Below are 57,671 nucleotides of genomic sequence, written 5' to 3' on the forward strand. Positions count from 1 at the left end.
GAGGTAGATAGGTTCGAGGTGGAAGTGTGGTGACACATGGAGCTGACGAATACTAATCGATCGAGGACTTAACCAATTTTAGCTTGAAGTTTGTATGTCAATGTCTTTATCCAGTTTTGAGAGAACAAGCATCTTTCAACTAAATATGTGGTCTAGTGATAATGGCAAAGAGGTCACACCCGTTCCCATACCGAACACGGAAGTTAAGCTCTTTAGCGCCGATGGTAGTTGGGGGCTTCCCCCTGTGAGAGTAGGACGTTGCTAGGCAAAAAAACACCACTAAAACTTAGTGGTGTTTTTTGATGCGAAAATGGCTCAATGCTTTTTTAAGTAAAATTTAGGAATAACTAAGAAGGACGAAGCGGTTTGTACTACAAAGCATTCGTCCTAATCCTCTAAAATTTCCGAATCCAAAAAATCAATTTGCTTTTATATTTTCACTTAATGTAAGTTAACCCTCCATTTAAACTAAAACTCCAATACTTTTCTTAAATCATTAATATATGATTGGCTTACTGGAAGCGCAGCTCCACTTTTTAATTCAACAATAAAATTTGAAGCTAAATCCCTAGAAATTCTTTTAATAAAGTAAATATTAAGAATATAAGATCGGTGTATTCTCACAAAAAAATCTGGCAACTTTGTCTGGAGTTCTTTTAAGGTAATATTCGTTTTGTATTGTTCATTATGCGCGTAGAACCATGTTCGTTTTTGTAAACTTTCAATATAAGAAATTTGCTCAATTGGTATCGGTGTCCAATCTTCATCTTGCTTTCCCGTTAAAAATTTGTAAGGCTTTCGTTTTTCCTCGGTATATGTGGAAGGGAGAATAACAATTAAAGCAGCATCTTGTTGTTTGAAATATATTGGATAACCTATTGCATAATATGGTTCCCCCAAAATTGAATTATCCATGAGTGCTTCTGTTTTTTTTCTTGTTTTAAGAACACGTGCAGCAATGCTTTCTGGATGGACAGACATTTCGAACTTTAGGTGATTATGATGTTCACTTTTCGAATGGTAAACATAAGAATCTCCAATTGCAATTGCAATCGAAGCATCTTTAGATATCCAATCTTCTAATATAATTTTGAATTGGTCAAACTCTTCTCTTGATATTTGAAAATTCTCATTCCCCATGTAGATATATTCCCCCTTGTATCTATCTTAATCGAATCTTTATCTTACTAAAATACCCTTTTATCCCAAAAAAACACTATTTCGTCAGAAAATAATGAAAATAATTAAATACTGTTATATATTAATTTACAACAAATACTTCTGTTATGGAACAGGGTAAAATGAATTATTTCACAAACAGAGTATTTAAACAAAGGGGAAGGTGTTTATATAATGGTAACAAGACAAGAAAGAATCGATGCAATTAAAAAAGATTGGGCAGAAAATCCACGTTGGAAAGGAATCGAACGCGGATATGACGCTGCAGAAGTAGTAAAATTACAAGGTTCATTCGTTCAAGAGCAAACATTAGCTAAACGTGGTGCTGCTCGCCTTTGGAAATCATTACACGAAGAGCCATTTATCAATGCATTAGGTGCACTAACTGGTAACCAAGCAGTACAACAAGTTAAAGCTGGTTTAAAAGCTATCTACCTATCTGGTTGGCAAGTAGCTGCAGATGCAAACGTTGCTGGTCAAATGTATCCTGACCAATCATTATACCCAGCAAACTCTGTACCACAAGTTGTTAAACGTATTAATCAAGCATTACAACGTGCAGACCAAATCGATCACGCAGAAGGTCGCGAAGATGGTTTTGATTGGTTTGCTCCAATCGTAGCTGATGCTGAAGCAGGCTTCGGTGGTCCATTAAACGTATTCGAACTTGTAAAAGGTATGATTGAAGCTGGAGCATCTGGTGTTCACTTAGAAGACCAATTAGCTTCTGAGAAAAAATGCGGACACTTAGGTGGTAAAGTATTACTTCCAACTCAAAACGCTATCCGTAACTTAATCGCCGCTCGTCTTGCTTGTGACGTTATGGGTGTAGATACAATCCTAATTGCTCGTACAGATGCTGATGCTGCTGACATGGTAACATCTGATATCGATCCACGTGATGCAGAATTCTTAACTGGTGAGCGTACTCCAGAAGGGTTCTACCGTACTAATGCAGGTATTAAACAAGCAATCGCACGTGGTTTAGCATATGCACCATACGCTGACTTAATCTGGTGCGAAACTTCTCACCCATCATTAGAAGAAGCTCGTGAATTCGCTACTGCAATCCATGCGAAATTCCCAGGCAAAATGTTAGCTTATAACTGCTCTCCATCATTCAACTGGAAAGCTAAATTATCTGATGAAGAGATCGCTGAATATCAACGTGAGTTAGGTAAACTTGGATACAAATTCCAATTCATTACTCTTGCTGGTTTCCACAGCTTAAACTACTCAATGTTCGAGCTTGCGCATGATTACAAAGATAACGGTATGGCTGCATACTCTAAATTACAACAAGCTGAGTTTGCTGCTGAGTCTAAAGGCTATACAGCAACTCGTCACCAACGTGAAGTAGGTACTGGTTACTTTGATGAAGTAGCACAAACTATTTCTGGTGGTCAATCTTCAACTACAGCGATGTCTGGATCAACTGAAACAGAACAATTCGTATAATATAACTGTGAGAGCCTCGGATGAAAGCTATTAATCTAACATATATTAATGTAAGAATTTAATCCGAGGCACTTTTTAAATAATGAACATAATATTGTAAATCCTCAATATCTAGTGTTCATTGTTCTGCTACATGAGAAATTTGATAATCAGTATTAAATAATGCTTGTAAAAATTAAAGTGGCTGTTGGGGAACAAGCCTATAACAGTGGTCGGTACGAGGAAGCGGCTTAACTGTTTAAGTCTTTAATTAGAGCAAGATTGAATAGTTGAATTCCTATCTTTTCTAATATAGAAAAAAGGTAATTTACTAGGGACAAAAAGTAGCGATTTAAACATGGGGGTCAGATTATCAAAAGGTTGCCTCCTAAATTGATAATCTGAATGATAATTCAATAGCAAATGGGGATGTATGCCTTACTAGTTATATTTCTAGTAAGGCTTTCTTTTATAACAAGAATAATAAAACTATCTGCTTCTATTAGGAAGTCTATGAAGTGAGCTTAAAAGGAATTTAAATGTATTTGTAGAATATAAAAAAACTAAGCTTGATACATAGTAAAGGGGGAGTGTTTGGATGAGAAATAAAGAATTACTTTTAGTACCGGGACCTACTCCAGTAGTAGATGAAATTTATGATGCGTTAGCAAGCGAAACAAGGGGGCATACGGATCCTCGTTTTGTGGCAATTTTTAAAAGTGCAATTGAGAGAACAAAGCAGTTATTACAAACAGACGGGGAAGTATTTGTAGTAGCAGGTTCTGGCACACTTGCAATGGAAATGGCAATTGTCAATACAGTTGGCAGAGGGGAAAAATTACTTGTGATAAGTCATGGGTATTTCGGTGATCGTTTTACACCGCTTGCTAAAAGTTTTGGAATTGAAGTTGATGTTCTACAATCTGAATGGGGCAAACAGGTTGATGCAGGATTAGTGGAAGCAAAATTAGCTGAAGGTAAATATAAAGCGGTAACGATTACTCATGCAGATACTTCAACAGGTGTTGTTTCAGATTTAGATGTACTTGTACCAATAATTAAAGCATCAGGGGCTTTAGTCATTCTTGATGGCGTTGTAGCTACTGCCGCCCTTGATGAAAATATGAGTAAGTCTTATGGTGAATCGGGATACAAAATTGACATAGTGTTAACAGGGTCTCAAAAAGCAATAGGCATTCCACCGGGTCTTGCTATCGTTGCATTTAATCAAACAGCTTTAAAGGCAAGGGAAGAATTGGGACAAGTACCTGCTTACTATAGCGATATTTATAACTGGTTACCGATTATGCAAGATCCTTCGAAATACTTTGCTACACCGCCTGTTAATTTAATTTATGCATTTGATACGGCATTAAAAATTGTTCTTGACGAAGGTATTCAACAACGTGAGAAACGTCATATTGCCTTTGGACGTGCAGTTCGTACAGCATTACGGACTTATGGAATGATTCCTCTTGCTTCTGAAGAGGTTGCTGCTCCAACGTTAAGCTGTATTTTATACCCAGATGGAGTGAATGATGCTGCCTTTCGTTCACAACTTGCAGAAAAAGGGGTTATTGTTGCTGGTGCTCTAGCGCATTTAGCTGGCAAGGCTTTCCGAATTGGACATATGGGAAATACAACAGCTGAAATGCTAGAACAAGCCATTCGAACAATTGGAGAAGTACTTCAAAATCAAGGGTTAGATGTTAATCCTGAAGCTGCTGTAAATGCTTTGAATGATGTAATTGGTGAAGTTGTGAATAATTAATAGAACCATAAAGACTCCTATAAACACGTTGTTTCTAGGAGTCTTTTTATAGTTATATTAAGCGGATTAAATAAATATATTATCAAAAATAGTAGTATTGATAGAGAAGGAGCTGTTTAAATGGATATGCAAACTATGAAAAGATTAATCGAAATTTCTCAAAAACGAGTTGAGGCAGATTTTATTTTAAAAAACGCTTATGTTGCGGATGTCTTTTCACTTTGCTGGAGAAAGGCAAATATTGTTGTGGCAGATGGCATGATTGTTGCACTAGATAATCAAGATGAATATAGTGCAAAGCGGACGGAAGATGCTAATGGAAAATATGTGATTCCGGGATTAATTGATGCACATATCCATATTGAGTCTTCAATGTTGCCTCCTTCTCAGTTTAGTCAAATATTATTGCCCCACGGAATTACTTCAGTTATTACAGACCCTCATGAAATCGTCAATGTATCAGGTGCAAAGGGTATGCAATTTATGTTGGACGATGCTAAAAATGCACTTATGGACATATACTTTATGTTGCCTTCAAGTGTTCCAAGTACCTCATTTGAACATGCTGGAGCCATAATGAAAGCAAAGGATTTAGCTCCATTTCTACAAAATGACCAAGTATTAGGCCTTGCAGAAGTTATGGATTTTCCCTCAGTATTAAACACAGATTGGGATATGTTAGAAAAACTTGTTCTTGCAAGTCATTCAAATAAAATGATTGATGGCCATGGAGCAGGTTTAACTGGTGAACAGTTAAGAGGCTATCGTGTAGCAGGAATTCGAACTGATCATGAATGTGTCACTGCAGAGGAAGCTAGAGAGAGAATTAAACAAGGAATGTATGTATTAATACGTGAAGGGTCTGCAGCTAAAAATTTACTTGATTTATTACCTGCTGTTACACCTGTAAATGCACGCCGTTTTGCTTTTTGTACAGATGATAAACATTTAGATGAGTTGATGGAAGAAGGAAGTATAAATCATGCAGTTAGGCTCGCAATTAAGCATGGTATGAATCCTCTTCAGGCCATTCAACTTGCTACTATCAATGCTGCAGAATGCTATCGTTTAGATGGAAAAGGTGCAATTGCTGAAGGATACATTGCTGATTTTATTATGCTAGAAGATTTGCATAGTATGGATATTGGGGCAGTTTGGAAAAATGGCGTCAAAGTTGCTGAAAATCAAAAAATGCTAAATAGTACTGGAAGACGAAAAGATATTGATCAAACTATTCTCCAATCTGTTAACATCCCGAATCTTACAAAAAATGATTTCGAAATTCATTTTAGTGAAGGGAATCGAGCAAATGTTATCGAAATAATACCAAATCAGATCATGACCAAACATATTGAAAAAGAGGTAGATGTCAAGGATGGTGTTTTTATACCTTCCATAGAACATGATTTACTTAAAATAGCAGTTATTGAGCGTCATCATTCTCTTGGTTTGAAAGGGCTTGGAATTGTGCATGGGTTAGGTTTGAAAAAGGGTGCAATCGCCACAACAATTGCTCATGATTCACATAATGCAATCGTCGTTGGGACAAACGATGAAGATATGTTAACAGCTCTCGAAGCATTACAATCTATGCAAGGTGGCTTAGTCGTTGTAAATGAAGGAAAAGTGATTGGTTCCCTAGCTTTGCCAATTGCTGGATTAATGACAACTTTATCGGCTGAAGAAGCTGCCGTGAAACTTAAAGAAGTTCATGGTGCGCTTCACAAAATACATTCAGATCTACATTTTCATTTATTTTTGACTTTATCATTTTTAAGTTTACCCGTAATTCCAGAGTTAAAATTAACTGCTACTGGTCTGTTTAATGTCAAAAGTTTTGAACATATACCAGTGGAAGTTGTTTCTGAGAATCCTGGTGTGTAGGGCAGGATTTCTTCCACTTATCCTTCCCATTGAATTCCTAAGTTGAGAGGGATAAAATTTAGTGTAGGTTAAAAACATTTATAGAGGGGATGCATGTGGTAAAAACTGTTGTAATAATACCTGCACTTAATCCATTAAACTCGATTATAGATTACGTGAATACATTGAAAGAGATAAATATTGATAAAATTATTATTATTAATGATGGCAGTGACGAAAAATATGAGCCAGTTTTTAAAGAATTACAGAATATAGAATGGTGCACTGTATTAAATCACGGAGAAAATTTAGGAAAAGGTAGAGCTTTAAAAACAGGTTTTTCATATGTTTTAAATCACCATAAAAATGTAGACTCAATTATTACTGCAGGAGCACATGGGCAACATCAAATAGAGGATGTAGCACAAATCATTCGTCATGCAGAGTTATTTTCGGATGGAATTATCCTTGGGGTAAGAAATTTTAATACAAAGGATATGCCGCTCATAAGTACAATTGGAAACAGAGCTGCTTCTGTCTTGTTTGAGTTGTTTTTCCACAGACGCTTGCTAGATACCCAAACAAGTTTACGTTGTATACCAAAGCAAGTACTTCCTTGGTTAATCAGAGTAAATGGGGAAGATTTTAGTTTTGATACGAATATGCTCGTGGAGGCAATAAAAAGGAAAATACCGATTTACGAAATTCCAATAGGGCAAGCGCGGATTAAGAAAAATTCGATTATGTTTTATGATGAAATTACAAATGCACATAAATTAATTCAACAAATGATTACTACATATACAAAAAGTAAAAAGCAACATGAGTAATGAAACCTTTATTCTTCCACCACGTAAACATACATGTACTGCAAAAAAAGGGCTGATTATATAAAGTATCTTTTATGTAGTACTTTTTTAATTAGTTGGTAATGCTAATAGAAACGCACTGTATGTTCTTAAGGAGGAAACAAAATGGATGAAAACTTAGAATTAGAAACCGTCGTAAAAGGAAAAGGAAAACACTATGCACCTAATAAATTTTTAAATAAAATGAAAACATATGGATTGAATTTAGGTTTTAGAGCTTTACACGGTGTAGCTACGTTATTTAGTGCATTGAAAAGCCCAGATTTGCCAAAGGAGCAAAAGCTTTTAATTATTGGTGTACTAGGCTATTTTATTCTGCCGATCGACCTTATTGCGGACTTCTTACCAACAGTTGGATTGGCCGACGATGCAGTTGTTATTTTTAAAGCATTATCTGTTATTTACTCTTCCATTACCGATGAAATGAAAGAAGAAGGACATGAATTATTAAAGAAAATGTTTGGTGATAAATATATGCCAAACATTGAATATGAAATATAAACTTATAATATTTAATGCCGAAATCTCTGAGGTGAAGTACTATGTTAAAACGAATAACATTTCTCGTCATTGTCATTGTACTAGCAAAGCCGACGTATGATTTCGGCTTAACTTTGTACGAGGATGCAAAGCAATATCTCAACGAAAATAATATTAATATAGAAGATGCAACGACAGAAGTTATTTCATCTGTATCTAATACAGCTAAGGATACGCTCATTTATACTGCTGCAACGGTTAAAAATGCTGAATTACCGAGCACAGTAAAAACAGTAGAAGAATTAGCCGATGCATTTTACTATTACTTTAGCAATTGGGAAACAGATTTTGAAATTACCTATGTTGGAAGTACAACGGATATTGAAAATTTAATTGAAAGTGCTGTAGATTTGGCTGCAGATCGAGATCATTATATTTTAGGTCATCTATCAAATAGAAAAATAGAATATGAATATGGTCGGTTTGATGCAAAAATTAAAGTCCACCAAACTTATTTAACAAATGCGGCTCAAGAACAAATTGTTGATGAGAAAGTCGCATCCATACTTGCAACAGCATCTCCAGAGTCAATGTCTGATTTTGAGAAGGTAAAGTTTGTGAATGATTACATTGTCAAAAATGCTGTATATAGCGAAGATTCTACGGCTAGTCCACATAGTGCCTGCGCAGTAGTGGCAGAAGGAAAAGGCGTGTGCCAAGGATATGCATTACTTGCTTTAAAAATGTTACAAGGCCTAGGAATTGAAACGAAATATGTAGTAGGAGAAGTTTATACAGGTGGACATGCTTGGAATCTAGTAAAGGTTGATGGAGAATGGTATCACCTTGATACAACATGGAATGACCCTACACCGGACCGCAAAAATGTTGTTCGTTATGAGTACTTCTTAATGAATGATACGAAGATGAAAAAGGACCATACCTGGATACAATCAGATTATCCTAGAGCAAACAGTAAAAAATACGCTTTTATGGCTCAAATTGATCACGCCTATGAAGAAGATGGGATGATTTACTATAGCAATGTAAATGATGACAATATCCTTTACCGAATGAATATAAAAACGGGGGAAAGTAGTCGTTTAACCGATAGTCGTGCTCAATTTATCGTTGGCTTTGGAGATTGGATTTACTTTAGCAATTACTCAAAAGGGGCATATTTATCAAAAATCCGAACAGATGGATCAGATGAAACGGTCCTATATAAAGAAAAAGTAGAAAATCTCTTTGTAGAAGATGGGTATTTATACTTCTCGACAGATGATGGATTAAAAAAATTAGAACTATAAAAATCGCGGCTTACAATGGTAGGCCGCGATTTTTGGCTCTTCGCACGATGTATTCAATGGGAGGTTCATCGCATAACTGAAAACAAATCGTTGGGAAGTGTTCCTTCGTCAATTTTTGAAATTGGCTTAAAATAAATGGATGGTATTTAAAGATACTTCCATTTAAAAATAATGTGAATGGCTCATCAATCGTTGGCAACTTTTTCAACGTCGTAACAGCTAAATCAGCTAGCTCTTGTGCTGCATGTTGGCTAATTGAAAGGGCCATTTCATCATTTAATTCAACTGCTCTAGGTAAAACGGAACTAATACTTGCCAGCATTGAATTCGTGTAGTGTGGAGCGTATAGCCATGTCATAAGTTGATCAGAATTTTCGATATTCAGTTGTTCAAAAACAAGTTCCTTTAAAATCGTTGGCGTTAGATTACGCCCATCTTCTAAGCGAAATAGTAGATTTACAATTTCTTTTCCAATCCAATAGCCGCTACCTTCATCACCTATACGATGACCCCAACCACCAGTGCGATATACGTTTCCATTGTAGTCTATTGCAAAGCCAATTGAACCAGTACCGGAAATGATGAGGGCTCCGGATTTGTTTTTGTCCAATAAACCAAGCAATGTCGCGTGAACATCATTTTCTACAATAATTGTATCAATGAACAAAGGGCTGTATTGCACAACTTTTGTAATCATCTCTTTGACAATGGTTAAATCTTGGTCCGTATCAATACCCGCCATTGCAAAAACAGCAACATTTATATTATTAAGTTTAGTAGAGTCATAAACATCTTTTAGTAATTGAGCAATTAATTTCTCCACTGGATCTATCCCAATTGCTTGATAGTTTGAGCCTGTTGCTGTTTTTTCAAAAATACATTTTCCGCTATTAGAACGAACGGAAATAGTCGTTTTCGTGGCACCACCATCAATGGCTAACAGTATTTGATTAGTCATGTTTATTCCAACCTTCAAGAAATTCGTAAAGTTGCTCTTCACATTTTTGAAGGTGTGTATTTTTTCCTGTTACCCAACTTTCTAATAAAGGGGAGACAGCTTGTGATTGAATTAGGGAATTACGCATCGTTTCTGGCGCAGGTCCCCCTGTTAATGACCGTACATGAACAAAAAATTCCGGTTTTAATACTTTATAAAATTCTTCTTTTGATATTTTCAAAGGTTTTCCCGTTACTTCCATTGACTTTTCATTCGCCAATTCCCAAGTTAATTGTTCTAATGTTTCTTCTTTAGCTTTTAATAGAGTTTTAACGCAACTACTTACAATGCGATGGGATTGACGGAATGAAATATTTTCTGAACGTACTAGTGAATCTGCAAGCTCTGTTACATTTGCAAAGCTATTTTCTGCACGTTTCAATAGTTTTTCTTTATTAACATCCATCGTTACAACTACACTGCCAAATAGTTTGTAAATGCCTCTAAGTTTTTCCATTGCACGCCATAAATAAGGCTGCATATCATCTTCCGTATCCACAATATCCCCAAACGGCGTGTTATGAATCATTTGTAGTACTGTTGAAGCATCACCATATACAGAAGATAGAAGGGATCTTGTATGCTCTATGGAAACAGGATTTCGTTTTTGAGGCATAATAGAGCTTACTTGCACGTATGGACTCGCAAGATTGATGGCATTAAACTCTTGGGTAGCCCAAAGTAGGAAATCTTGTGAAGTGCGACCAAGATTCAATGCAGCAAGTTGTACAACACCTGCTAATTCAGCAATATAGTCTGCACCAGCCACAGCATCCCAAGCATTTTCAATCACTCCATCAAACCCGAGTAGTTCTTTCATACGATCACGATTAATGTTAAAACCAGTAGTTGTTAATGCAGCTGCCCCCATACTACTTTGGTTGATCGTTTCAAAGGCTGCCTGCATCCGTTTAAAGTCACGAGTCAGTTGGTCTATTACGGCTTTTAAATAATGCGCAAATGTTGTAGGTTGTGCTTGTTGGGTGTGGGTATAGCCGATCATAATCGTATCTACATGCTCTTGGGCAAAAGCAATTAAGGATGACCTTAGAGCGAGTAATTCCGCCATTAAAGCAAGTAATTTCTTTCTTAACGTCATGCGGTAAATGGCAATCCCCATGTCGTTGCGAGAACGACCAATGTGTAAATTCCCCGCAACATCACCAGCTAATTCAATCAGTTTATTTTCAATGCGGAAAAACAAATCTTCAAACTGAGGGTTGTAGTCTCGTTGTTCATAATAATTCAAGTCAAGCTTAGCAATCGCCTGCCCGATTTGCTTAGCATCGCTTGGTGAGATAAGCTGCTGTTCCTCAAGCATTTTTAAATGGGCGATATGTATGTGCACCATTGATTTTAAAAAATGCTTTTTTGCTTCGTCATAGGCAGGTTGAAGCACCATTTGACGATAACTATTAGAAGGGAACTGGTCTCCTTCGATTTGATTTATTCTGCTCCTAAAATCTTGAAACACCATAGAATCGCCTCCGAAAATAATACATATCCATCCCCATTGTATCTTCTCTTGAAGCTTACTTGTACTATCTTTCAACGCTTTAATGCACAATGTTATGAACGAGATATTTATTACTATTAGATGTTAAATTAAATTTTTCCTTTGGGCTAGTACAGTTGGTAAAGTCATACCAATTAGTACTAATACAATTCCAAAGAACTGTAAAATCGTTAATGTTTCGTGTAATACAATACCTGCCGCAAGTATTGCAACAGGTAATTCCATCGCGCTTAAAATAGAAGATAGTCCTCCACCTACTTTAGGTCCTGCAATTGAGAATAGTAGAATTGGTAAGATAATGCCAAATACCCCTAGAGCTAGACCGAACATCCATAAATTCGTTTTAAATAACGTACCATTCCAAATAATTTCTGGTGCTAAAAAGATGCTAATCATAATGAGGGCAACAAATGACATGAAAAACGTTCGTGTAATTGTCGATATACCTTCCACTGGTCGGGAATTAATTTGTATAAAAATTGCAAAGCTTAATGCAGAAGTTAAACCGAATAACCATCCTTGCCAAGCAATATTGGAAAGATCCACATCGATAATGCCAGCAGACAGTATAGTTCCTGCAAATAAGAAAAGTAGGGAAAAAACTTCAGGGCGACTTGGCAATCTTTTTCTTCTTATACAATCAATCAGCATCCCCATCCATGTAAATTGAAATAACATGACTACTGCAAGGGAGGCAGGTAAGTAGTCTAATGATTTGCCATAAACAATGCCGGTTGTTGATGTAAAAATCCCTGCAAAAGTAATCGTTAAAACGCCAGCTTTCGTTAAGCGCGGCAATGTTCTTTGAGTAACGAGAAATAAAATAAACGCTAAAATGAAACCTACTATATATTGACTTGTTACAGCTTCTGCGGAAGTAAAACCGTGTCCCATCGCTACTTTAATAATAGTGGATAAGATCCCGTAGCTACTAGAGGCTATAACAATGAATAATGAGTAAATTAGTTGTGAATTCATGCTGTGACCTACCTATTGTTATTTAATTGTTTTAACCATGTGATAAAAAGGTTCACCAATAATTGTCCATGGTTCCGTAATTATATATCCATTCCGTTCGTATAAATTACGTGCTTGGTCTTTTCCAATTTCCACATTTAAAGATATTTTTGAAAAGTCTTTCTTCTGTGCTACCTGTTCTGCGAAGTTCAGTAATTTTGTCCCAACCCCTAGACCTCTAGAAGATTTAGTGCACACAAATGGTATCCACATAAAATTCATCAGGATGCGCTTCAGCCTCAATCGTTGTTACTGGAGCATGCTTCTCTTTAAGCCACTGCTGTAAAGAATTGTCTAATTTTCTGCCATCCTTACCACTATAAAGAACAAGTATACCTAAAATTGCCGTTTTCTCTATATTTTCCGCAACATACGTATTTATATAGGAATGGCGATTATCTGTACGAATAAATAAACCCTCTAGTTCAAAAATAATTTTATTGTAATCAGATTGCCCTGTTAAACGGTTTGCAATTTTCCCAATTGCTTCATAAATTAATGGTGCAACATATTTTGCATCTTCGGGTATTGCTTGTCTAATGCAAATAGTCATAGTGATCCTTCCTTTCATTAAAATTATAGCAAAATATTGAAGGAAATTATGACCTTTCCCCCTGTCTGAATAGTATAAAACTTTAAAGCTGTGTAAATTTTATGTTAATCTTATTTCAGCACATATTCGGAGGTCAGACAACTTATGAGTCACCCAAAAAAAGATTTTGTATTAGTATACGGAGACGCTTTTGTTGATTATATAGCGAATGATAAAACGAACACATCCTTTACAACATTTTTAGGCGGGGCAACAGTTAATGTTGCAGCAGGTATTAGCCGAATTGGTGCACCTTCAGCATTAATAACAATAACTGGTGAAGATGAAACATCAAAATTCGTCCGTGCTGAAATCAGCAATGAGGGCGTAAATATAGATTATTCAATTATCGTGCCGGAAAAACGTGTTAGTGGGGTATATGTACATCTAACAGAAGAGTGTGAACGAGTATTTAAAGATTATGTAGATGAAACTCCAGACCTACAAGTAGAGCCTCATCAGTTAGATGAAGAGGCCTTTAAAAGAGCTTCCATTTTTAATGTTTGTTCGGGTACTATGTTTCATCCAACGGCACTTGCTACTACTAGGAAAGGTGTAGATATGGCAAAGGAAAATGGTGCAATTATTGCCATTGACGCAAACATCCGACCGTTACGTTGGAGTAGTGCAGAAATTTGTAGAGAAACGATTATTTCCTTTTTTGAGGATGCTCACATTTTAAAACTAACAGATGAGGAACTGTTTTTCTTAACAAAAACAGAAAACCTTCAAGATGGTATAGAAGTAATTAATCAATATTTAGTGCCAATCGTTTTAATTACTGTTGGTGCTGATGGAGCTTATGCTGTATTAAATGGTGAAGTGATTCATGTACCAACCGAAAAAGTAGAAGCTGTTGATACAACTGGAGCTGGTGATGCATTTATGGCGGGAGTACTACGATTTGTTCATTATAATGGGTTACCAACTACTCATAACGAGTTGGTAAAGTGTGTAGGTTTTGGAAATATACTAGGAGCATTTGCTGCAACAAAGGCTGGTGCATTATCTGCACTGCCAAATCTAGAAGAAATCAACCACTGGTTATAAAAATCGACCACCGACAACAATCATTCTGTTGTCGGTTTTTTTATTCAACTTTATACTGAAGCTAACATAAGAAATTATAGGGGTGAAGAGAATGGGAGAGTTACAAGCAGTACCTTGGGCGTTAATTGCACCATTATTACTAATCCAGTTAATCTTAATGGTTGTGGCTTTAATTGATTTATCAAGAATCCACGCGACAAACGGACCGAAATGGTTATGGGCGATTATTATCATTATCGGTAATCTACTTGGATCCATTGTGTACTTTATTATAGGGAGAAAACAATCATGACACTTATTTCAGTATCGGATTTAACAAAAACATTTGGCAATCAAACAGTAGTTGACCATATTTCATTTTCCATTGAATCAAATACGTCTACTGCGTTAATTGGACCAAATGGAGCTGGAAAAACGACGACTCTGTCCATGCTTACAGGTTTACTGAGTCAAACATCCGGTAGTATTAAGATGGATGGGGTAAAGGATATGCGCTCGGTCATAGGGTTTTTGCCACAGTATCCGAAATTCTTTTCATGGTTATCTGCCCTTGAATACACAGAAATGGCTGCGAAATTAAGTGGTGTCGAGGCAAAGCAAGCAAGATTACAATCTCAGAAAATATTAGAATATGTTGGTTTAGGTTCGGCTCTTCATAAAAAAACAGAAACATTTTCTGGAGGGATGAAGCAGCGGTTAGGAATTGCGCAAGCCCTTGTCCATAAACCAAAGTTGCTGTTATTAGATGAACCAGTATCAGCTTTAGATCCAGTAGGACGAAGAGAAATCATGAACTTATTAAAAGAAATTCAGAATGAAACAACAATTCTATATTCTACTCATATTTTAAACGATGCGGAAGAAATGACAGATCAACTTTTGTTTCTAAGAGGTGGAAAGCTAGTGGAGAAGGGGTCTTTAAATGAGGTGCGAGCACGTTTTGAAGAACCTCGTATCAAGATAAAATTTAGCTCGCAGGAACAGGCTTTACAGTTTGCAAGTCAGGCAGAGCTTCATTGTAATGTAGAAGGGGAAACGGTGTTTGTAGAAATTGACCATGATCAACCAACAATGCAACAATTGCTAAACCGTTTAGCTAATAGTAACTTTTCGATTGAAAGTATCGAAAAAGTGACAGCTAATTTAGAGGAAATCTTCATGAAGGTGGTAGGAAGTCATGAGTCAGTTTAACGTTTTAATGGGTAAAGAGTTACGTGAAAGCTGGCGTAGCTTTAAAATATTATGGATTCCTCTCGTATTCATCTTACTAGGTGTTAGTGACCCAATATTAAATTATTACTTGATGGATATTTTAAAGGCTGTTGGAGAAATGCCAGAAGGGTTTCAAATGGTAATGCCTGAACTTTCACCAGCCGATATTCTTGCAGCATCAACAGGTCAATTTCAATCAATCGGACTAATTGTATTAATCGCTACATTTGTTGGTACGATTAGTAGGGAACGACAAAATGGAACTGCAACACTTTTATATGTGCGCCCCATTTCGCATATGGCGTTATTCTTAAGTAAATGGTTGGTAGCTTGTCTTGTAGCAGTAATTAGCGTAATTGCAGGATATGCTGCAAGTCTGTATTATACAGTATTATTGTATGGCCCAGTTCAATGGGATCAATTTATAGGGATGCTTGCAACTTATTTATTATGGATTTGTTTAATTATGGCCGTAACAGTAGCAATGAGTGCTGCATTTAAAACTGTAATTGCCGCAACCTTGACGATTATTATGGTAATTGGTGGTACAATTTTCGAAAGTTTAATTGGTAGTTTTCTATCTATTTCTCCGTGGAAATTACCAAGCAGTGCATTATCTTTATTAAGTGATTATTATGATCGAACTAATTTTATTCTAAATTTAAGTTTATCTACAGGTTTACTGATTTTCTTTATTGTACTTGGTATTTTTATGTGTCAACGAAATGCGTCAACAACAGAAATATAAACTATAGCCTATCACTTGAGTGGTGGGCTATTTTATTTTGATTTTAATTGGAATATAATAGAATTTACATAGAATATCCAGATTTTTCTTGAAATAAAGCAGGAAGAAGGGATTACATGACAACTAAATTAAGAAATTCAGACCGTTTCTTAATTGCGTTTAATCGTATTAGTTTAACATTACGGGAAATTATTGGTGCAAAAGATTTTTTGCCTTTTTACCGGTTAGTAGATCAGGGCAAAAAGAAAAGTGCATTAGTCCGGAAATATGAGGATGATTTACGCTCGTTTGCAGATTTACGCAATGCTATCGTTCACCATCGTACGTCAGCGGAATATGTGATTGCTGAACCTCACACAAAAGTAGTAAGTCGAATTGAACACATTGATCTCGTATTAGCAAAGCCGAAATTAGTAGGACAAGTTTTTCAAAAGAAAGTGCTCTGTTTTCAAGTAAACGATTCTCTAAAATATGTATTAAACGTAATCCGGCAGCGAAAGTTTACACAATTTCCTGTTTATGAAGGGCACGAATTTCGCGGACTTGTTACGACTGTAGGCATTACAAATTGGTTAGCAACGACAATTGCAGGTAACCAAATGCCAAAAAAAATGCCGACACTGTATGATATTTTGCATCATGAGAAAAATAGGGTAAATTATAAGTTTGTTAGTAGATACATAACTATTTATGATGCTGAGGAGATATTTAAACAGGGAGTAGAGCGTGGGAAAAGGTTCGAGGCTTTATTAATCACTGAGCACGGCAAACCACAACAAAAACTTCTTGGCATTATAACACCAATTGACATAATGAAAGTGGATTAAAGTTAGGTGGTAAAGCTATTTATATCGCTTTACCACTATCATTTCGAAGGCTAATATAAATTGAGCCATTTTCAAGCACTTGAGCATAATAAACATCTTCAAGATTTTGTACCTTTTTCTTTCGAAGTTTATTCATCACCCATTCTTCTGTTAGGCCAATTTCGTTTAAGTTTTCTGAAATAATTTTACCATTTGAAATAATTTCAGTTGGAACATAAGGGGGAATGGAGACATCAGCTTTCACATCCTGCCTTGTTGCTGAGTTGTGAGCAGGTTTCTTTAATACACTAAGTTGCCCATTCGTTTCAAAAATAGCATAATGAACCTCATCTAATGAGAAAATATTTTGTTCTCTTAATAACATCCCTAGTTCATCTACATGAAGGCGGGACTTCTTCAAAGCGTTATCCATAATTACACCATTTTTAATTAAGATCATCGGTTTATCATCTAGTAAAACGCGTAACTTTTTTGAACGTAATGTAATAAAACTCACAAGTAATGTTAAAAAAGACCACCAGACTAACCCCGTCACTCCATCCCAATAGGCTCCATCTGCTTTTGAGGAAATTTCTGCAGCAATAGAACCGAAAGTAATGCCAGTAGCGTAATGGAAAAAGGTAAATTGGCTAACTTGTTTTTTTCCTATAATTCGGGCGAGTATTAAGATTGCTGTGAAGGCAATGGTTGTTCTAATAATCATCTCAGTAAAGTGGATATTCGTGAAATCCTCCATGTTGAAAGCTCCTTTCGTTCATTTATTAGCATGAACGAAAGAAAAATTAGTATACAAAAGAAAAAGAAGTATCACAAGATAAGATACTTCTTTTAATTCCAAGTACTAATGGATTGGGCTTAATATTGAATGAATGAGATGAGGATTACTTACGAAACCTTCTTTAATCGCTACTTCATTCATTTTGTTTTCATAGGAAAATTTAAAAATACCATTATCAAAATCTGTCCCAATTTCTTTAAAAAATATTCCTTCTAAATATTCAACCTTAGGACAAGTGAATACGATTTTGTAGTTCTCTTCATCACGGATTACATAAGCGCGGACACCTTTTTCAAAAGTCCCATACTCTTCTTCTTCTATTGGTCGTTTCACTGCAACAATATGAAAATCTGCAAACGGAACCTCTTTAAGTAATACATTTAAAAATGAACCCTTTGTTATTTCTTCCCATCTACTTTGCGCACTTTGTCCAACTATTATTTGCGTAATTCCATATTTTTTAGCCACATCAGCCACAACTTTTTGAATAGGTCGTTTTTCATTATCACAAATAATAAATTTTTCAACTTGTAATTCATCGGCTAATTGCGTCCATCGTTCAATATACCCTGACTTCTCTGCATCAAAATTATCGATTGGCTTTGAGTCAACAGTTAGTATATAGAGTGGACAATCCAATAATGTTGCAAGCTTATGTCCACGACGAATAAGTCGTTCACCATTAAGTCCGTAATATACACAAACTAAAATACTCTCATCCAATCTCTTTATACGATTCATCGTAGTCTGCTCCTCTTAAAATTAGTTCAATATACCAAAATAATAATGATAAATGAGAAAAATAACGTTTGAGTAAGAAAATAGGAATGCGAATTAAGTGCATCTGAGTAATTCTTATTGTATACTTTTATTTGTAGAAATTATTATTATTTTAGTACATTTAACAAAAATATTACAACTTCGGAAGTTAGCACCTGTTTAAATTGATTTGCTTCTCTATATGACACAATATTATGATGTTCTACCCTTCATAAGTCAAGGGATTGAGGTAAATTTAAAAATAGGGGCTTTTACGAAAATTAGGAGGTCAGTAGATTGTGACATTTGAGCTTGCCATTATCCTGTTACCTTTTATTGTAGCAGCATGCATTCCTATTTTTTATAGGCGACTACCCAAAAAGGCTATTGGTTGGGTTGTTTTAATGGTTCCTTTGAGTTTGTTCCTTTTATTAACTACATATATCCCTCGAATTGCGAAAGGCCAAACATTTTCCAATTATTATGAGTGGATCCCCTCATTCAATATAAATTTCACAACATATCTCGATGGTTTAAGTTTAATATTCAGCCTACTTATTACAGGTGTTGGTAGTTTAGTAATTTTATATTCCATCTTTTATCTATCAAAAAAAGAGTCGTTGCACCATTTTTATTGTTATTTACTTTTATTTATGGGTGCAATGCTAGGTGTTGTTTTTTCAGACCATTTATTAGTTTTATATACATTTTGGGAGTTAACGAGTGTTTCATCGTTTCTACTCATTGCTTTTTGGCATCATCGTAAAGCTTCACGAGCAGGAGCAAGGAAATCTATGACCATTACTGTCTCAGGCGGTATTGCAATGTTAGTGGGGTTCCTAATGCTTTATTCAATGAGCGAAACGTTTAGTATACGAGAAATCATTTCAAACATTGATGTAATTAGTGAGCAATCATTGTTTATTCCAGCACTTGTATTAATACTTTTGGGAGCATTTACAAAGTCTGCACAGTTTCCCTTTCACATTTGGCTTCCAGATGCAATGGAAGCGCCAACACCGGTTAGTGCCTATTTACATTCAGCTACAATGGTAAAGGCAGGTATATACTTAGTAGCCCGATTCACTCCGATATTTGGAGGCGAGATGATTTGGTTCTGGGCAGTCACAGGCGTTGGATTGTTGACACTATTTTGGGGTTCATTTAATGCGGTGAAGCAAGTCGATTTAAAAGCTTTACTGGCCTTTTCAACAGTTAGTCAACTAGGACTTATTATGAGTTTGCTTGGGTTAGGGTCTATAGCGGTTTATTTGGGCTATAGTAAAGATTCAATCATTTATACGCAAGCAGCATTTGCAGCACTTTTCCATTTAATTAACCATTCGACCTTTAAAGGTGCACTGTTTATGATGGTAGGAATCGTAGACCATGAAATTGGAACGCGAGACATTCGCCGCCTTGGTGGGTTAATGCCAATTTTACCCTTTACGTTTACTGTTGCATTAATCGGGAGTTTATCTATGGCTGGGATGCCCCCATTCAATGGTTTTTTAAGTAAAGAAATGTTTTTTGCAGCTACATTAAAGATTACACAGTTGGATGTGTTTTCGATTGATACTATCGGAGTCTTAATACCTGTAGTTGCTTGGGTAGCAAGTATATTCACTTTTGTTTATTGCTTAATCATCGTAGGAAAAACATTCTTTGGGAAAATTAAGCCAGATATTTTAGAAAAGAATCCTCACGAAGCTCCAATTGGTATGTTAATATCTCCGTTTATCCTTATTGGACTTGTAGTAGGTATTTTCATCTTCCCAAATCTTTTAGGTCATTATATTTTACAACCAGCAATGGCTGGTATTTATCCAACATTCCCTTCAACTGAGGAATTAACTCCGCATATTTCAGCTTGGCACGGATTTAATATGGAATTATGGATGACGATTGGGGTTGTAATTTTAGGGATTACATTATATTTCTTACTAAAACGTTGGAAGCCGATTTATCGATGGATTCCACAACGATTAACTTTAAATTCATTATACGAAACAGTAATTAGCTTTAGTGAAAACGTTTCAGAGAGTTTAACAAAGCGATATATGAATGGCAATTTAACTCACTACTTTTCTTATATTTATATGGTGTTTGTCATTGTTGTTGCGGGCGTCTTTTTCTTAACGAATTCTTTTGAATGGAGTTTGGTGAATAATTCAAGTGTTGAAAGCTTTGAATTAATTTTAGTGTTTGTTGTCATTTTCGCAGCAGTAGCAATACTTTTTACAACATCACGCATTGCCTCCGTGTTATTAAATGGGGTGCTTGGCTATTCTGTTGCATTTTTCTTCGTTATTTTCCGCGCACCGGATTTAGCCTTAACACAGCTTGTAGTTGAATCGGTTACAACGGCACTATTTCTAATTTGTTTTAAATTTTTACCAGACCTCACTCCAGAGCGAACATCAAAACGAGTGAAAGTTTCAAATGGGGTTATCTCAATTCTTGTAGGTGCAACGGTTACAATTGTCGGTTTAGCCGTTGTAAACTATGAAAAATTTGAAACAATTTCAACTTATTTTGAAGATGCCTACAATTTAGCTGGTGGGAAAAATATCGTAAATACCATTTTAGGAGACTTCCGTGCGTTCGATACGATGTTAGAAGTGGTCGTTCTCTTTATAGCGGGCTTAGGGGTTTACACAATCATTAAGCTAAAAGCGAAAAAGGGGGATGCCGATATTGAAAATTAATGATGTTATTTTACGAACAGTCGTTAAAGGTGTCGTATTTATTATTTTAACATTGGGTGTCTATTTATTCTTTTCAGGGCATAACGCACCTGGTGGAGGATTCATAGGAGGGCTTGTATTAGGTTCAGGTATTGTACTTCTCTACATCACTTATGATCTTGAAACGGTTCATAAAAAAATGCCCTTCGATTTTAAAAAGGTAGCTGCATTCGGGGTTCTTTTAGCAACAGGCTCTGCAATAGGCTCTTTATACTTTAACGCTCCATTCCTTTCTCAAACGGATGGATATTTCAATATTCCTATCTTAGGAGAAAAGCATTTAACAACAGTTACAATTTTCGAAGCAGGTGTCGCCTTAACTGTTATAGGAACGCTTGTGACGATTATCTTAAGCATAAGTGAGGATGAATAGTATGGAATCTTTAATTGTCATATTAGTTGGAATACTTGTTTCAGTTGGAACCTACTTAGTCCTCTCTCGACATATGATTCGTGTCATTGTAGGAACCGCTATTTTATCCCATGCAGTGCACTTATTAATATTAGCTATGGGCGGATTAAAAAAAGGGGTTGTGCCGCTTCTTGGTCAATCAGAGGACGGTTTTACAGATGCTTTGCCACAAGCACTAATATTAACTGCCATTGTTATCAGTTTTGCTACAACCGCATTCCTTCTTGTATTAGCTTATCGAACGTATAAGACGAACGGAACTGCTGATTTTCGTGAATTGAGGGGTATTTCAGATGAATAATTTAATTGTACTACCTCTAATCATCCCAATTATTACAGGGGTTATTCTCGTATTTTTGCGACATTCAATTATGCTACAACGTGTGATTAGTACGATTACTATGATTACAGTTAGTATCATGAGCTTTATATTATTAGAAATTGTTGAATCGGAAGGAATTATTCGGTTAGACTTTAGCGGCTGGCTACCCCCATTCGGCATTTTATTTGTTGCGGATTCATTTGCCATGCTTCTTGTTTTAACAGCAAGTATTGTGACGACAATTTGTTTGTTATATGCCTTTTCGACAATTGGAAAACAAATCGAAACGATGTTTTTTTACCCGTTTATCTTGTTTTTAATTGCAGGAGTTAATGGCTCGTTTTTAACAGGGGATATTTTCAACTTATTTGTTTGTTTTGAAGTGATGTTACTCTCCTCATATGTACTAGTGGCTATCGGTGGAAAAAAGGTTCAACTTCGAGAGTCTTTAAAGTATGTATTAATTAACGTAGTTGCATCATGGATGTTCTTAGTTGCACTTGCTTTTCTTTATGGGACGGTCAAAACATTAAATATGGCCCATATTGCACAACGCGTTGCTGAAGTAGGTCAAGAACCACTACTAACGACAGTAGCAGTTTTATTTCTACTTGTATTTAGCTTGAAAGCGGGCTTACTGTTATTCTTTTGGCTACCAGGTTCTTATAGTGTGCCACCAGCTGCAGTACAGGCTTTATTTGCTGCATTATTAACAAAGGTAGGAATCTATGCATTAATCCGCACATTTACACTGATGTTCCCTTTAAATCAAGATATTACTCATACATTAATTGGCGTTATGGCTGGAATTACAATTATTGCTGGTTGTATGGGGGCATTGGCTGGTAGAGATGTATATACCATTGGAACTTACAATGTCATTATTGGTGTTGGATTCATCTTAATTGGTTTAGCAGTCGGAACAGAAGCTGCCATTACTGGTGCTATTTATTACTTAATACACGACATAGTTGCTAAAGCGTTATTATTTTTAATCATTGGAATGATGGTTTATTTAACAGGAGAATCCGTAATTAAAAACATGAGTGGATTGATTCGTAATTATCCTCTATTTGGGTGGATTTATTTTATTGTCCTGCTTGCCTTAACGGGAGTCCCACCTCTAAGTGGATTTGTAGGGAAAATTTTAATTGGTCAAGGTGCGATAGAGGCTGAATCTTACATATTACTAGCGATTGGTTTTGCTTCAAGTATTATTGTTTTATACTCATTGTTAAGAATTTTCCTAGCATCATTCTTCGGTGAAACAACAATTAGTTTTGAAGATCGAAAACCCATTCCAAAGGGTGCTTATGGATCTTTTATTTTCCTAGCAGTAACGATTGTATTTATTGGAGTTGGAGCAGAGTCATTGTCAGTTTATGTAAAGGATGCTGTAAATACATTAATGAATCCATCTGTCTACATTGATGCAATTTTAAAGGGGTGAGTGGGTTGTTTGGTCAATTTTTATTAAATTTATTTATTGCCTTATTGTGGCTATTATTAGTTGATGCTCCTACTCCAGAAATTACAACTTTCTTTAGCGGGTTTGTAGTAGGGATTGGTATTTTATATGTGATGCATCGTTTCTTTGGTACAAGGTTTTATTTAAAACGAGTAATGAAATTAGTCAATTTAATTTTGTTATTTATTAAAGAGATTTTAATTTCAAGTTTTTCGGTCATGAAACAAATCATTACACCAAAATTAAATATTACACCAGGTATATTCACTTATAAAACGAACTTAGAAGGTGAATGGGAAGTAACAGCATTAGCACTGTTGTTAACACTCACTCCGGGCTCTGTTGTTATGGAAGTGTCAGAAGAAGGGGACGTTTTTTATATTCATGCTATGGATATTGAACAATCGAAAGAAGAGGTAATACGATCAATCGGTAAATTTGAAAAAGCAATTATGGAGGTGACACGATAATGAAAGAAACAATTTTGTTAATTGCATTAACCTTATTTATGGTAGCAATCGCCATACTTTTATATCGTGTCATTATGGGACCTTCTATGCCAGATCGCGCCATTGCGTTAGATACGATTGGCGTCAACTTAATTTCTGCAATCGCCATTGTTTCAATACTTTTGAAAACGAAAGCTTTTTTAGAGGCAATATTAATCCTAGGTATTTTAGCTTTTATCGGAACAATTGCCTTTTCGAAGTATATCGAAAGGGGTGTTATTGTTGAGCGTAAAGGAGACTCTTGAATGGGCAGCGATACTACTTATTCTACTAGGGGGCATTATAAGTGTAATTAGTGCATTGGGGTTAATCCGTTTACCGGATGTATACACACGTTCCCATGCTGCCTCAAAAAGTTCTACGTTAGCAGTATTAGTTTGTTTGACAGGTGCTTTTATTTACTTCTGGTTCCATGATGGGTATGTAAGCATCCGATTAATATTAGGGATAATCTTCGTGTTTATTACAGCGCCTGTTGCTGGGCATTTAATCTGTCGCGCGGCCTATCGATCCCGAGTACCATTAGCAGAAGGTTCAGGAGAGGACGAGTTAAAACCATTATTGTTTGCGAATGAAGATAAACCAGATTTATAGGCAGATAATTAATAAGTTATCCACAATTTTAAGGCATTCACTTTTTACGTAAATAACGCAAAAGTGGATGTTTTTTTGATTTGTGGATAAATTTTTGCATTTTGTAGGAGAAAAATGAATTTTGGCTGTGGACAATTACAGTAACTGAGGATAAAGCTGTGGAGAACTTGGGATAAGTGGATATGGTGGCTAGTTTTGTGGATAAATTTTTTATGAATTAACGATACTTATTAACATTTTTTTAACCATGACCTTATACTTGAATGTTCTCAAGCATATGAAATAATATGGAGAAGTGTGATTTTTTCAATAAAACCTATAAATGAATCGAGCGAGTAGTTTTGAAAAAAATATTAATTTTATTTTCCCTTATCATAGGGGTTTATTTATTTTTATATGTAAATAATCATTGGATTGTAATAACGGAACATGTCTATGAGTCTGAAAAAGTTCCAAAAAGTTTTGATGGCTTTAAAATTGCACAAGTGTCTGATTTACATGATGCATCATTCGGATTGGACCAAGGAAGGCTTGTTGAAAAAGTTCGTGAATCTAATCCAGATGTTATTTTTATTACAGGTGATTTGATTGATAGCAATCGATATGATTTACAACAAAGTCTTACAGCTGTAGAGCAACTTGTTGAGATTGCAGATGTCTATTATGTAATAGGCAATCATGAAGTTGCAATAAACAAAGTGGATGAAATATATGAAGCATTGAAGAAGCTTGGTGTACATGTCTTGCCAAATACGTCTACTACAATCAAACGTGATGGGGAAATTCTAAATATACTCGGTATTGAGGATCCGTTAAATGGTTTTGAAACACAAAGCATGTTAAATTTAGCAATGTCAGAAATTAACGCGGATTACTTCACAATCTTGTTAGCCCATCGCCCCGAAATGTTTTACACATATGTTGTAAATAATATGGACTTAGTGTTTTCAGGACATGCCCATGGTGGACAGGTACGAATACCGTTTATCGGTGGTTTATTTGCTCCTGCACAAGGCTTCCTCCCTACATATACATCTGGCTTATATAAAGAAGATGCAGCAACGATGGCAGTAAGTCGAGGGTTAGGAAATAGCACCGTGCCTTTTAGAATATTTAATTTACCGGAAATCGTAGTGGTTGAGCTTAAGTCAAAGTCGCTTTAAATGATAAACGTTACAATGCAGCTGTAACGTTTTTTATTTTTGAATTAGTAACGGGAAAGCGCTTTGATTAACCGAAGTGACAATAATGTTAGATTCAACTATTAATTGTCACATTATACGATGGTATAAAGATATCTTTTTTCTTAACATAGCTCTATAAAGCTTTAAAGGAGAGAGTGTCTTTGGATATATCGGTTATAAATAATGATGCTTTCAGAATGATTAATAATTTAGGGAAAGAATTTCAATTTATCAATTTTCCAATGATTATTATTGCTGAATACACAGTTATTTTCTTAGCTATTTTTGTTATTCTGAATTGGTTTACAAAAAAACAAGAAAATAAAATAATGGTCATTTGTGCAAGTGTTGCTTTTATTTTGGCTGAAATTATAGGTAAATTAGCTGGGTTAATGCATTTTAATCATCAACCATTCGCAGTGCTTTCAAATACAAATCAGTTAATAGAAAAAGCAATTGATAACTCTTTTCCTAGTGATCATACTATTTTATTTTTTTCATTCTGTATGTCATTTTGGTTGTTTAAAAAAGGCAGAAGGTTTCTCTGGATCTTGACGGCAATGTTAGTAGGTGTTTCCCGCATTTGGGTAGGCGTTCATTATCCATTAGATGTACTTGTAGGTGCTTTTATTGGTATTGTTTCTGCAGTTTTAGTTTACTTAACAGTTCCAAGATTAACATTAATAACAACTTTCATTACTAAATACGAATCCCTTGAAAAAATAATCACTAGCAAATTTCATAAAGTTTAAATATAAAATGAAGCCTCATCATCAAGAAGCCACTGAAAAACTAAATACCGATAAAAATTTATAGTAATTATTTGCTTCTAAATAGAAGGTGGGATTCACTTCGCTTTCCACGGGCTTGGCTTCAGCCTCCTCGTCGCAAGCTCCTGCGGGGTCTTCAGCTCAAGCTGTTCCCGTAGGAGTCTTCGTGAATCCCACTTCCTAAAAGATCTGAGCGTATTTTTATTATAAAAGTTTATTAAAATCGACTTTTTCAGTGCCCTACATCATCAATGGTGTGGCTTTTTATTTTAAAAAGTGAGGGCATCCAAGAATAAAGAAGTCGTTGAATTTAGTAGGTGGAGACGATATTCAAGTCATTTACACGTACAACCCACCACTGTTATAAATCTAGTTTTACCATTAAACACCATGTAAATAGTACAATTATATTAGTGTTTACCAGTAAAATAAACCTATGTTAATCTACTAATAGTAAAATGGTGATTTCACCAAAAGGTAGGGATAACTTTATGGGGTTAAAAGGAATAGGTGGAAAATTAACAGCATCAATTGTTGCGTTGCTATTACTTACGTGCGGTACTTTAGGGGTATTTTCTTACTTAAATAGTTCTAATGCTGTCATCAATCAAGTGAAAACAAATCTACAGTGGAAAGCTGGAGATGTTTCTCATTACATAGAAGAATATTTTAAACGTACATATTCAGAAATTGAAGCAATAGCAGAAAATAATAATATACAAAACATGGAACAGGAAACGCAATTTAAATATTTAAATCAAAAATTAGAAGGTAGCACAGATTATTTAGGATTTGGCATTGTAAAAAGTAATGGTGTTGCATATTACTCTGATGGAACAAACGCAGATTTAGGGGATAGAGATTACATACAAGAAGCATTTTCAGGTAAAACGGTAATGACGGATACGATTATTAGTCGTGTAACAAATGAGCCAGTAGTCATGATTGCAACTCCCATTGATACAGTTACGGGTGAAGATGCGTTATTATTAGCACGTTTGGACGGGTATTATATTTCTACAATTGTTGAAGAAATTACGGTAGGGGCAAGTGGTTATGCTTTTATTATCAACTCTGACGGGACAATTCAAGGTCATCCAAACCATGAGTTAGTAAAAAATCAAGTAAACTATTTAGCTCAAACAGAAGAGAATAATTCAGAATCTGGAGAAAGCCTTGCGACGAAGGAAATGATTAATAATGAAGAAGGGATATATCAGTTTAAACATTCAGATGGCAAGGATCATATTTTAGGCTATCACACTTTAGACAATGGATGGAAAGTGGCTATTTTAGCTGTTGAAGATGAAGTTCTAGCAAGTCTGGATAGTTTAAAAAGAAACTTCTTAATTACATCTATTGTAATCATTGCATTAGGTCTTTTATTAGCCTACTTTGTTTCGAGGTCTGTAAGTAAACCGATAAGTCAGGTCGTTCGAATTAGCGAATACTTAGCTATTGGTGATTTTACCCATGAGATACCTGAGAAATATCGTAAACGCATAGATGAGATGGGGGTTTTATCACGCTCTTTAACGGAAATGGTTTCAAGTATGAAAGCAATGATTTTACAAGTGGAGAAAAGTGCAAATAATGTAAATTCAGCTTCGAATGAAGTGATGAATGATACCTTAAATGTTACGAGTATGTCGCAAACAATCGCCCGTGCAATTGCTGAAGTGGAAAGAGGAGCAGAAGCGAGCGCTACGATGGCGGAGGAAAGTGCCACTGCCATTGACCAAATGGCAAAGGGAGTTTCACAAGTAGCTCAAGTAGCAAATAATGTTGCTGAGCATACGGATTACATTTCTTCCAAAGTTCATGAAGGACATGGAGCTGTACAAAAGTCCATTCAACATATGCAAGAAATCCAAGGAGGAATGGAAGTAGAGTTAAATGTAATCCGCAAACTTGATCAGGAAGCAAAAGAGATCAGTTTAATATCAAGTATGATTACGGATATCTCTGACCAAACAAACCTGTTAGCTTTAAACGCATCAATCGAAGCAGCAAGAGCAGGGGACGCAGGAAAAGGGTTTGCAGTAGTGGCAGAGGAAGTTCGAAAGCTGTCTGAACAAACAGCTGAATCTGCAATGCAAATTAATACATTAATTAAAAAAATACAAGATTATACAAATGAAGCAGTAATAGCAGCTGAACAGGGAGAAGGAAAAATCGAACAAGGTTTACATTCAATAAATCATTTAGGTGTTCGATTTGAAGAAATCGTAAAATCTGTTGAACAGATTGCCCACGAAATAGAAGAATTAAGCAGTTCAGCTCAGCAAATGAGTGCCAATACGGAGGAAGTTAATGCCTCAATGGAAGAGATGTCAGCAACTGCACAATCATCGAAGGATTATGTTCATGAAGTGAACACGTCAACTAGTAGTCAGCTACTATCTGTAGAAGAGATGAAAAAGCAAACAGAGCAGCTATCCGATATGGCAAAAGAGTTACAAACGGCAATAAGCCAATTCAAACTATAATATTAAGCAGTATCTCCGTAGTTGGGATGCTGCTTTTATTATTATAAACACTATGATTATTGTGGATATTTAATAAAAATAAAAAATATTTACTATTAAATTTATAATGTGGTAATCTATAAATAAATAGAAAAACTTACAAATATATACATAAATTATACAATCAATGTTAGACAATCTTTATTAAACCCGCCATTAAGGGGCTTAACTTTTGTGTAGGGAGTTATAATGATGAATAAATTCACTAATTGTCTAATGGAAAGTGAAGATTTTCATAAAAGAAAAATCTATTATTATATACCTATTGCCACATTACAATTTTTTATAACTTATCAAAGGTATCATAATGATCATTGTTTATTACTACGTAGATTATTTAATGGAACCATTTTTGAAAAATCTGATTTAGTGTATGGGATAAACAAACCGCAAAAATGTATATCAACAAGACTAGAGTATGAAGGTTCTATGGTTTATTTAAAAGGGAAAATAGAATTAGAAAAGTATTTAATTAGTAACAAAGAATATAAAGAAATTAAGGCTCATATTGTACGTTTACACAAATTTGGTTGGGAAAATTATTTATGTTTAAAGAAAATGACAAAATAGAGAGGAAAGCAGTATTCCATAATAATTGGAAATACTGCTTTTGCCTATTTAATAACTTGTTTCGCCATATGTTGTAATAGTTCTTGAGCAGATATCAGTTTCTCACCGCCGCCTTGTACGAATGAGGCATTTCCACCACCTTTACCATTAATTAAAGGTAAAATCTCATCTGAAATATTTTTCATATTATAGTCACCATTAGTTCCACGTGCCGCGATAAATTGAATCTTATTGCCATTATCAGAAACAAGTAAAACAATGGCATTATCATTTAGTAGGGTAATGGCGCGCCCAAGCTTTTGTAAAGTTTGAACAGAGCGATTTTCAAAGAGTGCTGTAACTATCCCATCGTCACTATTTTCCAACAATTCTTTAGCTTCATAGTGTAGTAATGTTTCTTGGGCATCCCCAAGTGATTTTTCGGTTGCTTTAGCACTCACTAGAACCTTGCGCAACGCATCCGAAGCTTTTTCTTCTGGTACGCTTAATTGGTGGGCAACATCAGATAATACTCTTTTACGCATTGCAAGCTGATCAAGTACTCGTTTACCACAAACGAAGGAAAGCCTAGTGTTTTTCTTCATTTTTTCAGTACCCATAATTTTTATCAAGTTTACTTGTCCAGTTGATGTCGGGTGGGTACCTCCGCATCCGTTATAGTCGTAGTCAGGGATAATCACTAAACGAATATCTTCATCGACAGTAACGTCTTTTCTCAAATTGTAATGAGAAAGTTCATCTCTATTTACCCATTTCGTTTCAACAGGTCGATTTTCTAGAATGATTTCATTGGCTCTTTTTTCTGCTAGGGCAAGTTGTTCATCAGTAACGTTTTCCGCATTTAAATCAATGGTAACTAGTTCACTTCCGAGATGGAAACTAACCGTCGCAATGTCGAAAAGTTCTACAAATGCTGCAGTTAAAATATGTTGACCACAATGTTGCTGCATATGATCGAAGCGTCGTTCCCAATTTAGTACGCCCCGCACGTCACCTTTGAAATCGTACTGTATTTCGGTATAATGCCGTATTTCATTATCAACTTTTTCAACATCGATAACTCGAATATCATTAATAAACCCTGTATCATGCGGTTGCCCTCCGCCAGTTGGATAAAAAGCAGTGTTTGAAAGGACAACATAAGGACGATTCCCATCCAAGCCAGTGTTCAACACATTTGCTGTAAATTCTTTTATCATTACATCTTGGTAAAATAATAAATCACGCATCTGCAAGTTTCTCCTTTATAATGATTAATATCATTTTGTCATATATAGGTAATAGTGTCACTCACAAGGCTTTTAATTGACCACAACTTATTTTTGATTATTATATATAGATAGAAGTTAATCCGTAAGAGGATTCGTTAAAGGAGAAGTTAAATAAATGGAGATTACACAATTTTCAGTAGAAGAAATCAAGGACCCAACAAACATTATAGAAGGAAAACGTTATGAGTTTTTATTAGATGTTAATGTAGATGAGGAAGATGAGCTTTACACAGAAGCTGGAATTGAAATTCGAGTGTTGGTGGGCCAAAACCAAGAAGAAATAAAAATCCTAAATTATTTTATTACGGAAAAGAGTGAGAACAAATACTTAGATTTTGGATTGGAAGATGAAGAAGAAGCTATGATTTTAGCATTTTGCAAAGAACAACTTGAAAATGAGATATAAAAAAGTTAGGAGCATAAAATAATTTGCTCCTTTTTTTATTGATTTTATTCAACTGAAAATTTAGAATATTTACAATGTATAGGTAATTTTGTTGCTAAAGTGAAAAGGGATGATGATATTGTGTGTACACAAATTGCTGTAATTTGTTCAGCCGATTTTGCAAAACGAATAAAAATAATTGAAAACGAACTTCCATCTATTAAACTACAATACTATTTATATAAAAAACCACAAGAAGCTCCTACACTTATTTCTCAGATTAAACCTTGTGATGCTGTTTTCTTTTCAGGGGCATTACCATATTATTATGCCAAGAAAATATGTGAGGGGCTTCCAATTCCAACTCACTATTTACAACAAGATGAAACGGCCATAGCTACGACTTTATTAGCTATAACTAAAAGAGATGGTATCTCATTACAAGAAGTCTCCATTGATATTACTGATTCTCAAATTGTAACAAGTGTATTGGAGGATATCGGGTTAGTTTTAACGCCTAAAATATTTAAATTTGACCCAACAACTAATATACAAGAACTTGTAGAGTTTCATTATCATTTATATAAAAATCATAAAACATTACATGCAATAACAAGCGTTCATGCAGTATATGAAATTCTTCAAGAGCTAAATGTACCTGTCTCGGGCATGATAGATCCAAGAAGTTCAATTATTAAAGGGATTGTAGATACAAAAAATTTGGCTATTTTATCCAAAAGTCAATCTGCAAAAATTGCAGTTGGCTTCATAAAGTTTGAAGGTATTAAAGAGATTCATAGTAACGTTTTAAGTAGGTTTACTGAATTATTTAAAACTAAACTAATAAGTGTAGAAAGTAATTCATACACAATATTTTCAACTCAAGGGGATGTTGAAAAAACTTTTGAATTTATCACTGAGGAAAAATGGAAGAGTTTGATTGACACCCCGTTTAAACTAGCTTTTGGATACGGTAGTCATATCGAAGAGGCAACACAAAATGCAAAAGATGCACTACTTTTAACAAAGACAAATACTGCCAATATCATTACAGAAAAAAAGCAACTACTTGGACCATATCCTAAATATCATCACTGTATTGAATTACGCACGAGAGAACCAGTGTTAGTCGAAGTGGCAAAGTCAACTTCTTTAAGCCCAGCCAATCTTTCTAAGGTCATTCAGTTTAGTAAGTATCATTCAGCCAATGAATTTACCGCCCATGACTTGGAAACTTTTTTAAAAGTGAGTAGGCGAACTTCTGAGCGGATTTTAAAAAAGTTAGTAGATCATCATTATGCTGAAATTATTGGTGAAGAAATGACTTATCAACAAGGAAGACCTCGCGCGGTATATAAATTGAATATTCCAACTTATACTTAATGAGAAGGGTAGCTATCCGCATGCATTAAAGCCTTCAACCGAACAAAAAAGAGGTTAATCATTTTCGATTAACCTCTCATTTTTTTAGTTAGTAATTGATTGTAATTCTTCTAACTTATCTAATTCTGCGATTTCTGCCTCTGATAATTTTTGGATTGTGAAGCCAGTGAATGCATAAATTATTGAGATAATAGGAACGATGTAGTTTAATACCGCATAAGGTGCATATTCCATTGCTCCTACACCTAACGTTCCAAGAATAAATACACCACAAGTATTCCACGGAATAAATACCGATGTTAATGTTCCACCATCTTCTAACGCACGCGATAAGTTTTTCGAATGTAACCCTTTTTTACGATATGTCGTTGCAAACATTCGTGCAGGTACAACAATTGAAATGTACTGTTCTGAACATGTAGCATTTGTTGTGAAACATGCTAAGATTGTTGATGCAATTAAACTTCCGGCAGTTTTTGCTAATTTTAATATTCTATTCATAATTGATTGTAGCATGCCTGAATATTCAAGTATGCCACCGAAAGTCATAGCAACAAGTGTCATTGAAACCGTATACATCATTGAATCTAGTCCACCGCGATTGAATAAGTTATCAACCATTTCATTGCCTGTTTCAATTACGTAACCACTTTGTAATGAAGCGATTGCTTGAGCGAAAGTTTCACCCTGTATGAAAACTTGCGAAAGTGTTCCAAGTAAAATTCCAATTACTAATGATGGAATTGCCGGTACTTTTAAAGCAACAAGGACGATAACGGCAACAGGAATTAATAAAAGCCAAGGAGAGATTGTAAAACTATCCTGTAAAACTGAAACTGTTTGCTGAATGCTTGCCGTATCAATATTGCTGTCTTTATAGTTCATACCAATGATTCCATAAACGACTAAAGCAATTATGATCCCTGGAATCGTAGTATAAAACATATGTTTAATATGTACAAATAGGTCCGTGTTTGTTAATCCTGCTGACAGGTTTGTTGTATCTGATAAAGGTGACATTTTATCCCCAAAATATGCCCCTGAAATTACTGCTCCTGCAATGATTGGAGCTGGAATTCCCATACTTAATCCAATCCCCATACCTGCAACTCCGATTGTCCCCATTGTTGACCATGAACTACCTATTGCTAAAGAAACAACCATACAAATTAATGTAATTGTTACCAAAAAGAAAGAAGGCGTAATTATTTGTAAACCATAGTAAATCATTGTTCCAACTACACCGCCGCCAATCCATGAACCAATAATTAGTCCTACTAAAATAATGATTACGATAGCTGGCAATGCTAGTCTAATTCCCTTGTACATCATTTCTTCAATTTCTGTCCATTTAAAACCTTGTTTCCAAGCAACAAGAGCAGCAATTGAAGTACCGACGATTAAAGGAATATGTGGCCCTTGTTCTAAGAAGATGATTGTTATAATCATCGTTGCAATCATGATAAGTAATGGTAATAAAGCCCAAAATAGAGGTATTTCTTTTTTACCTAACTCTTTTTTATCTCCCATCCTAAATCCTCATTTCTGATAAAGTTGTGCTAAAAATATGACGTTTAATAGTCGTTTAATATCATAGAGTAATAGTATAAGTTTTATAATTAGGTGTCAATATTTTTCGAAATATCTGACTAGCTAAATATATGGTAATAGATTATTAATATAATTGAAAACTCGAGCATAATCAACACATATAGTATATTTGTAAATGTCTAAATTATCAGTTTATTATATAAATAATGTTAGGTAAAACTCTAGTTAACTGTTATAATACTGATAATGGTATTATAATCTGTATTATTACAGTTAGGGTATAATAGAAGTTGCAGGTATATTTGTTATAAAAGGGGATGGGAACATGTCAATTTTACAAGGGTTAAAGATTCTCGATTTTTCATCAATGTTACCTGGAGCATTTACTACAATGATGTTCGCAGATTATGGAGCAGATATTATCCATATTGAGTCTTCAAAAAGGGTGGACATGATGAGAATTATGCCACCTTATGATAATGAGCGTGAATCTTTTATTCATCAACATTTAAATCGTTCAAAAAAATCAATTAGCTTAGATTTAAAAACACCTGAGGCAATTAATATAGTGAAATCATTAATCCATGAATATGACATTGTTGTAGAGGGGTTCCGGCCTGGTGTAATGCAACGTTTAGGGCTTGATTACGAAACGCTAAGTCGTGAAAATCCCAAACTAATTTATTGTTCCATAACTGGTTACGGTCAAACAGGCCCATATCGTGATCGACCCGGACACGATAATAATTATTTATCGATTGCAGGTGTTCTGGATCATTCGCGCCTTAAAGATAAAAAACCTGCTGCAATGGGTATACAAATGGCCGATATTGCAGGGGGAGCTATGCACGCAGCTGTAGGGGTGCTGGCCGCTGCATTACACCGAGAAAAAACGGGAGAAGGCAAGTATATCGATGTATCAATGGTAGATGCAGTATTCACAATGAATGCATTATATGGAACTACTTATTTAACAAGTGGACACTTAGCACAGGCAGAAGAAGAAATACTAAACGGGGGCACATTCTACGATTATTACAAGACAAAGGATGGAAGATATTTTTCTGTAGGTAGCCTTGAGCCACACTTCCGCAAGTTACTATGTGAAGCATTAGATATCCCGGAACTAATCCAAAGTACATTTAACGATTCAACCTATACACAAAAACGTTTTAAAGAAGCCATTAAAGATGCATTTTTATCAAAAACTTTTGATGAATGGTTAGAAGTATTTAATGGGGATTTCCATGGATGTGTGGAGCCTGTTTTAACATTTAAAGATTCGTGTGAGCATCCACAAATAGCTGCTCGTAACATGATTGTTGACATTCCGGATCATGAAGGTAACATGCAAAAGCAAATCGGAGCCGCAATTAAATTTGATCAAGAGGAGCCAACGTATAAGTTTGTAGGGGCAAAACTTGGTGAGCATAATACTGAAATTCTACAGGAACTCGGTTTTTCTATTGAGGAAATTGAAAAGTTGAAAGAAAGAGGGGTATTACAGTAATTCAGTATTATAATGGATGCAGAAAAAGATGCGTCTCATGATAATAAATTAATTAAAACTAAAAAAATTAGGTTCTAAAGTTTTTTGCGCCTGCATCTGTCGCTAAAGCTTTCGATGCAGTACCTTAAGAAAGTAGTAAAGAATTCTTAAAATATGAGGGGAAAAGATAAAAAATTTATTTTAATAAATTTACGTGTCGCAAGCTTTCGGCGCAGAAAAGAATNNNNCCTTAAGAAAGTAGTAAAGAATTCTTAAAATATGAGGGGAAAAGATAAAAAATTTATTTTAATAAATTTACGTGTCGCAAGCTTTCGGCGCAGAAAAGAATGCATCTTTAGTCCGGTGAGATGCGCAATTTTTGCACCTGACGCAAGCTTTCGGTGCAGAAAAGAATGCATCTCTAGTTCGGTGAGATGCGCAATTTTTGCACCTGACGCAAGCTTTCGGTGCAGAAAAAGATGCGTCTCTACCCGGCGAGACGCATCTTTTTTGAAACTAATTCATATCCTGAAACGTATTTGAATATATAGCCGTCAAATATTAAGGAAATCTTCATTATTTTTTTGAAGGTTTCTTAATAATTAATAGTTAATATATTAAGTAATAAATATGTTATTGGTTTCAGGGGTGATCAGATGAGTAAAGTCATTTACATAGTACTTACAGAGACTGGCTCTCTGTTATCAAGGGCCATTCAGTTATATACACATGAAAATTTTAATCATGTTTCTATTTCATTTGATAGAGAATTAAATGAGATGTATAGTTTCGGTAGGAAGCGAGAAAATAACCCGTTTATCGGGGGATTTGTTCATGAAAATCCTTCATCCAAGCTGTTAAAAAGTGCAAGTTGTGCAGTTTATGAGTGCCCGGTGACAGAAGAGCAATATCATTTATTGAAGGAACATGTGCAGCATTACAAAGTCAATAAAAACGTATATAAATATAATTTTATTGGATTGTTTGGGGTTGCCTGTCGATTGAAAGTTAAGAGACATAATGCCTTTTTCTGCTCTCAATTTATCGCAACCCTCTTCCAATACGTTGGGCTACCTCTATGTGGAAAGTGTCCGTACTTTATGAAACCCACTGACTTTATAAGGCTACCATACTTACAATTGCGTTACACCGGCAATATTCAAGAATATACTCGAATATACCGGACAAAACCTATGAGAAACATACCTGTGTCCTCTATACAATATATTGCTTAAGATTTAACGTACTTTGATACAAAATCACGAAGATCATAAAAGTGTGTTTCTATTTTAAGATACTTTTTATACACCTCTATTAACTTCTCAAAAAGCTCATATTGCTCAGTTGCAAAAAATACTTTTAATAAATTGCAAACATGATTAGACGTCTCTATGGCAATTTCAAAATATGGGCTTTTTTCATCTTGATATTGGGCAAGCCAAATTTCAATCGATTGTAAAACATGTTGAGGTGAATTATGGACAATATAAGCAATATCTCGTTGTACCGTAGCTTCAATTCGATGAAGTAAATCTTGGTCGAATTGTGGAGCGTTAAAATAGTCATAAATACTAGTACATGAGGCGATATCATGTTTTCTTAGCAAAGATATTACTTCATCAAATTGCTCATTTTGAATAAGTGCATCAATTAAAATATAAAATATTTGTTCTAAATAATTTTTATTATACCGTTTAACTATTGTTGCTGGCTCAGGTTTCAAATTAGGTAAAACATCACTATATTCTACAAGTAATTCGATTGAATGATTAATAAGTCGATCTCCATGAATTAAATATCTTCCGTATTCAATTACCTTTTTAATATTATTTTGCTGTGAAGCGTTCACGGCTAACATATATATTAAAAGTGTATTTTCCTTTTCTGATAAAGCCCATTTTCCTTTTCCCCAAGATGACATTATTCCTTCTATTAATTTAGTTAACTTCTTATAATGCCGTTTTCCACCATTGAAATGCAAAATAAGGTTAAATAAATGGAGTTCCTTTAATTCGTAGGAGCGAACATTTATTAAATCCAATTTTTTTATAAGGTTATTCGTAATTACAACAGATTGATTCAATGAATAATGCTTTTCTAATATATTTTTATAGCGATGAATTAACTGAATTACATCCACGATAGTTTGTAATGGAGTTTGTAAAAAAATGGAGTATATTTTTTTGGCAAATAATATATCCCAAAATTTACTTTTATCGTTATAGATAATATGCAAGAGGAACTTATTACCAACTTGGAATAAGTGAATTTCATGAAGTCCACCTGCAGGAATCGAAAGTTTTATATCTTTCCCAAAAGCGAGTGCAATTAAATTATCAAATTCAAGATAATTATGTATAAGTAAATAATCGAAAATTGCCTTTTTTCCGTTCTCCGATGCAAGAAATGAACGGAGACGGTCATTAGCGTTTTCTATATCAATGGTTGTCGTCTGAAAAATTGAATGCAAAAATAAGTCGATATTTCCCCAATATTCTTGAACAGTCGAGTAGATGATATTTTTAGCATTTTCTTCGGTTATGAGAATGGAATCGAGAGCAAGTAGGGAGCCAAAAATGCCTTTATCAATTTCTCTATGGCATGGACATATTCTTTCAATAGCTTCTTCAAGAAAGTTGCCGACTCTACCTTTTGTTTCAGTAAGTAGCAGCTCATCAATTTTTTGCAAATAAAACCCTCCCTTAAAAGAGAATCATACCAAGAATATACCAAATTTTCACAAAGTAGTTGAATTAAATTTTTAAAACGTTATTTTTTACTATTTTTCATTGTGTAGGCTGCTAAAATCGTAGCGATATAAATGACTACTGTTACAAGTATACTTCCAACAGGGACTTTTCCAGTATTTATATAGTTTTTTACGAGATTAATTGTAAAGAGTACAGATATAAAAAGGCATATATAGAAATGTCGTTTACTTTTATTATTCATGCACGAACCCTCACTAAATTTTATTTTTATTTATGTTATCAGAAGTAAATACCCATCGCAAAGAGTGTTAAGATAGACTATAGATATTAGTCAAATGTGAGGAATTTTAATATGAATTATTTATCGATGATATTCTTCCAAATTGTCGCACCGATTTTATTACTACTAATTGTAGGGGTGTTGTTACAGAAGAAGTTTCAATTTAATTTAAAGGCAATGTCCCAACTGATTACATACTGTTTTATGCCAGTAGCAGTATTTTTGAATATTTATGAGACAACGATAGAATTGTCTGTATTAGGGCAAGTGGCAATTTTCATTATGTTGTTTATAGGGTGCCAAATGCTCTTAAGTCATTACATCGCAAAAGTTTTAAAGCTAAATCGAATGGAATCTGCTGTATTTAAAAACAGTGTTGTGTTAATTAACTCTGGAAATTATGGAATCCCTGTAGCACAAATGGTCTTTTCTACACAACCAATAGGGGTCGCAATCCAAGTAATTCTTGTTATTTTTCAAAATATGACGACCTATACATATGGCCTGTATAATTTAATTTCATCTACAAAATCAGGGGTAGAAATAGTAAAAGATTTTGTAAAAATGCCCATTGTTCATGGTTTAATTTTGGGGGTAATTTTAAATGTATTAAATTTTGAAATTCCTCAAACAGTAAGGATTCCCTTAGACCATATTTCAGAAGGGTTTATTGCAGTTGCTTTAATTACACTTGGGGCACAGCTATCCCAAATTGAATTAAAGACAATGATTAATAAGACGATTGTAATTAGTTGTTTTACGAGACTAGTAGTAGGACCTGCAACGGCACTCTTGATTATTTATTTGTTAGGATTAGATGGGGTAGTGGCACAATCATTATTTATTGCAAGCGCCTTTCCAACTTCCAGAAACAGTTCAAGCCTCGCTTTAGAGTATGATGTAGAGTCAAATACTGCAGCTCAAACCGTGTTGTTTTCAACAATTGTTAGCTGTATAACCGTAACGATTGTTATTTATTTATCAACTATATTGTTTACTTAACACCTTTCAAATGGAAGGTGTTTTTTGTTTACAATAAAAAAGCTTTGCATTCCGAACAATCTCGAAATACAAAGCTTTTGGATTTGGACATCAATGAAGTGAGATTAGGATCTTGTAGAAAGATGCATAATCTTAAACGATCAAATTATTGACCTACTTTTGAAAGGTAAGGGTTTGAAAGATCCATTCCATCTAAAGTTAGACCAAGTGCTTTTGCTACACCTTCACCATAAGCTGGGTCAGCTAAGTAGCAATGTAAAATATGGCGACGTTGAATGAATTCCTCAACACCTTGTAAGTTTGCAGCAGTGTTTTCGAATAGACGTTGTTTTTCTTCTGCTGTCATTAAGTTAAATAGCTTACCAGGTTGCTCGAAGTAGTTGTTGTCATCTTCACGGAAGTCATAGATGCCAGCACCACCATCAAGCTCTAGTAATGGCTCTTTTAAGTCAGGGTTGTGTTCCCATTCACCATAGCTGTTTGGCTCATAACCTAATGTAGAACCTAAGTTGCCATCAAAACGCATTGCACCATCACGATGGAATGTACGGAATGGGCATTTTGGAGCGTTTACAGGTAACATATAGTGGTTTACACCTAAACGGTAGCGTTGGGCATCAGCATAAGCGAAAATACGTCCTTGTAACATACGGTCTGGTGAGAAGCCAATACCAGGCACAATATTAGAAGGAGCAAAAGCCGCTTGTTCCACTTCTGCAAAGTAGTTGTCTGGGTTTTTATTTAATTCGAACTCACCCACTGGAATTAGAGGGAAGTCTTTTTTATACCAAACTTTTGTTAAGTCAAATGGATTGTATGGTAATTCTTTTGCTTGTTCTTCTGTCATCACTTGGATGTACATTTTCCATTTAGGGAATTCTCCGCGTTCAATTGATTCATAAAGGTCGCGTTGAGAAGACTCACGATCCTTACCGATAATATCAGCAGCTTCAGCATCTGTTAAGTTTTTAATTCCTTGCTCTGTACGGAAGTGGAATTTTACCCATACACGTTCATTTTCAGCGTTAATGAAGCTATAAGTATGAGAACCAAAACCGTGCATATGACGGTAACCATCTGGAATACCACGGTCAGACATTACGATCGTTACTTGGTGTAATGCTTCTGGTAGGGATGTCCAGAAATCCCAGTTACTATTTGCGTTATGCATATTTGTACGTGGGTCACGTTTAACTACATGGTTTAAGTCTGTGAAATGTAATGGATCACGGAAGAAGAATACAGGTGTGTTGTTCCCAACTAAGTCCCAGTTACCTTCCTCAGTATAGAACTTTAATGCAAAACCGCGAATATCACGCTCTGCATCTGCAGCACCACGTTCACCAGCTACTGTTGAGAAACGAGCGAACATTGGTGTTTGTTTCCCAACTTCAGAGAAAATTTTTGCTTTTGTATATTTTGTAATGTCGTGAGTTACAGTGAAAGTACCGAATGCGCCAGAACCTTTTGCGTGCATACGACGTTCAGGGATCACTTCACGGTTAAAGTTTGCTAATTTTTCTACTAACCAAACATCTTGAAGTAAAAGAGGTCCACGTTTTCCAGCAGACATTGAATCATGGTTACTTACTACTGGAGAACCACCAGCAGTTGTAAAACGACGGCTTTTATCATTAGTCATATTAATTACCTCCTAAAATAAAACTCTACGTAAATTACTATAACAAATACAAATCGTAATTTCTACTAAATTATAATAATTCTTTTTAAGAAATTTATATTTTATAGTTTTTACTATTTAGAGGTTGGAAATGGAAAGGTCATTACAATCGTTGGCATGTCGCATTTTGTTGTAATTACTCGATATATCTGTATCTTATACAACCCTAATTAAGGTGATAAGTAATGGGAAATTGCAAGAATTTATTACGGAAAAAGGCATTTTCAGTACCCTTATTGAAAATGGAGTTACCTAATTGAAAATAGAATTGTTAAATGTTATTGAAAAAGCAACCAGTTATGTTAAGTTTTCTAAATATACACCGACAGTTAAACATAACAATACTTTGAAAGGATTTTAAAAAATTGGAATTAACAGTAACATTTATTATTTTAGGTTTAACAATTTTATTGTTTACGACAAATAAAGTTCGAGGAGATTTAGTTGCTGTAACTGCTTTACTTGCTTTTGTTGTATTTGGTATATTAACCCCAACTGAAGCGTTAGCGGGCTTTTCAAATTCTGTTGTTATTATGATTGCAGGTCTTTTTGTTATAGGAGCTGGACTATTAAGAACAGGACTAGCTGGGATAGCTGGCAATTTACTTTTAAAATGGTCTGGGGATAGCGAGTTAAAGTTGTTTATCTTACTGCTGATTATCGTTGCAATAGTCGGGGCATTTATGAGTAATACGGGTACTGTTGCTTTAATGTTACCGATTGTTGTAAGTATTGCAATGAGTATAAAGGTTAGCCCATCCAAGTTTTTATTACCACTATCATATATAGCAAGCATGTCTGGTCTTATGACATTAATTGCATCTCCACCAAACTTAATTGTTAGTCAAACACTTGAGGATAATGGGTTTGGAAAATTAGGATTTTTTGATATTACACCAATTGGAATTATTGCTACGATTACAGTGATTGTTTATTTGGTTATTGTTCGGAATAAGTTATTGCCCAATGAAAAAAGTAGAGTAAATAATGATGCGGGCTATAAGCTATCTCCGAAAAAAATCGTACAAGAATACCACTTAAACAATCGGCTCTTTCGAATTTATGTTCCTGAAAACTCAAAAATTATTAATCGTCCACTTTCTGATTTGAAATTACCGGCAATGTACCAAATTTACATTATGAAAATCCATCGTCATCAAAGTGAAGGGATTAAACTTATGCCAATTACTTATCAGGAAATGGCAGGACCCTCTAGCATTATACATCCTACCGATGAATTTTATGTTCAAGGTGAAAAACAGGATGTAATGAAATTTGTTGAGGATTATGGTCTGGAGCTAAGAGAATTTGAAACAGAAGATAAAGGGTATCTTATTTCGAAGCAAATTGGCGTTGCTGAAGTTTTATTAACTCCTCAATCTCGTTTAATTGGAGAAACGGTAAGTAAAATTGGTTTCCGTGAAAAATATAATTTGAATATATTAGGGATTAATCAAAAAGGGGATTATTTATTACAAAATATGGCGAACAAAAAGCTGCGTTTCGGGGATGCTATTTTAGTACAAGGGGCATGGGAGGAAATTGAACTTTTGTCTAGAGAGACCCATGATGTTGTCGTTGTAGGTAAACCGAAAGAACATGCTGGTATGGCTGCGGCAACGGGGAAAGCTCCAATTGCTGCTATTATTTTATTGTTAATGGTTGGCTGTATGGTATTGGAAGTATTAGATGCGGTCATTTTAGTATTAATTGGCGCTGTATTAATGATAATTACCGGCTGCCTCCGTAATATGGATGATGCCTATGAAAAGATAAATTTTGAAAGCATTGTACTAGTTGCTGCTATGCTTCCGATGGCAACAGCACTACAAAAAACCGGTGGAATGACGATAATTTCTGACGGGATGATTGATATGCTTGGTCGTTATGGTCCTTATGGGGTCTTAATTGGGATATATTTAATTACCATTATTTTTGGGCAGTTTGTTAGTAATACTGCTACTGCTGTATTATTTGCACCAATTGCCATGAATGCCGCAATAATAATGGATGTGAGTCCCTATACCTTCATGATTGCGGTTGCTGCAGCTGCAGGCATGGCCTTTGCCACACCAATTGCTTCTCCCACAAACTCGTTAGTATTGACGGCTGGTGGATATAAATTTATTGATTTTGTCCGTGTCGGGGTACCTTTACAAATTATTATGTTTATCGTCATGATGATTGCTATTCCACTAATTTATCCGTTTTAAAGTTAAGGCAGTTTCCAAATGGAGGCTGTCTTTTTATAATGTCGTGAAAGTACGAGTTGCTACCCATCTATTACACATTTGAAAGTTCTATGTCATATATGTAAAATACATCTTTTTCATGTGTCGAATATTGTTGAAATTGCAAATTTTTATCTTCAAAATGAAAGTAATGGAGGTGCGAAGATGAATGTACAAGAGACAGAGCAATTTTTAATTCAATATAAGAACGAAATGCTTTTAAGTGATTGTTGGTACAAAAATAGAATAACTGAAATTAGAGAAATTAATGAATACATACCTACTACTGATGAGTTGATTTTTGGCGCAAAAGTTGCTTGGCGCAATAGTAACCGATGCATTGGACGCCTTTTTTGGCAATCGCTACAAGTCTTTGATGAACGTCTACTAGAAACTGAAGAACAGATGTTTCAAGCTCTACTTCGACATATTCATTATGCAACGAATAACGGCAAAATTCGACCGGCAATTACAATATTTAGAGAAAATGATGTTCGAATTTGGAACTATCAATTAATACGCTATGCTGGATATGAAGGAGAAAATGGTGTCATTGGTGATCCTGATTCTATTGAGTTTACGAAGGTTTGCCAACAGCTTGGATGGGAGGGGGAAGGAACTCCTTTTGATATCTTACCTATTGTTATCCAAATAGGAGAAAATGATCCAAAACTATTCTCAATCCCAGAAGAGTATATACTCGAAGTTCCAATACGTCATCCGCAGTATGAATCATTTTCTGAACTTGATTTAAAGTGGTATGCGGTCCCACTCGTATCAAACATGAAATTAAGTTGTGGAGGAATCCAGTACAATGCTGCACCATTTAACGGATGGTATATGGGAACGGAAATAGGCGCGCGTAATTTTGCAGATGAATCACGTTATAATATGCTTCCTAAGGTTGCTGAACTTATGGGTCTTGATACAAAATCAAATATTTCACTATGGAAAGATCGCGCTCTTGTGGAGTTAAACCTAGCTGTTCTTCATTCCTTTAAAGAAGATGGTGTAAGTATTGTGGATCACCATACAGCTAGCCAACAGTTTAAGTTATTTGAACAACAGGAAATAGCAGAAGAGCGACAAGTGACGGGAAATTGGACGTGGCTTATCCCACCTGTATCGCCTGCTACTACCCACATTTTTCATAAGCCAATAGCCAATATTATAAAAAAGCCAAATTACTTCTATCAAAAAAATCCTTATTAAAATAAGAGATGTGCCAAAGTACAGCACATCTCTTATCTTTTCTTCAAGATCATATCAATTAGCTCATCCCGGTCAATTAAATATACATCGTTTGATTCGGCTAATTTTTCTGCTTGTTTTGTAAAGTAACTATTTGTTACAACCCATGCTTGTGTTGCATCATACATTTTTAGTGCACCGATAATTTCTTGAACCGCCTTTACACCAACTGAGCCTGAATAACGTTTTGCTTGAACAGCGATGGTATCTTCACGATCTTTTAAAATTAAATCTGCTCCGAAATCTCCCGAAGTTTTTGTATAAGATACTTTAAATCCACGTTGTTTAAAAAGTAATCCTAAATATTGTTCAAACTCTTCACCTGTCATCGCATCAATTTGTTTAATCCCGGCTTTTCTAAGGCGAGCAAAGCCTCGAGTCCCACGCCATATTTTGAAAAAAACTACAAGTACAACAAATACAATGATAGAAGCAAGAGCACCATTTGTAGATTGCGTATAATACCAACCAGCATAACCAACTACGGCTAGTAATAGTAATGATGGAAATAATCGGATTCGTTTCTTCTTCTCTTTGCGTTTTCGCAAAATGGTTAACCCCTTTTAATACAATATTAAAGCTATTGTATCATAAAAAGGGTACGTATGTTTGTATTTATAAGTAACGCTCTTTTGCACCTATATAAGAAGAAATAAACAAAATGATGGATGAAATGATAAATAATAGAATTGGCATATCCCAGCTTAGTGTTGAATCGTGCAAATAGCCAAATAATACAGGTCCTACTGCTGCAAGTAAATAACCGACTGATTGGGCAAAACCTGAAATTTGCGCGGCTTCATAGGCTGTTTTTGTGCGTAAAGTAAAGAACATTAAAACAAGTCCAAAAGATGCACCACCAGCAAGACCAATAAGAATCATCCATAGAACGGTTAATTCTGTCCATTTGAAGTATACACCAATAAATCCGATGATATAGCAAACGGTAAAGAAGACTACAATCAAACGTTGAGATTTTAACTTTTCCGAAAGTATTGGAATTAAAAAAGTCATTGGGAGCTGCGAATATTGCATAATGGAAGTCATCCATCCTGCGCTAGATTCTGTGAAACCTTGTGAAATTAAAATTTCCGGCAACCAAGTTGTTGAACAGTAGAATAACAGAGATTGGAATCCCATAGCGATTGCGATTGCCCAAGCTAATGGGGATTGCCAGATTTTATTGTCATTCCCCTTATTATTGGAAGAGCCCAATGTACTTAGGTCTACTTTTTCTCCTCGTAAAAGAGGAATCCAAACAATTAAAGTAACTAACGTGACCACGATGGAAGAGGCTAAAGATCCTTGCCATCCAAATTCAGGATTTGATGCAATTGGATTACTAATTCCTAAGGCTACCCCAGCTGAAACATTCATAGAGACGGTATAAATACCAGTTAAAAGACCAATATGATATGGATATTTTAATTTAAAAAAGCCTTGCATTAATACATTCCCAAAAGCGATTGCAATTCCTATGAGGGCAGTACCAAATATTAATAAGGAAATGGAGCCAAATGAACGTAATGCTATCCCAATGGTTAATAAAATAAGTGAATAATATAATGTTTTCTCCATTCCAAACTTACGTGAAATACCAGGTACAAAAGGTGAAACAATTGCAAATGCTAATAAAGGAATGGTTGTTAAAAATCCTGCTAGTACATTGGATATTCCAAGTCCTTCTCGAATATCGCCAATGATTGGGCCTACTCCTGTTATTGGTGTTCGCATTGTCATTGCAAAAAATATGATGGCAATGACAAAAATAACAGTTGAAGTTGATTTTTTCGATATGTTTTTTTTGTTTGTTTTAAGTGTAGCCACTATAATGCCTCCAAAATTTCTATGGTATTACTACTTCAAAAGAACAAATGAATAAAGCCAAAATAAATCATACAACTTTCTACTCTAATAAAACAATGAACAAAATTAACTTAACTTACTATTTGCAACTTCACTACAATCGATGTACATTTATTAGTTGGACATACTGTTTATATGTGGACAACAAAGGAGATCGCATCATGAATGACACAGAAAAAAGTAAACAACCGCAGCAAGAGCTGAAAAGGGGGTTAAAAAGTCGCCACATTACTATGATTTCATTGGGCGGGACAATTGGTACAGGATTGTTCTTAGCGAGTGGGGCATCCATTGCACAAGCTGGGCCTGGTGGGGCATTAGTTGCTTATGCTTTAATTGGAATAATGGTGTACTTTTTAATGACGAGTTTAGGAGAAATGGCTGCCTATATGCCAACTTCAGGCTCCTTCAGCACTTATGCGACAAAATTTGTAGACCCAGCATTTGGATTTGCGATGGGTTGGAATTATTGGTATAACTGGGCAATCACAATAGCAGCTGAAATATCAGCAGTAACATTAATTATGAAATATTGGTTTCCAAATAGCTCCTCAGCACTTTGGACGGTATTGTTTATTATAGTTGTACTCGCATTTAATTTATTATCGGTTAGGGCATATGGTGAAGGTGAATATTGGTTCGCTATGATTAAGGTTGTAACCGTAATTATCTTTATTATCGTATCCTTTTTAATGATTTTCGGAATTTTAGGGGGAAATGCCCCAATTGGTTTCGAAAACTTTATTGAAGGCAATGCGCCGTTTAATGGTGGGTTTTTAGCCATCTTCGGTATTTTTTTAGCGGCTGGCTTTTCATTTCAAGGAACTGAATTACTAGGAATTACTGCTGGGGAAACAGATGACCCAGGTAAAAATATACCAAAAGCAGTTCGTTCTGTATTTTGGAGAATTTTACTGTTTTACATTTTAGCCATACTCGCAATTGGCTTATTAATTCCTTATACAGATCCAAGACTATTATCTGAAGATGTTGCAGTATCACCATTTACGTTGGTTTTTGATAAACTAGGAATCGCCTTTGCTGCTTCTGTTATGAATGCAATTATTCTTACAGCAATGCTATCGGCCGGAAATTCAGGTTTATATGCGTCTTCCCGAATGCTCTGGCAATTAGCAGTAGACGGGAAAGCACCAAAGATTTTTGCGAAATTGAGTAAACGAGGAATTCCTGTTTACGCGTTACTAGCAACATTAGCAGTCGGATGTTTAGCGTTTTTATCATCATTTTTTGGCGATGGTTTGGTATACATGTGGTTATTAAATGCTTCTGGTTTATCCGGTTTTATTGCGTGGGTCGGGATCGCAGTAAGTCACTATCGTTTTAGAAAAGCGTTTGTCCTCCAAGGTAAAGATCCTTCGCTTCTTCCATATAAGGCGCCGTTATATCCATTTGGCCCATTGTTTGCGTTTATCGTATGTATGATTGTCATCATTGGGCAAAATTACACGGCAATTCTTGGAGATTCTGTTGATTGGTACGGCATTGCAGTTTCCTATATCGGAATTCCATTATTTATCGCTCTTTGGGTTGGATATAAAATTAAACATAAAACAAAAGTTGTTCCACTTGAAGAGTGTGACCTAAATAATTAAAATAAGGAAAATCGGCAAAATTCAAAGACAATTTGAAATTTTGTCGATTTTTTTACACTTAAATTATGTATGAAAAACATCGAAGAAAGCATCGATGATTAATATAATAGAAGTATGTAAACCTGAGTAAAGGATGTTGAAAATATGACTGTATCAACAGGATTTAATAAAAAAATTCAAAAATGGGTATTGAACGAGCATGGTGAAGTAGCATTTCAACCTTTCAAAGTGGATGGTAACCCTTATAAATCAAAAATCTTTTTAGTTAGTTCAACACCAGAACCTTGCCTTTCCGTCGATCCTCATGATTTAAGACTACATATTGATTCATTAGCGGATTCAGCAATTTTCCAAGAGCTGTACTTTGATGAGTTGAAGTCGTCTTCTAGGGAGTATAAAGGCTGCTTAAATTTTGTTGCTTGGGCAAAGGAACAACTGGGTGAAAATGTCGTCTTATCCTATATCAATTGTCTATATACAGAAAGCCCGCAACAACTAAAACTTCTGAAAAAACAAAATGATCCAATTTATCACCGAGGACTAGAAGTGTCTAAATTAGTGTTAAATGAATTTTCACCCAAAATTTTAATTGTCCAAGGTACCACTGCATGGAAATACTTCCTTGAACGTTTTGAGTCGCAATTAATAGACTTTAATTCAAAAGACTTAACAGTTCAACAGTTAGAATCGATTGGGACAGTAGCTAAATTACAGCTGGAAAATGGAGACGTTGTGAATATTTTAGTATGTCGGAGTATGGGCTATTTTGGAAAGGGAGGCACATCGTTTACAGAGTTTAAGAACGCGTTAGAACAGTTATTATAATGATGCAAAACCGAACATTCTTATTAGTGAATGATAGATTTACTACTAATTTCCGAATAATTTGAATCATCTTATTATTTATAAGGTTATTGCATTCGACATTATTCGTGTTTATAATGAGAACATTCTTAATAAAATCTTTACATTACATAATATATCACTCATATAATAGCGGGAATATGGCTCGCGAGTTTCTACCAACTTACCGTAAATAAGTTGACTATGAGAGGCAATGTTTTGATGACGAATGTTCTTCAATTTGGAGAGTACTTGTGATCTTTTTACTTTCGAAATTTCACTCGGAAGACTTGTCCCACTCATAGGGATTAGTTTTCCGAGTTTTTTTATTGTCTAAACTTATATGGAGAGGATTAACAACTATGAAAGCGTTGAAAGACAAAATTTTACAAGAGGGTAAAGTGCTATCAGATACTGTTTTAAAAGTTGATACATTTTTAAATCACCAAATTGACCCGCAATTAATGAGAGAAATTGGGGAAGAGTTTGCGAATCGTTTTACAGATGAAGTGATTACAAAAATTTTAACGATTGAATCTTCAGGTATAGCACCTGCAACAATGTTAGGTTTAGTAATTGGAGCTCCAGTAGTATTTGCACGTAAGAAAAAGTCGTTAACTCTAGTAAACAATGTGTATTCATCTAAAGTACATTCCTTCACGAAAAATGAAACAAATGAAATATCTGTTTCTAGAGACTTTTTATCACCAGATGACAATGTATTAATCATTGATGATTTCCTAGCAAATGGAGAAGCAGTGAAAGGCTTGCTCGATATAGCACAACAAGCTCGTGCCAATGTGATTGGTGTAGGGATTGTTATTGAAAAAGGATTCCAACAAGGTGGACAAAACTTACGGGAACAAGGCATTCGTGTTGAATCTTTAGCAAATATCAAAACTTTAGCAAATGGACAAGTTGAATTTTTTGATTAATTAATCGACTAACCTAAGGAGGATGTTCAAATGAACAACGCAAAAGCAACGACGCTTGGTATTCAACATTTACTTGCTATGTATGCAGGTGCGATTTTAGTGCCATTAATCATCGGGGGAGCTTTAGGGTTTGATTCTTCTCAAATGACTTATTTAGTAGCGATTGACATTATGATGTGTGGTATTGCAACTTTGCTTCAAGTTATGAGAGGTAAAGCTTTCGGAATAGGTTTACCTGTAGTATTAGGTTGTACATTTACGGCTGTGTTTCCAATTATCGCTATTGGAACAGATAAGGGGATCGGTGCGATTTACGGAGCAATCATTGCTTCAGGAATCATTGTTGTGTTAATTTCAGGATTCTTCGGAAAGTTAGTGAAATTTTTCCCACCAGTAGTTACTGGTTCTGTAGTAACAATTATCGGGATTTCTTTAATTCCAGTCGCGATTAACAATATGGGTGGCGGACAAGGTGCACCTGATTTTGGTTCAGCATCGAATATTACATTAGCTATGACGACATTAGTAATTATTCTATTAATCTATCGTTTCTCAACAGGGTTCACTCGTGCAATTTCAATTTTATTAGGTTTAGTTATTAGTACAGTAATAGCTGCATTTATTGGAAAAGTAGATTTTTCACCAGTAGTAGATGCATCTTGGTTCCATATGGTGCAACCTTTCTACTTTGGCACACCAACATTTGATATTGGTGCAATTATTACAATGACTTTAGTAGCAATGGTTTCCTTAGTAGAATCTTCTGGGGTTTACTTTGCACTAAGTGATATTACAAAACAAAAAATAGATTCAAAGGATTTAGCTCGTGGATATCGTTCAGAAGGGTTAGCTTCAATTATTGGCGGTATTTTCAACGCATTTCCATATACAACATTCTCTCAAAACGTTGGACTTTTAAAGATGACAGGTGTTAAAGAACGTAAAGTTATCATCTTTACAGGGGTTATGTTAGTGGCTCTAGGCTTCTTACCAAAAGTGGCCGCATTAACAACAATTATTCCAACAGCTGTTCTTGGCGGAGCAATGTTAGCGATGTTCGGTATGGTAGTAACACAAGGGATTACAATGTTAGCACCAGAAATTTCTCTTTCACCAGAAAACGCTATGGTAGCTGCCATTTCAGTAGGACTTGGTGCAGGTGTTGTATTCGTACCAAATATCTTCGCAGTATTACCTGAGGGGGTTGCAATCTTAACTTCGAACGGAATTGTTTGTGGTTCTGTTACAGCTATCGTGTTAAACATCGTATTTAATATGATTGGTTCGAAAAAAGTTGACCCAATGCATACGGAAGCTCCGGAAATGATAGATGTTGCTAAAGTGGCAGAAGTAAAATAATGAACGGGTGTTTCTAAACTTCTTTTTATGGGAGTTAGAAACACCTTTTTATTTTGGGCGAAAACAGTTGCTGTTTCTGACCGTGAATCCATGTATGAAGATGGAAAATATGAGGGGGTTTACTCAAAATGGTATTCATAAGTCCGATGAATACAAAAATAAAGAGTAATTCTATAATAAATAGTATTCATAAAGCTAATGAATAAAAAAATAAATGATGAATCTATTAAAAAACGTAATCATAAGACACATGAATAAGCAATCCTGTGAGAAATCATTCCAAAATTTTAACCCCGATAAAAGAAAATGCATAAAACTGGTTATCGCGAAACCACATCCTCTAATTTAGGTAATGCCTCAATTGCGCCCATTTTTTCGCAAACAAGGGCTCCCACTTTATTGCCGAATGTAATTATCTCTAGCCACGCATCAAAAGGTATTTCATGCGGCGTTTCTTTTTTACTTAACTGATACAAAACCGCCCCAACAAATGCATCACCAGCACCTGTTGTATCCACTGCATTAATTGAAATTGAAGGAACTATTTTAGATTCCATATGATTTGAAAAATACGTTCCTCTCTCACCTAAAGTAACGGCGATAGAACGAGCACCAAGAATATGAAGAGATGTAACTGCTTTTTTCATTTCCTGTTCACCCGTTATGAGAACCAATTCTTCTTCACTTAACTTTACAAAGTCACTATGTGAGATATATTTTAACGATAAATCTTTGAAAAGCTGCTCTTGCCCATTCCATAAATCACCCCTGAAATTAGGATCAAAGGAAATGAAGCATCTATTCTTTTTAGCCAATGTGAACAATTCAAAATAGGTTTGCTGTAACGGTCCCGGAAGTAATGCAGTTGCTGAACCAAAATGCATCATCTTCATGCTTTGGATAGAAACCACTGAAATTTCCTCCATCTTTAAGTGAGCATCTGCACCACGATTAAATGTAAAATCTCGTTCACCATTTTCTTGCAGCGATACGAATGCAAGCGTAGTAGGGTGATTTTGATCTTTCATTAAAAAGTTAGTATGAACATTCAATGAGTGCAGCATGTTTTCAAGAAATAACCCAAAAGGATCTGCACCAACTTTCCCTAAAAAGTAAGCAACCCCGCCTAATTTCGCAATAGCTGCACAAACATTGGCAGGGGCGCCGCCAGCATGTTTTATAAAAGTTTGCCCTTGTTGAAGGTTTACATTTCGTTCATTGCAAAAAAAATCTATTAATAGTTCACCAATACATAAAATCGAATGAGTCATATAATGTTCCTTTCAACTGTGTAAATTTACCACTCATTATTATAGATGAAAATCATAGACTATGAAAAATTATATTGCATTTCATAAAATATTGTGTATAATAATGACTTGTTGACCGATATCGTAATTTGGTCATTTTTGATTGGAGGTAAGTGAGTGGACCGCAGACAAGAAATATTACAGGGTGCAACAAAGTCTTTCTCTATGTTTGGCTATAAAGCGACAACGATGGAGCAAGTAGCGAAATTAGCGAATGTCGGAAAAGGGACAATTTATAATTTCTTTACGAATAAGGAAGAGCTTTTGCAAGAAGTGGTTATTTCAATGATTCGCGACATGAAGGCAGAAGCAGAGCAAACACTATCTCCAAATGCGAGTTTTATTGAAAATGCCCATAACGGACTTATGAAAATGCTTCAATTCCGTGAGCAGCATTTACTGTTTGCGAAGTTGATAGAAGAAGAAAAGGCAATTCAAACTCCTGCTGTCAAACAAATGTTAGTGAAGATAGAAGAAGAAATCGTTACTTTTTTAGCTGATCGCCTTCGTATAGGCATTGAGAAAAAAGAAGTTCGCCCGTGTAATCCAAACCTTGTAGCCTACCTATTATTAAAATCTTACTTAGCGATGATTGTTGATTGGCAATTAACACATGAAGAAGCACTCCATGAGCAAGAAATATTAGAGCTTTTTAAAGAGACGATCTTTAGAGGTATTGCTACAGCACCTTAAAAAATTTGTTTTCATTAGGAAAACAGATTTTTTATACAATAAAGTGACCGGATGACAAAAATGGTCATATAGTTTTTAGGAGATGATAATTTGTTAAAAGCAGAATGGTTGAAAATTTTTAAAACGAGAAAAATGCTCATCCCAATCATTGCGATCCTATTCATTCCTGTTTTATATAGTGGTATGTTCTTATGGGCATTCTGGGACCCTTACTCACATTTAGATAGCATTCCAGTAGCGATAGTTAATGAGGATAAAGGTGCTGTCTTAGAAGGTGAGGAGCTTACTCTAGGTGATACCCTCACAGAGAATCTCATTGATGGCAAGCAATTCGAGTTCCATGTAGTAGATCCTGATGAGGCGGAAACGCAATTAAGGGAACAGGATTACTATATGTTGATAAAAATCCCTGAAAACTTTTCGCAACATGCAACAACATTACTAGAAGAAAAACCTGAGAAACTAACGATTGAATATATTCCAAATGAAGGCTTTAACTTTCTAGGTGCTCAAATTGGTGATACGGCCGTGCAACGTATTAAAGCAGAGGTTAATACACAAGTTTCGAAAACGTATGCTGAAAAATTATTTACTTCAATTACAACTTTAGGTGATGGTGTAACAGAGGCAGCAGATGGAGCAACAAAAATAGATGATGGTGCACAAAAGATTACAGCTGGGGCTGAAGATTTACATGGCTATTTAGAACAGCTTGCTGCAAGTACAATTGAACTTTCTGATGGATCAAAGGCATTACAAGAAGGTACGCAATCAGCAAATGCTGGGGCGAATCAATTGTCAGAGGGTCTTAACCAATTACAAAATGGTATGGCGCCTTTAGCAGATGGTGCCAATGCAGCAAATACTGGAGCAGCACAATTGAAACAAGGTATAACAGAATATACAAATGGGGTTGCGAGCTTAGCTGAAGGGCAACAAACTGTTACAACTGGTGGTCAAGATTTAGCTTTAAATTTAGAGAAGTTAGCTAATGGCACTGCTGGTCTTGATGACAATATCGCTTCTTTAACAGATGGATCTCAAGATGTTACAGCAGGCTTAGCGCAATTATCAGCTGCACTACAACCAGTGTTAGCGAATTTACCCCAAGAAAGTAAACAACAGATTGAAAAGTCTTTAGTAGAACTTCAAACAGGTAGTGCACAAGTAAGTGGAGGATTATCACAACTTCAAGAAGGTACAGTTGGAATTGATGATAATATTGCAGCTTTATCACAAGGTGCAGCTGAATTAAATAAAGGTCATCTTAAAATTGCAGCTGGAATTGATGAGCTACAAAAAAATTCAAAAGCACTTATAACAGGTGCCTCTGATTTAGCGAATGGTAATGAAAAATTAGCAGCAGGTATACAACAAGTTGTAGCAGGTACGAACAGTGCGGCAAATGGAGCAAATTCATTGTCAGAGGGTCTAAATCTATTAGTAAATGGCTCTTCTAAATTATCAAATGGCACGTCTCTTCTTTCAGAGAAATCTAATGAACTTGCACAAGGGTCAACAACATTAGTAGATGGTTCAAAGGAATTATCTGATGGTACTTCTACTTTAGCGGGTAAATTAACAGATGCTAGTGGAAAAGTTGACGTTAATGTTTCTGATGAGAATTATGAAATGTTAGCTGCACCAGTTGAGGTAGAGAAAACATCCGTTAACCATGTTCCAAACTATGGTTCTGGTTTTGCTCCATACTTCATATCATTAGGTTTATTTGTCGGTGCACTTTTAGTGACGATTGTTTTCCCATTGGTGGAACCAGCTACGCGTCCAACAAGTGGACTTAAGTGGTTCTTAAGTAAAGTGTCTGTATTAACAGTAGTAGGTATTATTCAATCTAGCATCACTGCATTTGTAGTGATTGGTTGGTTAGGATTAGAAGTTGATAACTTATTATTGTTTATGGGTACATCCTTTATCACGAGCTTTGCATTTTTGGCTTTAATTCAGTTACTAGTATCAGTTATGGGAGATCCGGGCCGTTTTGTAGCAATTTTGATTTTAATTTTACAATTAACTACAAGTGCTGGTACGTTCCCAATAGAGCTAGTTCCTAGTCAGTTGCACATTTTCAATGCATTTTTACCAATGACATTTTCAGTGCAAGCCTTTAAAACAGCAATTTCAAGTGGGGATACATCATTCTTAATGCACGATTGGTTAATACTGGGTGTATACCTCGTTGCATGTCTAGTGTTATCTTTTGGATATTTTGCATTATTATTTAATAAACGATATTCAAAACAAACTGAACAAGCATAAAAAAGATTCGCAAGGCAATGTGTCTTGCGAATCTTTTGCATTTACTCTGCATTTGGATAAATCATTTTCTTTGGATCAACATATTCATTAAATTGTTCTTCTGTTAAAAGCCCTAAAGAAATGGCAGCCTCTTTTAAAGTAGAACCATCTTTATGTGCTTTTTTCGCAATTTTGGCTGCTTTTTCATAGCCAATATAGGGGTTAAGTGCAGTTACTAGCATTAATGAGTTCTCCAAGTTTTTCTCAAGAACTTCCATATTCGGTTCAATGCCAATCGCACAATTATCATTAAATGATTTCATGGCATCTGCTAATAAACGAGCAGATTGCAAGAAGTTATAAATAATAACAGGTTTAAATACATTTAGCTCAAAGTTTCCTTGTGATGCTGCGAAGGCAATTGTAGCATCATTACCGACAACTTGTGTAACGACCATTGTCATGGCTTCGCTTTGAGTTGGGTTTACTTTACCGGGCATGATTGAACTACCTGGCTCATTTTCCGGAATCGTAATCTCACCAATTCCACTGCGCGGCCCACTTGCTAGCCAACGTACATCATTGGCAATTTTCATTAAATCCACCGCTAAAGCTTTTAATGCCCCGTGAGCTGAAACAATTTCATCATGGCTCGTTAAAGCATGGAATTTATTTTCCGAAGAGGCAAAATCCTTTCCGGTTAAAGTACTGATTTCCTCTGCTACCATGTCTCCAAATTTCGGGTGTGCATTTATTCCAGTACCTACTGCAGTACCACCAATCGCAAGGTCTTTTAGAAATTGTGTGTTCACCATAATCATTTTTTCACTTTTAACAAGCATATGGTGCCAGCCGCTAATTTCTTGGCCTAGCGTAAGTGGTGTTGCATCTTGCAAATGCGTACGTCCTATTTTAATAATGTCATTAAATTTCTCTGACTTTTCTTTTAAGGTTGCCTTTAAAAGTTGAAGTCTAGGCATTAAATAGTTCTCCACAATCTCAACTGCTGCAACGTGTAAAGCAGTAGGGAATGTATCATTAGAGCTTTGTGATTTATTCACGTCATCATTAGGATGAACTCGGTCACTAACACCTTGCTCCTCTAACAGTTGATTGGCGCGGTTAGCAATCACTTCATTTACATTCATGTTGGATTGTGTGCCACTGCCTGTTTGCCATACGACAAGAGGGAAATGTTCATCCCATTTACCGGCTAAAATTTCATCGGCTGCAGTTACAATGGCGTTTGCTTTGATTTCAGGGAGTTTACCTAATTTTTTGTTTGCAATTGCTGCTGCTTTTTTTAATGTTGCAAATGCGCGGATGATCTCAAATGGCATTTTTTCTTCCCCAATTTGGAAGTTCTCTTTACTCCGCTGAGTTTGGGCACCCCAAATTTTATCCGCTGGTACTCGCACTTCACCTAAAGTGTCTTTTTCGATACGATAATCCATTCTACCAACTCCTTTGTAAAGTATATGTAAGCAATATATTGAAATAGAATTCATAATATAAAGTGACAAATCTATAATAGATTTGCCACTTTTATATAAATTTATTCGAGAATCTGAGGGGTTCTCTTCGAATAAAGAGGTTTTAAGATAATGATAATAATTATCAATTAAGATGACGAATTAATCATCACATTTTTGTAACTATGAAAAAAATTAAACACCGCTTGTTTGATAAGCTACTTTGCTTAACGAACAGGCGGTGTTTTAGTTGGTATTCACTTTATATGTCACCTCTAAAGTATTATATAATTTTTACGTAAAAGTCTTTACCGTTATAAATACCATCAACATTCATATTTCTTCGATTTTGATAGTAGTTTACTATGGATCTACCTAAACCAGAATGGCCATTTAAATATGCCCCAGGTTCAATTTTTTTCCCTGGATTATGAAAATCAAAATATAACCGTATATCATGGGACATGTTTTCTAAAATATCAACAAAATCTTCATGGGGAATGTGGATTCCACGTGTATAACGGCACTCTCTTCGGTACGTATCATGTGATACATTAATTGGGGTAGTCTCATTGACAAC

At 35.3% G+C, this 57,671-nt stretch carries 53 protein-coding genes, 1 rRNA gene and 1 riboswitch (1 of these 55 running past the window's edge); of the genes, 36 read left to right on the plus strand and 18 right to left on the minus strand.

The window, feature by feature from the left end:
* Positions 1–151: 151 nt before the first annotated feature.
* Positions 152–267: ribosomal RNA gene (gene rrf / locus CRO00_RS16825) — 5S ribosomal RNA — on the plus strand.
* A gap of 201 nt (positions 268–468) precedes the next feature.
* On the opposite strand, the gene CRO00_RS16830 is transcribed toward rrf, so the two are convergent.
* Positions 469–1,140 carry a LytR/AlgR family response regulator transcription factor gene (locus CRO00_RS16830; protein WP_097074837.1) on the minus strand — a complete coding sequence of 224 codons (672 nt, stop codon included), beginning with the start codon at positions 1,138–1,140 and terminating at the stop codon, positions 469–471.
* A 213-nt stretch (positions 1,141–1,353) separates the two neighbouring features.
* Here CRO00_RS16830 and aceA point away from each other — a divergent pair, with 213 nt between their 5' ends.
* From aceA to CRO00_RS16860, 6 genes are all read left to right on the plus strand, one after another.
* Positions 1,354–2,637 carry an isocitrate lyase gene (gene aceA / locus CRO00_RS16835; RefSeq protein WP_097074838.1) on the plus strand — a complete coding sequence of 428 codons (1,284 nt, stop codon included), beginning with the start codon at positions 1,354–1,356 and terminating at the stop codon, positions 2,635–2,637.
* 577 nt (positions 2,638–3,214) lie between these two features.
* The gene (locus CRO00_RS16840; protein ID WP_097074839.1) at positions 3,215–4,387 is read left to right on the plus strand and encodes a pyridoxal-phosphate-dependent aminotransferase family protein; all 1,173 of its coding nucleotides are present in this window, start codon (positions 3,215–3,217) and stop codon (positions 4,385–4,387) included.
* A gap of 120 nt (positions 4,388–4,507) precedes the next feature.
* On the plus strand, positions 4,508–6,271 hold the full coding sequence (gene ade, locus CRO00_RS16845) for an adenine deaminase (RefSeq protein ID WP_237658461.1): 1,764 nt from the start codon (positions 4,508–4,510) through the stop codon (positions 6,269–6,271).
* An 89-nt stretch (positions 6,272–6,360) separates the two neighbouring features.
* Positions 6,361–7,080, plus strand: a complete 720-nt coding sequence (locus tag CRO00_RS16850; RefSeq protein WP_202615701.1) for a glycosyltransferase family 2 protein — start codon at positions 6,361–6,363, stop codon at positions 7,078–7,080.
* A 144-nt stretch (positions 7,081–7,224) separates the two neighbouring features.
* A complete protein-coding gene (locus CRO00_RS16855; RefSeq protein ID WP_097074841.1) occupies positions 7,225–7,620 on the plus strand; it encodes a YkvA family protein in 396 nt (131 codons plus the stop codon).
* A gap of 41 nt (positions 7,621–7,661) precedes the next feature.
* Positions 7,662–8,909, plus strand: coding sequence for a DUF5050 domain-containing protein (locus CRO00_RS16860; RefSeq protein ID WP_097074842.1), 1,248 nt, complete (start codon positions 7,662–7,664; stop codon positions 8,907–8,909).
* A 10-nt stretch (positions 8,910–8,919) separates the two neighbouring features.
* On the opposite strand, the gene CRO00_RS16865 is transcribed toward CRO00_RS16860, so the two are convergent.
* The 5 genes from CRO00_RS16865 to CRO00_RS20620 all read right to left on the minus strand — a co-directional run bounded on the left by CRO00_RS16865 (position 8,920) and on the right by CRO00_RS20620 (position 12,992).
* The gene (locus CRO00_RS16865; RefSeq protein WP_097074843.1) at positions 8,920–9,867 is read right to left on the minus strand and encodes an N-acetylglucosamine kinase; all 948 of its coding nucleotides are present in this window, start codon (positions 9,865–9,867) and stop codon (positions 8,920–8,922) included.
* On the minus strand, positions 9,860–11,383 hold the full coding sequence (gene argH / locus CRO00_RS16870; protein WP_097074844.1) for an argininosuccinate lyase: 1,524 nt from the start codon (positions 11,381–11,383) through the stop codon (positions 9,860–9,862). The genes CRO00_RS16865 and argH overlap by 8 nt, the downstream gene beginning before the upstream one ends.
* Before the next feature lie 123 nt (positions 11,384–11,506).
* Positions 11,507–12,400: an EamA family transporter gene (locus CRO00_RS16875; RefSeq protein ID WP_097074845.1), complete on the minus strand. Its 894-nt coding sequence runs from the start codon at positions 12,398–12,400 to the stop codon at positions 11,507–11,509.
* Positions 12,401–12,418: 18 nt separating this feature from the next.
* Positions 12,419–12,661 (minus strand): GNAT family N-acetyltransferase, encoded by a 243-nt coding sequence (locus CRO00_RS20615; RefSeq protein ID WP_337189423.1) that lies wholly within the window; start codon positions 12,659–12,661, stop codon positions 12,419–12,421.
* Entirely contained in the window at positions 12,627–12,992 is a 366-nt protein-coding gene (locus CRO00_RS20620) for a GNAT family N-acetyltransferase (protein WP_337189424.1), read from the minus strand. The genes CRO00_RS20615 and CRO00_RS20620 overlap by 35 nt, the downstream gene beginning before the upstream one ends.
* 144 nt (positions 12,993–13,136) lie before the next feature.
* Here CRO00_RS20620 and CRO00_RS16885 point away from each other — a divergent pair, with 144 nt between their 5' ends.
* The 5 genes from CRO00_RS16885 to CRO00_RS16905 all read left to right on the plus strand — a co-directional run bounded on the left by CRO00_RS16885 (position 13,137) and on the right by CRO00_RS16905 (position 16,868).
* Positions 13,137–14,081, plus strand: a complete 945-nt coding sequence (locus CRO00_RS16885) for a carbohydrate kinase family protein (protein ID WP_097074846.1) — start codon at positions 13,137–13,139, stop codon at positions 14,079–14,081.
* 91 nt (positions 14,082–14,172) lie between these two features.
* Positions 14,173–14,373, plus strand: a complete 201-nt coding sequence (locus CRO00_RS16890; protein WP_097074847.1) for a PLDc N-terminal domain-containing protein — start codon at positions 14,173–14,175, stop codon at positions 14,371–14,373.
* Positions 14,370–15,272 (plus strand): ABC transporter ATP-binding protein, encoded by a 903-nt coding sequence (locus CRO00_RS16895; RefSeq protein WP_097074848.1) that lies wholly within the window; start codon positions 14,370–14,372, stop codon positions 15,270–15,272. The genes CRO00_RS16890 and CRO00_RS16895 overlap by 4 nt, the downstream gene beginning before the upstream one ends.
* On the plus strand, positions 15,259–16,041 hold the full coding sequence (locus CRO00_RS16900) for an ABC transporter permease (RefSeq protein WP_097074849.1): 783 nt from the start codon (positions 15,259–15,261) through the stop codon (positions 16,039–16,041). Before CRO00_RS16895 ends, CRO00_RS16900 begins: the two co-directional genes overlap by 14 nt.
* A 116-nt stretch (positions 16,042–16,157) precedes the next feature.
* On the plus strand, positions 16,158–16,868 hold the full coding sequence (locus CRO00_RS16905) for a CBS domain-containing protein (protein WP_097074850.1): 711 nt from the start codon (positions 16,158–16,160) through the stop codon (positions 16,866–16,868).
* A gap of 19 nt (positions 16,869–16,887) precedes the next feature.
* Here the strand turns inward: CRO00_RS16905 and CRO00_RS16910 are convergent, their stop codons facing one another.
* Both CRO00_RS16910 and CRO00_RS16915 read right to left on the minus strand, forming a co-directional pair.
* Complete coding sequence (locus tag CRO00_RS16910) at positions 16,888–17,604, minus strand: YetF domain-containing protein (protein ID WP_202615702.1); 717 nt, start codon at positions 17,602–17,604, stop codon at positions 16,888–16,890.
* Between the two features lie 105 nt (positions 17,605–17,709).
* Positions 17,710–18,387 carry an adenine nucleotide alpha hydrolase family protein gene (locus CRO00_RS16915; protein WP_097074851.1) on the minus strand — a complete coding sequence of 226 codons (678 nt, stop codon included), beginning with the start codon at positions 18,385–18,387 and terminating at the stop codon, positions 17,710–17,712.
* Positions 18,388–18,701: 314 nt separating this feature from the next.
* Here CRO00_RS16915 and CRO00_RS16920 point away from each other — a divergent pair, with 314 nt between their 5' ends.
* From CRO00_RS16920 to CRO00_RS16970, 11 genes are all read left to right on the plus strand, one after another.
* Positions 18,702–21,113, plus strand: a complete 2,412-nt coding sequence (locus CRO00_RS16920) for a Na+/H+ antiporter subunit A (protein ID WP_097074852.1) — start codon at positions 18,702–18,704, stop codon at positions 21,111–21,113.
* On the plus strand, positions 21,103–21,525 hold the full coding sequence (locus CRO00_RS16925; RefSeq protein WP_097074853.1) for a Na(+)/H(+) antiporter subunit B: 423 nt from the start codon (positions 21,103–21,105) through the stop codon (positions 21,523–21,525). Before CRO00_RS16920 ends, CRO00_RS16925 begins: the two co-directional genes overlap by 11 nt.
* A 1-nt stretch (position 21,526) precedes the next feature.
* Entirely contained in the window at positions 21,527–21,865 is a 339-nt protein-coding gene (locus tag CRO00_RS16930) for a Na(+)/H(+) antiporter subunit C (RefSeq protein ID WP_097074854.1), read from the plus strand.
* Positions 21,858–23,336 carry a Na+/H+ antiporter subunit D gene (locus tag CRO00_RS16935; RefSeq protein WP_097074855.1) on the plus strand — a complete coding sequence of 493 codons (1,479 nt, stop codon included), beginning with the start codon at positions 21,858–21,860 and terminating at the stop codon, positions 23,334–23,336. The genes CRO00_RS16930 and CRO00_RS16935 overlap by 8 nt, the downstream gene beginning before the upstream one ends.
* Before the next feature lie 5 nt (positions 23,337–23,341).
* The gene (locus CRO00_RS16940; protein ID WP_097074856.1) at positions 23,342–23,824 is read left to right on the plus strand and encodes a Na+/H+ antiporter subunit E; all 483 of its coding nucleotides are present in this window, start codon (positions 23,342–23,344) and stop codon (positions 23,822–23,824) included.
* Complete coding sequence (locus tag CRO00_RS16945; protein WP_097074857.1) at positions 23,824–24,108, plus strand: Na(+)/H(+) antiporter subunit F1; 285 nt, start codon at positions 23,824–23,826, stop codon at positions 24,106–24,108. Before CRO00_RS16940 ends, CRO00_RS16945 begins: the two co-directional genes overlap by 1 nt.
* A complete protein-coding gene (locus CRO00_RS16950) occupies positions 24,086–24,457 on the plus strand; it encodes a Na+/H+ antiporter subunit G (protein ID WP_097074858.1) in 372 nt (123 codons plus the stop codon). The genes CRO00_RS16945 and CRO00_RS16950 overlap by 23 nt, the downstream gene beginning before the upstream one ends.
* Positions 24,458–24,798: 341 nt before the next feature.
* On the plus strand, positions 24,799–25,620 hold the full coding sequence (locus CRO00_RS16955) for a metallophosphoesterase (RefSeq protein ID WP_097074859.1): 822 nt from the start codon (positions 24,799–24,801) through the stop codon (positions 25,618–25,620).
* 182 nt (positions 25,621–25,802) lie between these two features.
* Entirely contained in the window at positions 25,803–26,393 is a 591-nt protein-coding gene (locus CRO00_RS16960; protein ID WP_202615703.1) for an undecaprenyl-diphosphatase, read from the plus strand.
* A gap of 476 nt (positions 26,394–26,869) precedes the next feature.
* Entirely contained in the window at positions 26,870–28,900 is a 2,031-nt protein-coding gene (locus CRO00_RS16965) for a methyl-accepting chemotaxis protein (RefSeq protein WP_237658462.1), read from the plus strand.
* Between the two features lie 231 nt (positions 28,901–29,131).
* On the plus strand, positions 29,132–29,509 hold the full coding sequence (locus CRO00_RS16970) for a hypothetical protein (protein ID WP_097074861.1): 378 nt from the start codon (positions 29,132–29,134) through the stop codon (positions 29,507–29,509).
* Between the two features lie 44 nt (positions 29,510–29,553).
* Here the strand turns inward: CRO00_RS16970 and CRO00_RS16975 are convergent, their stop codons facing one another.
* Complete coding sequence (locus CRO00_RS16975; protein WP_097074862.1) at positions 29,554–30,738, minus strand: alanyl-tRNA editing protein; 1,185 nt, start codon at positions 30,736–30,738, stop codon at positions 29,554–29,556.
* Between the two features lie 157 nt (positions 30,739–30,895).
* Between CRO00_RS16975 and CRO00_RS16980 the strand changes: the two genes are divergently transcribed.
* A complete protein-coding gene (locus CRO00_RS16980; protein ID WP_097074863.1) occupies positions 30,896–31,186 on the plus strand; it encodes a DUF6509 family protein in 291 nt (96 codons plus the stop codon).
* A 120-nt stretch (positions 31,187–31,306) separates the two neighbouring features.
* Complete coding sequence (locus CRO00_RS16985) at positions 31,307–32,548, plus strand: hypothetical protein (RefSeq protein ID WP_097074864.1); 1,242 nt, start codon at positions 31,307–31,309, stop codon at positions 32,546–32,548.
* Positions 32,549–32,632: 84 nt separating this feature from the next.
* Here the strand turns inward: CRO00_RS16985 and nhaC are convergent, their stop codons facing one another.
* Positions 32,633–34,078 carry a Na+/H+ antiporter NhaC gene (gene nhaC, locus CRO00_RS16990; RefSeq protein WP_097074865.1) on the minus strand — a complete coding sequence of 482 codons (1,446 nt, stop codon included), beginning with the start codon at positions 34,076–34,078 and terminating at the stop codon, positions 32,633–32,635.
* A gap of 346 nt (positions 34,079–34,424) precedes the next feature.
* On the opposite strand from nhaC, the gene CRO00_RS16995 reads away from it, so the two are divergent.
* Positions 34,425–35,609, plus strand: a complete 1,185-nt coding sequence (locus CRO00_RS16995) for a CaiB/BaiF CoA transferase family protein (RefSeq protein ID WP_097074866.1) — start codon at positions 34,425–34,427, stop codon at positions 35,607–35,609.
* 635 nt (positions 35,610–36,244) lie between these two features.
* Entirely contained in the window at positions 36,245–36,823 is a 579-nt protein-coding gene (locus CRO00_RS17000) for a hypothetical protein (protein WP_097074867.1), read from the plus strand.
* Here CRO00_RS17000 and CRO00_RS17005 read toward each other — a convergent pair.
* A complete protein-coding gene (locus CRO00_RS17005; RefSeq protein WP_097074868.1) occupies positions 36,820–38,277 on the minus strand; it encodes a hypothetical protein in 1,458 nt (485 codons plus the stop codon). The genes CRO00_RS17000 and CRO00_RS17005 overlap by 4 nt on opposite strands.
* Before the next feature lie 80 nt (positions 38,278–38,357).
* Positions 38,358–38,540, minus strand: coding sequence for a hypothetical protein (locus CRO00_RS17010; protein ID WP_097074869.1), 183 nt, complete (start codon positions 38,538–38,540; stop codon positions 38,358–38,360).
* A 111-nt stretch (positions 38,541–38,651) separates the two neighbouring features.
* Between CRO00_RS17010 and CRO00_RS17015 the strand changes: the two genes are divergently transcribed.
* Complete coding sequence (locus tag CRO00_RS17015; RefSeq protein WP_097074870.1) at positions 38,652–39,581, plus strand: AEC family transporter; 930 nt, start codon at positions 38,652–38,654, stop codon at positions 39,579–39,581.
* A gap of 145 nt (positions 39,582–39,726) precedes the next feature.
* Here the strand turns inward: CRO00_RS17015 and CRO00_RS17020 are convergent, their stop codons facing one another.
* The gene (locus CRO00_RS17020; protein WP_097074871.1) at positions 39,727–41,223 is read right to left on the minus strand and encodes a catalase; all 1,497 of its coding nucleotides are present in this window, start codon (positions 41,221–41,223) and stop codon (positions 39,727–39,729) included.
* A gap of 404 nt (positions 41,224–41,627) precedes the next feature.
* On the opposite strand from CRO00_RS17020, the gene CRO00_RS17025 reads away from it, so the two are divergent.
* Both CRO00_RS17025 and CRO00_RS17030 read left to right on the plus strand, forming a co-directional pair.
* Positions 41,628–43,475, plus strand: coding sequence for an SLC13 family permease (locus tag CRO00_RS17025; protein ID WP_097074872.1), 1,848 nt, complete (start codon positions 41,628–41,630; stop codon positions 43,473–43,475).
* Between the two features lie 183 nt (positions 43,476–43,658).
* Positions 43,659–44,705: a nitric oxide synthase oxygenase gene (locus CRO00_RS17030; protein ID WP_097074873.1), complete on the plus strand. Its 1,047-nt coding sequence runs from the start codon at positions 43,659–43,661 to the stop codon at positions 44,703–44,705.
* Between the two features lie 32 nt (positions 44,706–44,737).
* Here CRO00_RS17030 and CRO00_RS17035 read toward each other — a convergent pair whose 3' ends face one another.
* Complete coding sequence (locus CRO00_RS17035; RefSeq protein ID WP_237658463.1) at positions 44,738–45,292, minus strand: restriction endonuclease; 555 nt, start codon at positions 45,290–45,292, stop codon at positions 44,738–44,740.
* A gap of 67 nt (positions 45,293–45,359) precedes the next feature.
* Positions 45,360–46,571 (minus strand): CynX/NimT family MFS transporter, encoded by a 1,212-nt coding sequence (locus CRO00_RS17040; protein WP_237658464.1) that lies wholly within the window; start codon positions 46,569–46,571, stop codon positions 45,360–45,362.
* Between the two features lie 200 nt (positions 46,572–46,771).
* Between CRO00_RS17040 and CRO00_RS17045 the strand changes: the two genes are divergently transcribed.
* The 4 genes from CRO00_RS17045 (at position 46,772) to CRO00_RS17060 (ending at position 51,360) form a co-directional block, all read left to right on the plus strand.
* On the plus strand, positions 46,772–48,223 hold the full coding sequence (locus CRO00_RS17045; RefSeq protein WP_097074875.1) for an amino acid permease: 1,452 nt from the start codon (positions 46,772–46,774) through the stop codon (positions 48,221–48,223).
* Between the two features lie 144 nt (positions 48,224–48,367).
* On the plus strand, positions 48,368–49,048 hold the full coding sequence (locus CRO00_RS17050) for a hypothetical protein (protein WP_097074876.1): 681 nt from the start codon (positions 48,368–48,370) through the stop codon (positions 49,046–49,048).
* Between the two features lie 141 nt (positions 49,049–49,189).
* Positions 49,190–49,291, plus strand: a riboswitch (purine riboswitch).
* Positions 49,292–49,428: 137 nt separating this feature from the next.
* Positions 49,429–50,001, plus strand: a complete 573-nt coding sequence (locus tag CRO00_RS17055; RefSeq protein ID WP_097074877.1) for a xanthine phosphoribosyltransferase — start codon at positions 49,429–49,431, stop codon at positions 49,999–50,001.
* A gap of 30 nt (positions 50,002–50,031) precedes the next feature.
* On the plus strand, positions 50,032–51,360 hold the full coding sequence (locus CRO00_RS17060; protein ID WP_097074878.1) for a nucleobase:cation symporter-2 family protein: 1,329 nt from the start codon (positions 50,032–50,034) through the stop codon (positions 51,358–51,360).
* Between the two features lie 320 nt (positions 51,361–51,680).
* Here the strand turns inward: CRO00_RS17060 and CRO00_RS17065 are convergent, their stop codons facing one another.
* Positions 51,681–52,631: a carbohydrate kinase family protein gene (locus tag CRO00_RS17065; protein ID WP_097074879.1), complete on the minus strand. Its 951-nt coding sequence runs from the start codon at positions 52,629–52,631 to the stop codon at positions 51,681–51,683.
* A 156-nt stretch (positions 52,632–52,787) separates the two neighbouring features.
* On the opposite strand from CRO00_RS17065, the gene CRO00_RS17070 reads away from it, so the two are divergent.
* Together CRO00_RS17070 and CRO00_RS17075 are read left to right on the plus strand one after the other, a co-directional pair.
* Positions 52,788–53,363 carry a TetR/AcrR family transcriptional regulator gene (locus tag CRO00_RS17070; protein WP_097074880.1) on the plus strand — a complete coding sequence of 192 codons (576 nt, stop codon included), beginning with the start codon at positions 52,788–52,790 and terminating at the stop codon, positions 53,361–53,363.
* Between the two features lie 90 nt (positions 53,364–53,453).
* The gene (locus CRO00_RS17075; protein ID WP_097074881.1) at positions 53,454–55,640 is read left to right on the plus strand and encodes a YhgE/Pip family protein; all 2,187 of its coding nucleotides are present in this window, start codon (positions 53,454–53,456) and stop codon (positions 55,638–55,640) included.
* Positions 55,641–55,681: 41 nt separating this feature from the next.
* Here CRO00_RS17075 and fumC read toward each other — a convergent pair whose 3' ends face one another.
* Positions 55,682–57,073, minus strand: a complete 1,392-nt coding sequence (gene fumC / locus CRO00_RS17080) for a class II fumarate hydratase (RefSeq protein ID WP_097074882.1) — start codon at positions 57,071–57,073, stop codon at positions 55,682–55,684.
* A gap of 301 nt (positions 57,074–57,374) precedes the next feature.
* A protein-coding gene (locus tag CRO00_RS17085) for a hypothetical protein (RefSeq protein ID WP_097074883.1) crosses the window boundary here: on the minus strand, positions 57,375–57,671 show its 3' portion. It continues 15 nt past the right edge of the window; only the last 297 of its 312 coding nucleotides appear in the window; its start codon lies beyond the right edge, outside the window — the gene reads right to left on this strand; the stop codon is at positions 57,375–57,377.

This window comes from Ureibacillus xyleni (assembly GCF_900217795.1).
Lineage (GTDB): Bacteria > Bacillota > Bacilli > Bacillales_A > Planococcaceae > Ureibacillus > Ureibacillus xyleni.

Coding starts and splice junctions, on each gene's coding strand:
- CRO00_RS16885 (WP_097074846.1), top strand. CDS start 13,137: ATGAGTCACCCAAAAAAAGATTTTGTATTAGTATACGGAGACGCTTTT.
- CRO00_RS16965 (WP_237658462.1), top strand. CDS start 26,870: ATGGTGATTTCACCAAAAGGTAGGGATAACTTTATGGGGTTAAAAGGA.
- fumC (WP_097074882.1), bottom strand. CDS start 57,073: ATGGATTATCGTATCGAAAAAGACACTTTAGGTGAAGTGCGAGTACCA.
- CRO00_RS16840 (WP_097074839.1), top strand. CDS start 3,215: ATGAGAAATAAAGAATTACTTTTAGTACCGGGACCTACTCCAGTAGTA.
- CRO00_RS16895 (WP_097074848.1), top strand. CDS start 14,370: ATGACACTTATTTCAGTATCGGATTTAACAAAAACATTTGGCAATCAA.
- aceA (WP_097074838.1), top strand. CDS start 1,354: ATGGTAACAAGACAAGAAAGAATCGATGCAATTAAAAAAGATTGGGCA.
- CRO00_RS16905 (WP_097074850.1), top strand. CDS start 16,158: ATGACAACTAAATTAAGAAATTCAGACCGTTTCTTAATTGCGTTTAAT.
- CRO00_RS17020 (WP_097074871.1), bottom strand. CDS start 41,223: ATGACTAATGATAAAAGCCGTCGTTTTACAACTGCTGGTGGTTCTCCA.
- CRO00_RS17015 (WP_097074870.1), top strand. CDS start 38,652: ATGAATTATTTATCGATGATATTCTTCCAAATTGTCGCACCGATTTTA.
- CRO00_RS16975 (WP_097074862.1), bottom strand. CDS start 30,738: ATGCGTGATTTATTATTTTACCAAGATGTAATGATAAAAGAATTTACA.
- CRO00_RS16855 (WP_097074841.1), top strand. CDS start 7,225: ATGGATGAAAACTTAGAATTAGAAACCGTCGTAAAAGGAAAAGGAAAA.
- CRO00_RS16850 (WP_202615701.1), top strand. CDS start 6,361: ATGCATGTGGTAAAAACTGTTGTAATAATACCTGCACTTAATCCATTA.
- CRO00_RS17060 (WP_097074878.1), top strand. CDS start 50,032: ATGAACAACGCAAAAGCAACGACGCTTGGTATTCAACATTTACTTGCT.
- CRO00_RS16995 (WP_097074866.1), top strand. CDS start 34,425: ATGTCAATTTTACAAGGGTTAAAGATTCTCGATTTTTCATCAATGTTA.
- nhaC (WP_097074865.1), bottom strand. CDS start 34,078: ATGGGAGATAAAAAAGAGTTAGGTAAAAAAGAAATACCTCTATTTTGG.
- CRO00_RS20620 (WP_337189424.1), bottom strand. CDS start 12,992: ATGACTATTTGCATTAGACAAGCAATACCCGAAGATGCAAAATATGTT.
- CRO00_RS17000 (WP_097074867.1), top strand. CDS start 36,245: ATGAGTAAAGTCATTTACATAGTACTTACAGAGACTGGCTCTCTGTTA.
- CRO00_RS16830 (WP_097074837.1), bottom strand. CDS start 1,140: ATGGGGAATGAGAATTTTCAAATATCAAGAGAAGAGTTTGACCAATTC.
- CRO00_RS17050 (WP_097074876.1), top strand. CDS start 48,368: ATGACTGTATCAACAGGATTTAATAAAAAAATTCAAAAATGGGTATTG.
- CRO00_RS16910 (WP_202615702.1), bottom strand. CDS start 17,604: ATGGAGGATTTCACGAATATCCACTTTACTGAGATGATTATTAGAACA.
- CRO00_RS16930 (WP_097074854.1), top strand. CDS start 21,527: ATGGAATCTTTAATTGTCATATTAGTTGGAATACTTGTTTCAGTTGGA.
- CRO00_RS17030 (WP_097074873.1), top strand. CDS start 43,659: ATGAATGTACAAGAGACAGAGCAATTTTTAATTCAATATAAGAACGAA.
- ade (WP_237658461.1), top strand. CDS start 4,508: ATGGATATGCAAACTATGAAAAGATTAATCGAAATTTCTCAAAAACGA.
- CRO00_RS17055 (WP_097074877.1), top strand. CDS start 49,429: ATGAAAGCGTTGAAAGACAAAATTTTACAAGAGGGTAAAGTGCTATCA.
- CRO00_RS17065 (WP_097074879.1), bottom strand. CDS start 52,631: ATGACTCATTCGATTTTATGTATTGGTGAACTATTAATAGATTTTTTT.
- CRO00_RS16980 (WP_097074863.1), top strand. CDS start 30,896: ATGGAGATTACACAATTTTCAGTAGAAGAAATCAAGGACCCAACAAAC.
- CRO00_RS16875 (WP_097074845.1), bottom strand. CDS start 12,400: ATGAATTCACAACTAATTTACTCATTATTCATTGTTATAGCCTCTAGT.
- CRO00_RS16860 (WP_097074842.1), top strand. CDS start 7,662: ATGTTAAAACGAATAACATTTCTCGTCATTGTCATTGTACTAGCAAAG.
- CRO00_RS17045 (WP_097074875.1), top strand. CDS start 46,772: ATGAATGACACAGAAAAAAGTAAACAACCGCAGCAAGAGCTGAAAAGG.
- CRO00_RS16915 (WP_097074851.1), bottom strand. CDS start 18,387: ATGAATCGTATAAAGAGATTGGATGAGAGTATTTTAGTTTGTGTATAT.
- CRO00_RS16970 (WP_097074861.1), top strand. CDS start 29,132: ATGAATAAATTCACTAATTGTCTAATGGAAAGTGAAGATTTTCATAAA.
- CRO00_RS16935 (WP_097074855.1), top strand. CDS start 21,858: ATGAATAATTTAATTGTACTACCTCTAATCATCCCAATTATTACAGGG.
- CRO00_RS16865 (WP_097074843.1), bottom strand. CDS start 9,867: ATGACTAATCAAATACTGTTAGCCATTGATGGTGGTGCCACGAAAACG.
- argH (WP_097074844.1), bottom strand. CDS start 11,383: ATGGTGTTTCAAGATTTTAGGAGCAGAATAAATCAAATCGAAGGAGAC.
- CRO00_RS17010 (WP_097074869.1), bottom strand. CDS start 38,540: ATGAATAATAAAAGTAAACGACATTTCTATATATGCCTTTTTATATCT.
- CRO00_RS20615 (WP_337189423.1), bottom strand. CDS start 12,661: ATGAATTTTATGTGGATACCATTTGTGTGCACTAAATCTTCTAGAGGT.
- CRO00_RS16900 (WP_097074849.1), top strand. CDS start 15,259: ATGAGTCAGTTTAACGTTTTAATGGGTAAAGAGTTACGTGAAAGCTGG.
- CRO00_RS16890 (WP_097074847.1), top strand. CDS start 14,173: ATGGGAGAGTTACAAGCAGTACCTTGGGCGTTAATTGCACCATTATTA.
- CRO00_RS16945 (WP_097074857.1), top strand. CDS start 23,824: ATGAAAGAAACAATTTTGTTAATTGCATTAACCTTATTTATGGTAGCA.